Origin of the sequence: Bifidobacterium leontopitheci, from assembly GCF_009193355.1 — a bacterium.
Lineage (GTDB): Bacteria > Actinomycetota > Actinomycetes > Actinomycetales > Bifidobacteriaceae > Bifidobacterium > Bifidobacterium leontopitheci.
The window spans coordinates 57,672-109,943 of the sequence record NZ_WBVT01000007.1 but is presented as its reverse complement, the minus strand read 5'-3'; the positions used below and the strand labels follow the sequence as shown (position 1 = coordinate 109,943).

42 protein-coding genes (1 of these 42 cut by a window edge) are annotated in these 52,272 nt (G+C 64.5%); 34 read left to right on the top strand and 8 right to left on the bottom strand.

Translation table 11 applies throughout. From position 1 onward, the window contains the following. Positions 1-354 precede the first annotated feature (354 nt). From rpsB to rlmN, 7 genes are all read left to right on the top strand, one after another. A complete protein-coding gene (rpsB, locus tag F7D09_RS03870) occupies positions 355-1,176 on the top strand; it encodes a 30S ribosomal protein S2 (protein WP_152234094.1) in 822 nt (273 codons plus the stop codon). 79 nt (positions 1,177-1,255) lie between these two features. Next, positions 1,256-2,107, top strand: coding sequence for a translation elongation factor Ts (tsf, locus tag F7D09_RS03865; protein ID WP_152234093.1), 852 nt, complete (start codon positions 1,256-1,258; stop codon positions 2,105-2,107). A gap of 207 nt (positions 2,108-2,314) precedes the next feature. Further along, positions 2,315-2,989 (top strand): hypothetical protein, encoded by a 675-nt coding sequence (locus F7D09_RS03860; RefSeq protein WP_152234107.1) that lies wholly within the window; start codon positions 2,315-2,317, stop codon positions 2,987-2,989. 94 nt (positions 2,990-3,083) lie between these two features. Continuing rightward, the gene (gene pyrH / locus F7D09_RS03855) at positions 3,084-3,830 is read left to right on the top strand and encodes a UMP kinase (RefSeq protein ID WP_152234092.1); all 747 of its coding nucleotides are present in this window, start codon (positions 3,084-3,086) and stop codon (positions 3,828-3,830) included. Between the two features lie 61 nt (positions 3,831-3,891). Next, positions 3,892-4,446, top strand: coding sequence for a ribosome recycling factor (gene frr / locus F7D09_RS03850; RefSeq protein WP_152234091.1), 555 nt, complete (start codon positions 3,892-3,894; stop codon positions 4,444-4,446). A 154-nt stretch (positions 4,447-4,600) separates the two neighbouring features. After that, positions 4,601-5,590 carry a phosphatidate cytidylyltransferase gene (locus F7D09_RS03845; RefSeq protein WP_152234090.1) on the top strand — a complete coding sequence of 330 codons (990 nt, stop codon included), beginning with the start codon at positions 4,601-4,603 and terminating at the stop codon, positions 5,588-5,590. A 57-nt stretch (positions 5,591-5,647) separates the two neighbouring features. Next, entirely contained in the window at positions 5,648-6,871 is a 1,224-nt protein-coding gene (gene rlmN, locus F7D09_RS03840) for a 23S rRNA (adenine(2503)-C(2))-methyltransferase RlmN (RefSeq protein ID WP_376862744.1), read from the top strand. A 28-nt stretch (positions 6,872-6,899) separates the two neighbouring features. On the opposite strand, the gene F7D09_RS03835 is transcribed toward rlmN, so the two are convergent. Further along, on the bottom strand, positions 6,900-7,313 hold the full coding sequence (locus F7D09_RS03835; RefSeq protein WP_152234089.1) for a hypothetical protein: 414 nt from the start codon (positions 7,311-7,313) through the stop codon (positions 6,900-6,902). A 241-nt stretch (positions 7,314-7,554) separates the two neighbouring features. Between F7D09_RS03835 and F7D09_RS03830 the strand changes: the two genes are divergently transcribed. The 9 genes from F7D09_RS03830 to F7D09_RS03790 all read left to right on the top strand — a co-directional run bounded on the left by F7D09_RS03830 (position 7,555) and on the right by F7D09_RS03790 (position 19,557). After that, positions 7,555-9,072 carry a hypothetical protein gene (locus F7D09_RS03830; protein ID WP_152234088.1) on the top strand — a complete coding sequence of 506 codons (1,518 nt, stop codon included), beginning with the start codon at positions 7,555-7,557 and terminating at the stop codon, positions 9,070-9,072. Positions 9,073-9,197: 125 nt separating this feature from the next. Continuing rightward, positions 9,198-9,971: an imidazole glycerol phosphate synthase subunit HisF gene (hisF, locus tag F7D09_RS03825; protein ID WP_152234087.1), complete on the top strand. Its 774-nt coding sequence runs from the start codon at positions 9,198-9,200 to the stop codon at positions 9,969-9,971. Between the two features lie 78 nt (positions 9,972-10,049). Further along, on the top strand, positions 10,050-10,487 hold the full coding sequence (gene hisI / locus F7D09_RS03820; protein WP_152234086.1) for a phosphoribosyl-AMP cyclohydrolase: 438 nt from the start codon (positions 10,050-10,052) through the stop codon (positions 10,485-10,487). Beyond that, the gene (locus F7D09_RS03815; protein WP_226835926.1) at positions 10,484-12,160 is read left to right on the top strand and encodes an anthranilate synthase component I; all 1,677 of its coding nucleotides are present in this window, start codon (positions 10,484-10,486) and stop codon (positions 12,158-12,160) included. Before hisI ends, F7D09_RS03815 begins: the two co-directional genes overlap by 4 nt. A 403-nt stretch (positions 12,161-12,563) precedes the next feature. Beyond that, positions 12,564-13,880 carry an ABC transporter substrate-binding protein gene (locus F7D09_RS03810; protein WP_152234085.1) on the top strand — a complete coding sequence of 439 codons (1,317 nt, stop codon included), beginning with the start codon at positions 12,564-12,566 and terminating at the stop codon, positions 13,878-13,880. 212 nt (positions 13,881-14,092) lie between these two features. Continuing rightward, positions 14,093-15,052: a carbohydrate ABC transporter permease gene (locus tag F7D09_RS03805; RefSeq protein ID WP_152234084.1), complete on the top strand. Its 960-nt coding sequence runs from the start codon at positions 14,093-14,095 to the stop codon at positions 15,050-15,052. After that, positions 15,052-16,002 (top strand): carbohydrate ABC transporter permease, encoded by a 951-nt coding sequence (locus F7D09_RS03800; RefSeq protein WP_152234083.1) that lies wholly within the window; start codon positions 15,052-15,054, stop codon positions 16,000-16,002. The genes F7D09_RS03805 and F7D09_RS03800 overlap by 1 nt, the downstream gene beginning before the upstream one ends. A gap of 201 nt (positions 16,003-16,203) precedes the next feature. After that, a complete protein-coding gene (gnpA, locus tag F7D09_RS03795; RefSeq protein WP_152234082.1) occupies positions 16,204-18,456 on the top strand; it encodes a 1,3-beta-galactosyl-N-acetylhexosamine phosphorylase in 2,253 nt (750 codons plus the stop codon). Positions 18,457-18,627: 171 nt separating this feature from the next. Next, positions 18,628-19,557 carry an ROK family protein gene (locus tag F7D09_RS03790; protein WP_152234081.1) on the top strand — a complete coding sequence of 310 codons (930 nt, stop codon included), beginning with the start codon at positions 18,628-18,630 and terminating at the stop codon, positions 19,555-19,557. A gap of 113 nt (positions 19,558-19,670) precedes the next feature. On the opposite strand, the gene F7D09_RS03785 is transcribed toward F7D09_RS03790, so the two are convergent. Then, positions 19,671-20,822 carry an ROK family protein gene (locus F7D09_RS03785; protein ID WP_152234080.1) on the bottom strand — a complete coding sequence of 384 codons (1,152 nt, stop codon included), beginning with the start codon at positions 20,820-20,822 and terminating at the stop codon, positions 19,671-19,673. A 284-nt stretch (positions 20,823-21,106) separates the two neighbouring features. On the opposite strand from F7D09_RS03785, the gene F7D09_RS03780 reads away from it, so the two are divergent. From F7D09_RS03780 to galE, 3 genes are all read left to right on the top strand, one after another. Continuing rightward, positions 21,107-22,195 (top strand): phosphotransferase enzyme family protein, encoded by a 1,089-nt coding sequence (locus F7D09_RS03780; RefSeq protein ID WP_152234079.1) that lies wholly within the window; start codon positions 21,107-21,109, stop codon positions 22,193-22,195. Continuing rightward, complete coding sequence (locus F7D09_RS03775) at positions 22,195-23,688, top strand: UDP-glucose--hexose-1-phosphate uridylyltransferase (protein ID WP_152234078.1); 1,494 nt, start codon at positions 22,195-22,197, stop codon at positions 23,686-23,688. Before F7D09_RS03780 ends, F7D09_RS03775 begins: the two co-directional genes overlap by 1 nt. A gap of 210 nt (positions 23,689-23,898) precedes the next feature. Continuing rightward, positions 23,899-24,915 carry a UDP-glucose 4-epimerase GalE gene (gene galE, locus F7D09_RS03770; protein ID WP_152234077.1) on the top strand — a complete coding sequence of 339 codons (1,017 nt, stop codon included), beginning with the start codon at positions 23,899-23,901 and terminating at the stop codon, positions 24,913-24,915. A 94-nt stretch (positions 24,916-25,009) separates the two neighbouring features. Here the strand turns inward: galE and F7D09_RS03765 are convergent, their stop codons facing one another. Together F7D09_RS03765 and F7D09_RS03760 are read right to left on the bottom strand one after the other, a co-directional pair. Then, on the bottom strand, positions 25,010-26,023 hold the full coding sequence (locus tag F7D09_RS03765; protein ID WP_152234076.1) for a cation diffusion facilitator family transporter: 1,014 nt from the start codon (positions 26,021-26,023) through the stop codon (positions 25,010-25,012). Positions 26,024-26,131: 108 nt separating this feature from the next. Continuing rightward, entirely contained in the window at positions 26,132-27,733 is a 1,602-nt protein-coding gene (locus tag F7D09_RS03760; RefSeq protein ID WP_152234075.1) for an ABC-F family ATP-binding cassette domain-containing protein, read from the bottom strand. A gap of 364 nt (positions 27,734-28,097) precedes the next feature. Here F7D09_RS03760 and F7D09_RS03755 point away from each other — a divergent pair, with 364 nt between their 5' ends. From F7D09_RS03755 to uvrC, 4 genes are all read left to right on the top strand, one after another. Then, the gene (locus F7D09_RS03755) at positions 28,098-28,982 is read left to right on the top strand and encodes a M15 family metallopeptidase (RefSeq protein ID WP_226835924.1); all 885 of its coding nucleotides are present in this window, start codon (positions 28,098-28,100) and stop codon (positions 28,980-28,982) included. Positions 28,983-29,131: 149 nt separating this feature from the next. Continuing rightward, a complete protein-coding gene (locus F7D09_RS03750; RefSeq protein WP_152234074.1) occupies positions 29,132-29,788 on the top strand; it encodes a hypothetical protein in 657 nt (218 codons plus the stop codon). 274 nt (positions 29,789-30,062) lie between these two features. After that, positions 30,063-33,065: an excinuclease ABC subunit UvrA gene (uvrA, locus tag F7D09_RS03745; protein WP_193312309.1), complete on the top strand. Its 3,003-nt coding sequence runs from the start codon at positions 30,063-30,065 to the stop codon at positions 33,063-33,065. Between the two features lie 84 nt (positions 33,066-33,149). Then, a complete protein-coding gene (gene uvrC, locus F7D09_RS03740) occupies positions 33,150-35,678 on the top strand; it encodes an excinuclease ABC subunit UvrC (protein ID WP_152234073.1) in 2,529 nt (842 codons plus the stop codon). 115 nt (positions 35,679-35,793) lie between these two features. Here uvrC and F7D09_RS03735 read toward each other — a convergent pair whose 3' ends face one another. Next, positions 35,794-36,276, bottom strand: a complete 483-nt coding sequence (locus tag F7D09_RS03735; protein ID WP_152234072.1) for a macro domain-containing protein — start codon at positions 36,274-36,276, stop codon at positions 35,794-35,796. 283 nt (positions 36,277-36,559) lie between these two features. Between F7D09_RS03735 and F7D09_RS03730 the strand changes: the two genes are divergently transcribed. The 10 genes from F7D09_RS03730 to F7D09_RS03685 all read left to right on the top strand — a co-directional run bounded on the left by F7D09_RS03730 (position 36,560) and on the right by F7D09_RS03685 (position 47,169). Beyond that, the gene (locus tag F7D09_RS03730; protein ID WP_152234071.1) at positions 36,560-37,507 is read left to right on the top strand and encodes a shikimate dehydrogenase family protein; all 948 of its coding nucleotides are present in this window, start codon (positions 36,560-36,562) and stop codon (positions 37,505-37,507) included. Next, entirely contained in the window at positions 37,504-38,454 is a 951-nt protein-coding gene (gene rapZ / locus F7D09_RS03725) for an RNase adapter RapZ (protein ID WP_152234070.1), read from the top strand. Before F7D09_RS03730 ends, rapZ begins: the two co-directional genes overlap by 4 nt. Before the next feature lie 203 nt (positions 38,455-38,657). Then, positions 38,658-39,626, top strand: a complete 969-nt coding sequence (whiA, locus tag F7D09_RS03720) for a DNA-binding protein WhiA (RefSeq protein WP_152234069.1) — start codon at positions 38,658-38,660, stop codon at positions 39,624-39,626. Positions 39,627-39,823: 197 nt separating this feature from the next. Next, the gene (locus F7D09_RS03715; protein ID WP_152234068.1) at positions 39,824-41,029 is read left to right on the top strand and encodes a phosphoglycerate kinase; all 1,206 of its coding nucleotides are present in this window, start codon (positions 39,824-39,826) and stop codon (positions 41,027-41,029) included. Between the two features lie 218 nt (positions 41,030-41,247). After that, positions 41,248-42,063 carry a triose-phosphate isomerase gene (gene tpiA / locus F7D09_RS03710; protein ID WP_152234067.1) on the top strand — a complete coding sequence of 272 codons (816 nt, stop codon included), beginning with the start codon at positions 41,248-41,250 and terminating at the stop codon, positions 42,061-42,063. Between the two features lie 142 nt (positions 42,064-42,205). Next, on the top strand, positions 42,206-42,463 hold the full coding sequence (secG, locus tag F7D09_RS03705; protein ID WP_152234066.1) for a preprotein translocase subunit SecG: 258 nt from the start codon (positions 42,206-42,208) through the stop codon (positions 42,461-42,463). Between the two features lie 97 nt (positions 42,464-42,560). Further along, entirely contained in the window at positions 42,561-43,511 is a 951-nt protein-coding gene (locus tag F7D09_RS03700) for an L-lactate dehydrogenase (RefSeq protein ID WP_152234065.1), read from the top strand. Beyond that, on the top strand, positions 43,508-44,362 hold the full coding sequence (locus F7D09_RS03695) for an HAD family hydrolase (RefSeq protein ID WP_226835922.1): 855 nt from the start codon (positions 43,508-43,510) through the stop codon (positions 44,360-44,362). The genes F7D09_RS03700 and F7D09_RS03695 overlap by 4 nt, the downstream gene beginning before the upstream one ends. 153 nt (positions 44,363-44,515) lie before the next feature. Then, positions 44,516-45,892 carry an MATE family efflux transporter gene (locus tag F7D09_RS03690; RefSeq protein WP_152234064.1) on the top strand — a complete coding sequence of 459 codons (1,377 nt, stop codon included), beginning with the start codon at positions 44,516-44,518 and terminating at the stop codon, positions 45,890-45,892. A 191-nt stretch (positions 45,893-46,083) separates the two neighbouring features. Then, positions 46,084-47,169, top strand: a complete 1,086-nt coding sequence (locus tag F7D09_RS03685) for a hypothetical protein (RefSeq protein ID WP_152234063.1) — start codon at positions 46,084-46,086, stop codon at positions 47,167-47,169. On the opposite strand, the gene brnQ is transcribed toward F7D09_RS03685, so the two are convergent. After that, positions 47,119-48,543, bottom strand: coding sequence for a branched-chain amino acid transport system II carrier protein (gene brnQ, locus F7D09_RS03680; RefSeq protein ID WP_226835920.1), 1,425 nt, complete (start codon positions 48,541-48,543; stop codon positions 47,119-47,121). The genes F7D09_RS03685 and brnQ overlap by 51 nt on opposite strands. 228 nt (positions 48,544-48,771) lie before the next feature. Between brnQ and F7D09_RS03675 the strand changes: the two genes are divergently transcribed. Next, positions 48,772-49,944 carry a pyridoxal phosphate-dependent aminotransferase gene (locus tag F7D09_RS03675; RefSeq protein WP_152234062.1) on the top strand — a complete coding sequence of 391 codons (1,173 nt, stop codon included), beginning with the start codon at positions 48,772-48,774 and terminating at the stop codon, positions 49,942-49,944. Positions 49,945-50,111: 167 nt separating this feature from the next. Here F7D09_RS03675 and tal read toward each other — a convergent pair whose 3' ends face one another. Together tal and tkt are read right to left on the bottom strand one after the other, a co-directional pair. Next, positions 50,112-51,215 carry a transaldolase gene (gene tal, locus F7D09_RS03670; protein WP_152234061.1) on the bottom strand — a complete coding sequence of 368 codons (1,104 nt, stop codon included), beginning with the start codon at positions 51,213-51,215 and terminating at the stop codon, positions 50,112-50,114. A 111-nt stretch (positions 51,216-51,326) separates the two neighbouring features. After that, positions 51,327-52,272 carry the 3' portion of a transketolase gene (tkt, locus tag F7D09_RS03665; protein WP_152234060.1) on the bottom strand. Its footprint extends 1,157 nt past the window's final position, so 946 of the gene's 2,103 nt are visible here — the last part of the coding sequence; the start codon falls outside the window, past its right edge — the gene reads right to left on this strand; the stop codon is at positions 51,327-51,329.

The window sequence follows — 52,272 nt, the reverse complement described above, 5'->3', positions numbered from 1 at the left end:
AACACTGGCACTGCTACCCTTGACCATGGAGGCTCCTTCGCTAGAACGGATAGGTTTAAGGCACCACCCATTCTGCCTAGAAGCCTCTCGTCATATCAACCCACCCATCAAAACAACAAACACGGTCGCCACACGGCCCTTTGTTGATTCACGGGGTATGCTACACTGAAAATTTGTGTGTGCCACACGGTCGATGCCGCAGTCGCAGGCGGCGGAGGCCAAGGATTATCGTCTACCGGCACGCATGTACATCGCGTCATGCCCGCGACGGTCTGTGTCGGTCGGCCAAGCTTACAGCTCGGCTGCATGCAGATGCGCATGACCAGGCAATAACCGACAAGAAAGGCAAGTGCAATGGCACAGATCACGATGAGCGAAATGCTCAAGGCCGGCGTCCACTTCGGTCACCAGACCCGTCGTTGGAACCCCAAGATGAAGCAGTACATCTTGATGGAGCGCAACGGCATCCACATCATCAACCTGTTCAAGTCCCTGGACCTGATCGACAAGGCCTATGACTTCATCAAGGCCACCGTCGCCCACAACGGCACCGTGCTGTTCGTCGGCACGAAGAAGCAGGCTCAGGAGGCCGTGAAGAACCAGGCCACCCGCGTGAACATGCCGTATGTCTCCGAGCGCTGGCTCGGCGGCATGCTGACCAACTTCCAGACCGTCTCCAAGCGAGTCTCCCGCCTCAAGGAGCTCGAGGAGATGGACTTCACCGACGTGCACGGCTCCGGTCTGACCAAGAAGGAGCTCCTCCTGCTCGAGCGCGAGAAGGACAAGCTGGAGAAGCAGCTCGGCGGTATCCGCAACATGGGCCGCACCCCGTCCGCCATGTTCGTGGTCGACATCAACAAGGAGGCCCTGGCCGTCGAGGAAGCCCACAAGCTGGGCATCCCGGTCGTCGCCCTGGTCGACACCAACACCGATCCGGAAGCCGTGGACTACCCGATTCCGGCCAACGATGACGCCATTCGCGGCATCGAGCTGCTGACCACGCTCATGGCCGACGCCGTGGCCGATGGCCTGCTGGAGCGTTCCGGCAAGGCCGAGAAGGCCGAAGGCGACGCCGCCGAGCAGCCGATGGCCGCCTGGGAGAAGGACCTGCTGACCGAGGGCAACGCCGAGCAGCAGGCCGAGGCCCCCGCCGCTGAGGCCGAGAAGGCCGAGTGACCGTCCACCCTGTAGTATGGGAGATGCACAACACGTCTCCCGTACTGCGGGGGACATATCTACACGAGGAGACACATCAATGGCAGCAATCACTGCAGCTTTGATCAAGCAGGTGCGCGAAGACACCGGCGCAGGCATGCTGGACGTCAAGAAGGCCCTGACCGAGGCCGAGGGCGACGTCGCTCGCGCCAAGGAGATCATCCGCGCCAAGGGCATCCAGGCCGCTGGCAAGCGCGAAGGCCGCAAGGCCCAGGAAGGCACCATCGCCTCCAAGGTCGACAAGGGCGCCGAAGGCGAGACCGGCTACGCGGTCGAGCTGAACTCCGAGACCGACTTCGTGGCCAAGACCCCGAAGTTCGTCGAGTTCGCCGACACCGTGCTCGGCTACGCCGTCGAGTCCGGTGCGAACAACGCCGAGGAACTGCTCGCGGCCAAGGCCGAGGACGGCACCGTCAAGGTCGCCGTCGAAGAGGCCGCCGCCCTGTTCGGCGAGCACGTCAAGGTCGGCCAGTTCGCGAAGATCTCCGGCCCGCACGTCGAGATCTACGCGCACAAGAAGTCCGCCGAGATGCCGCCGAGCATCGTGGCCATGATCGCCACCGACGAAGCCGGTGCCAAGGTCGCCCACGAGGCCGCCCTGCAGATCTCCGCCATGGGCGCCAAGTGGCTGACCCGCGAGGATGTCCCGGCTGACGTCGTGGAGTCCGAGCGTCGTGTGGCCACCGAGAAGTCCCTGGCCGAAGGCAAGCCCGAGAAGATCGTTCCGAAGATCGTCGAGGGTCGTCTCAACGCCTTCTACAAGGAAGTCGTGCTGCTGGAGCAGCCGTTCGTCAAGGATCCGTCCAAGACCGTCGGCAAGCTGTTCGACGAGGTCGGCGGCAAGGCCGTGGCGTTCGCCCGTGTCGAAGTCGGCAAGGGCGAAGAGGACTGAGAACCATATGACGGGTTCGACTCCCGTCAGAGGTGAGACGTTCCGGTGAGGGGCGTCCCGTGCGCATCGACGCGCGGGGCGCCCCTCACCGCGTTTCGGAACGTCCGTGCAAACCGCGGCGTCACAGGGACGCCAATCCGAAAGGGGGACATGATGAAGGACGAGGGCGACAACAGGAACGGATCCGCGCAGGACATCGCCACGACGATGGGCGACGGGTCGGTCATCCCGACATGCGGCAGGCGGCCATGGCGGCGCAACCGCGTACGACCCGAAACCGCGGGCCGTCGTGCGCTGCTCATGCCGGGGACCGGCTACAACTGCGACCGTCCGCTCCTGTACTACACGGCGATGGCGCTGATTGAAAACGGCTGGTACGTCGACCGGCTTGACGTCGACGCCGACCTGTCGAAGACGCCCGCGAGCCGGATCTTCGCCATGCTGGAGGATGCCGTCGACGAGTGGGTCGGGGACGTCCGCCGTACGACGCAGGGCGATCCGACGCTGCTGGTGGTCGGCAAATCGCTGTCCACGTTCATCTATCCGCATGTCGACGCGATCGGCGTGCCCATGGCCCTGCTGACCCCGGTGTTTTCTCCGGCGGACTTCGACCCGGCGCGTTCGGTCATCCCCGTCCCCGGCGACGACGGGTACCGCAAGGGCGTGTCGCCGGTCGCGCCGTTGATTTGCGCGGGAACCGCCGATCCGCTGTACGCCGCCGCCCGGGCGCGTCGTCTCAGCGGCGACATCCACGAATACCCGAACGCCAACCACTCCATCGAGGTGCCGGGGGACTGGCGCACGTCGTTGTCGTATCTCGAGGACGTGACCGGCCAGGTCGTCAGGTTCGCCGCATCGCTGCCGCTTGACGACGCCATGTAACAGTGTCGTCATGAACGGATAACCTGATAGACAGTGCATTGTGAGGTTCCGGATGACATGAGGAGTCCGGGACCCGTCATCAGAAAGGCTGAATATGGCAAGCGAAGCAGCGACGGCCAAGACCCGCAGGGTGTTGCTCAAGCTTTCGGGCGAGGCGTTCGGCGGCGGCAAGGTTGGCATCGACACGAAGGTCATTCGTCGTATCGCCGAGGAGATTGTTCCCGCGGTCGAACAGGGCGTGCAGGTGGCCATCGTGACCGGCGGCGGCAACTTCTTCCGCGGCGCCGAACTGCAGCAGGCCGGCATCGATCGTTCCCGCGGCGACTACATGGGCATGCTCGGCACCGTCATGAACTGCCTTGCGCTGCAGGATTTCCTGGAGCAGGAGGGCCAGTCCACGCGTGTGCAGACCGCCATCACCATGGGCCAGGTCGCCGAGCCGTACATTCCGCTCAAGGCCATCCGCCACCTCGAGAAGGGCCGCGTGGTCATCTTCGGCGCGGGTGCCGGCATGCCGTACTTCTCCACCGACACCGTCTCCATCCAGCGTTCGCTGGAGATCCACTGCGATGAGGTGCTCATGGGCAAGAACGGCGTCGACGGCGTGTACACCGCCGACCCGCGCAAGGATCCCGAGGCCAAGCGCTTTGCCACGCTGAGCTACAACAAGGCGCTGGTCGACAATCTGGCCGTCATGGACGCCTCCGCGCTGTCCATGGCCCGCGACAACAAGCAGCGCATCCGCGTGTTCGGCCTTGAGGAGCCGGGCAACGTGACCCGCGCCCTGGTCGGCGAGCCCATCGGAACGCTCGTCTCGGCCGGCGACTCCACGCTCGCCTGACGGCGGGGACCATAACGAATCTCCCATTCAACGAGGAACATCACACAAAGGAGCAACAATCATGGCAAACCTTGTCGATCAGGCCAAGGAGCAGATGGCGAAGACGGTGGAGAACACCAAGGAGAACTTCGCCGGCATCCGCACCGGCCGTGCCAACCCGGCGCTGCTCAACGGCATCGTCGTCGACTACTACGGCGCCCCGACGCCGCTGAAGGCCGTCGCGTCCATCGGCGTTCCCGAGCCGCGCACCCTGTCCGTCACCCCGTTCGACGTCTCCCAGGCCAGCAAGGTCGAGAAGGCGCTACGCGACTCCGACCTCGGCGTCAACCCGAACCGTGACGGCAACGTCATCCGCATCACCATGCCGGAGCTGACGAGCGAACGCCGCAAGGAGTACGTGAAGCTCGCCAAGGGCAAGTCCGAGGACGGCAAGGTGGCGGTGCGCAACATCCGCCGCAAGACCAAGGAGACCATCGACAAGGCCGTCAAGGACGGCGAGATGGGCGAGGACGAGGGCGATCGTCTCCTCAAGGAGCTCGACAAGGTCACCAAGCAGGTCACTGACCAGCTCGACTCCCTGCTCGAGACCAAGCAGAAGGAGATCATGGAGGTCTGATTCGGCATCCACCGAATCGGATCGACATGGCATACGAGGAACCATTGGAAAGCCGGACGTGCTAGGCATCGCAGCCTTGCCCCGTCCGGCTTTTCGCCGGCTTCAGGCAGATCAGCACGGCACACGACACAGCAGGCAGGCGGTGAGGTTATTCATGGAACGCAGCAACGACCAGCTTCATGAGGAGGCCGAGGAGGCCCTTGCGAACATCAACAAAAAGACCGGCCGGAACATGCCTCAGGCCATCGGCACTGCGGTCGTGCTCATCGCGCTGATTCTTGCCAGCCTGCTGATACGCATCGACGTGTTCGTCGCGCTGATCGTCGTGTTCATGGTGCTCGCGCTGTGGGAGCTGCGCGTGGATTTCGCCACCGTCGGGCTCCACATCCCGGTGGTCGCCCTCTGGCTGTGCTCGGCGGGCATCCTGCTCGGCACCTACTACAGCCCCTACCATTTCAGCACCATGGCATTGCTGACCATGGCCACGCTCATGCTCGTCACGGTGCTTGCGACCGCGCGGTTCAGCTTCGGCAACCGCCTATCGCTCGCCGTGGCATCGAAACTGTCCAGCAGCGACGCCTCCGCGCGTGAGGAGTCGTCGTTCAACCATGCCAGCGGTGAGCTGCATCACAGCAGGCTTTCGCACGTCGCCGTCTCAGTGCTCACGGTGCTGTACATCCCCGTGCTGGCCAGCTGCATCATCCTGTCGCTCGTGTTCAACGGCCATCCGGTCGCCCATGCGATCACGCTCGTGTTCCTTCCGGCGCTGAGCGACACCGGCGGCCTGTTCTTCGGCGCGTGGTTCGGCAAGCACAAGCTGTCCCCGCGCATCTCGCCCAAGAAGTCCGTCGAAGGCCTGCTTGGCTCCATCCTGTTCGCCATGATTGGCGCGTTCGCCGTGTTCGCCTGCACGTATGACGGCTCGATGTGGGTGTCACGCTGGTGGGTGCCGATCGTCGCGGGCGTGCTGGTCGGCGTGGCAGGCACGTTCGGCGACCTGTGCGCGTCCATGCTCAAGCGAGATATCGGCATCAAGGACATGGGCCACCTGCTCAAAGGCCACGGCGGCGTGATGGACCGCGTCGATTCCATCCTCATGTGCGCGCCGTTCCTGGTGACGTTGCTGTGGGTCACCGGCCTGTAACGGGTACGGCAGCAGGATAAGGCAACACAAGAGGCACACGACATGGAGGAGGAGAACATCGTGACACAGGACGACAAGACGATTAGTGCGGAGCACGCGACGGTGGCCGCCGACCGGCCGGAGTCGGGCATCACCCCCGGCGACAAGGGCGCGTTCCGCGATGTGCTGTCGAAGGACCATGCACGCCGCGGCAAGCCGCCGGTGCAGTTCTCCGACATGGGCGTGGACGAGCGCATCGCCAAGGCGAAGGAGCTCGGACTGCCGAAGTTCCGCGTCAAGCAGCTCGCCAACCATTACTTCGGCCGTCTGGAGACCGAGACCGACGCGTTCACCGACCTGCCGGCCGCCAGCCGTGCCGACATCGTCGACGCGTTCTTCCCCTCGCTGATCACCGAGGTCACCAGGCAGGTCGCCGACCAGGGCACCACCATCAAGACCCTGTGGTGCCTGTTCGACGGCTCCCACATCGAATCCGTGCTCATGCGCTACCCGAACCGCACCACGCTGTGCATCTCCAGTCAGGTGGGCTGCGGCATGGGCTGCCCGTTCTGCGCCACCGGCAAGCTCGGCCTCACCCGCAACATGTCCACCGGCGAGATCCTCGAACAGGTGCGCGTCGCCGCCCGCATGATGCGCGACGGCGAGGTCGCCGGCGGCCCGGGACGATTGAGCAACATCGTGTTCATGGGCATGGGCGAGCCGATGGGCAACTACCGCGCCGTACTGTCCGCGGTCCGGCAGATCAGCGCCATGCCGCCCGAAGGATTCGGCATCTCCGCGCGCAACATCACCGTCTCGACCGTCGGCGTCGTCCCCGGCATCAGGAAGCTGGCCGAAGAGGGGCTGCCCGTGCGTCTGGCGGTCTCGTTGCATGCGCCGAGCGATGAGCTGCGCGACGAGCTGGTGCCGATGAATCGACGGTTCAACACCACGCAGGTGCTGGACGCCGCGCACGACTACTTCCTCGCCTCGAAGCGCCGTGTCAGCATCGAGTACGCGCTCATGCGCGGCATCAACGACCAGGCCGAACACGCGCGGCTGCTCGCCAAGCGACTCAACCATTACGGCGACGATTGGGTGCACGTCAACCCCATCCCGCTCAATCCGGTCGAAGGTTCACGGTGGACCGCGTCCAAGCCGGAGGATGAGCAGCGGTTCCTCGACATCCTGCATCGGGCGGGCATCACCGCCACGCTGCGCGACACGCGAGGCTCCGACATCGACGGCGCCTGCGGCCAGCTTGCGGCCAAGACGCGCGAGGCGTTCCGCTCGGCCTCCTGACCGTTGACGCCGCGCCGCACCACTGCGGCTACAGGATCAATGACACGGCAATCGCCACGGCGCCGGCGATGGCGCCGGCCGCCGCGGCGATGCGCACATGCGAATCATGGATGACCGAGGCGGACAGGCAGTTCACCAATCCCAGGACCGCCGCCACGATGCCGGCAATCAGCGCGTACAGCAACGGAACCCCCGGCACGAAGCACAACACGATGCCGACGACACCCAGAACCACAGCGACGGCGCTCAGCTGCCTCACGGCATCGGCGCTGAGCTCCACATCCTCATCCTTCGCCTGAATGTCGCTGACCGAAACGTCCGCGGCGTTCGAACGGTCCACGGCGTCACTGTCAACGACAGAGGCGCCGGTGTCAATATCGACGGCATCATCGGTGTCATCATCGGCATCGCGCTTGACGGTGTTGTTCTTCCTTCCGTTCATGGCACACAGTGTACGCCGTGCTCCTCAACCAGGCCGATGCCGTCGCGACGGTGCCATCATCGGCCGCGTTCGTCCGGCAATGCAGGAAACCATACAAACGACACGATGGCATACGTATTCGGCTGTTCCCCGTGTCATGATCCAACCGGCGTGTGCGCAGTGACCTGACCGAGTGCTATCACAGGGAGATGAAAATAGGCGCGCTGTCGTATTGCGTGTCGGAGAGCGTACAAGGGGCATCATGATGAAACGAACCACGCCGGGACGGATCCTTGCGGCCATCGTATCCGCGGCGCTGTGCATGACCATGCTGGCATCCGGTTCGGCCGCCGCCGACGAGACGTCGCCTGAAGAGCGCGAGGCGGCCTCGGCGACGGCACCAGCCGCACAGGATGACGATGCGGCGTCCCGGACACACACCACGGTCGTGACCTTCATGGTGAACGGCCATGCCGTCTCCGTCACCAGGACCTATACGCGGTCCGTCACGGTGACCGTGCCTGACGACTCCCAGCTGAATGTGCCGGACGGCTATGTCATCGTCGCATGGAAGTCATCACTGGGCGTCACCTATTCGGCAGACCTGATCGGCGCCACGCTGAGCGGGCAGGCGCATGTCACGTTCACCGCCGTACTGGCGCAGCGTCTGCCGCAGCTTCCGCACGTCGGCAGGCAGGTGCGCGTCAACTTCGTGATACCGAGCACCAACGCGATTGTCACCACCCGTGTGGACCGCGGAACGACCTTCGCCGACGCGTATGCGACGGTGCGTGACGACATCGCATCCCGGCTCCCGTCGAACATCAGCATCACGGGATGGCGAGCCGGACTGCACACCTACCGCGCCGACCTGTCCGATGCCGGAACGGCGCGTCTCGACACGACGTTCTTCGCGGTGCCGAGCATCCAGGCCACAAAGACGCTGGTCGTGTTTTCGGTCGGCGCGCTGGTCGTCACCCAGAGGGTCGATGCCGGCTCCCCGCTGTCCGATGCATTGGCGGCGAAGAAAGGCGCCATCGACCTCATGGTCCCCCACGGGTACAGCATCACCGGCTGGACCGACCGCCCCACCGGCGCCACATACGCGCCTGACCTTGCCGGCGGCAGGGCGGAAGGCTGGACCATGCATCTTGATGCTACGCTGGAACGGCAGGATGCGAATCATGACGACGGCCTGCACGTCACCGTCACTTTCCAGTGGACCGACGAGCAGGGTCGCGCGCAGCGGAGCACGGCGACCGTGATCCGCGGCATGTGGCTGCTCGGCAGCCAGATCCCCTCGCCCGAACCGCCGAAGGGATACCGTCTCGACGGCTGGTACGCCGCGGACGGCAGCCGTTTCAACCGTCTGCTCCCCGTGCGGCACGACGCCACTTATACGGCCCGCTGGGCTAAAGTCGGCACGTCCGGCGGCAGCGGTGATAATGGCAACGGCGGCAACAACGACAACGGCGGCGGTCAAAACAGCAGCAACAATGGCAGCGCCGGCACCGGCGGCACCCACCAATCCGGCACCGGCAGTACCGGCTCCACCACACTGCAGCAGGGGAGCGGCGCCGGCACGGTCAGGCGCACCGCACTGCAACAGCAGGTCGCGCAGTCGATGGGCAAGACGCCGGTCTACGAACAGTACGGCACGATGGCGAAGACCGGCGCGGCGATCGCAACGGTCGCCGCGCTCGCAGCCGCATTGCTGCTGACGAGCGTGGCGGTGTCCCTGATCCGCATCCGCAACGCCCGCCGCAGGCCGCGCCGCTGACGGCAGCGGGCGCGTCGGCGTAGGCAAGCCATCTCGCAACGCAATACGCCCGCCGGCTTCTGTAACGGGCAGTCGCTACCCTTGGAGGAGCTGCTGCAAGCATCCACAACCATGAGGGGAGCAACATGTCGCTGGCCGTGAGAGTCATACCTTGTCTGGACGTCGACGCGGGCCGTGTGGTCAAAGGCGTGCATTTCGAGAACCTGCGCGACGCCGGCGACCCGGTCGAACTGGCGGGGGAGTACTACCGTCAGGGCGCCGACGAGATCACGTTCCTTGACGTCACCGCGTCCAGTTCGCACCGGCAGACCATGGTCGATGTGGTCAGCCGCACCGCCGAACAGGTGTTCATCCCGATGACGGTGGGCGGCGGCGTGCGCACGCCCGAGGACGTGGACTCGCTGCTGCGCTGCGGCGCGGACAAGGTCGGCGTCAACACCGCGGCCATCAACGACCCGTCGCTGATCAGCCGCGTGGCCGAACGCTTCGGCAACCAGGTGCTGGTCCTCTCCGTCGACGCGCGACGTGAGAAAGGCGAGCGGCACACGAAGTCCGGTTTCGAGGTGACGACGATGGGCGGGCGCAAGTCCACCGGCATCGACGCGATCTGGTGGGTCAAACGGGCCGAAGAGCTGGGCGCAGGCGAGATTCTCCTCAATTCCATGGACGCCGACGGCACGCAGTCCGGCTTCGACCTCGAGATGATCCGGGCGGTGCGCAAGGAGGTCAGCATCCCCATCATCGCATCCGGTGGCGCAGGCAAGGCGTCCGATTTTCCGCCCGCCATCGAGGCCGGCGCCGACGCCGTGCTCGCGGCTTCGATCTTCCACTACGGTTTGGTCTCCATCCGCGAGGTCAAGGAGGCGCTGCGGCAGGCCGGCTACACGGTCAGGCTGTGACCGCGGCGTTGCCGTAACAACGTTGCCGGCGGTTCTCTGTTCGGTATCAAGGGAAAGACATAAAGGAATAACGACATCATGACTGACGAAATGGCCTATGACAACACGACGACGCTCGACCCCCGCATCGCGGCGCGGCTGAAGCGCGACGCGAAGGGTCTGGTGGCCGCTGTCATCCAGCAGTACGACACCCGCGAGGTGCTCATGGTCGGCTATATGAACGACGAGGCGCTGCGCCGCACCCTCACCACCGGACGGGTGACCTTCTGGTCGCGCTCGCGTCAGGAGTACTGGCGCAAGGGCGACACGTCAGGGCATGTGCAGTATGTCAAAGCGCTCTCGCTGGACTGCGACGGCGACGCGATCCTCGTGGAGGTCGACCAGGTGGGCGCGGCCTGCCACACCGGCAAGCGGTCCTGCTTCGAGCAGGGCGGCCCGCTGCCGGTGGTCGTCGGACACCGTCCCGCGCAGGAAGACGGACAGGGTGAACAGACGTTTGGGGAGGATGCACGATGAGCGCGAACGACGAACGTATTGACGGAACCGTGAACGGCGAGGGCGTCGGCGACGCGGCCCAAGGGGCCTCGCACAGGCCCGACGATTCGTGGTGCAGCGTCAAGGACGTGAACTGGGGCGGCACGTGGCCGAGCCGCGAGCAGTTCCACCGGCTTGCCGACGAAGGGTTCCGCGTGGTGCCGATCGTGCGCCGCCTGCTCGCCGACTCGCTCACCCCCGTGGGGTTCTACGAGCGTCTTGCCGGCGGCCGGTCCGGCACCTTCATCCTCGAATCCGCAGAATACGGCGGCTCGTGGAGCCGATACAGCTTCATCGGCGTCAACTCGATGGCCCAGCTGCGCTCCGACCACGGCCGGGCGAACTGGCTCGGGCGGGTGCCGGCCGGCGTGCCCACGCACGGCGATGTGGTCGAAGTGGCCCATGCCACGCTCAAGCTGCTGAAGGCTCCGCGCGTCAAGGGGCTGCCGAACCTGACCAGCGGCCTCGTGGGGTCGGTCGGCTGGGACGCCATCCGCCATTGGGAGCCGAAGCTGCGCGGCACCGCCCCCGACGAGACCGGACAGCCCGAGATGACGCTGGCGCTGGCGACCGACATCGCCGTCGTGGACCATGTCTCCGGTTCCGTGTGGCTCATCGCGAACGCGGTCAACGTGGACGACCGTCCGACGCGAGCCGACGCCGCCTATGACGAGGCCATCGCACGGCTCGACGCCATGCAGCGCGACGCCTCCACCCCGGCCGAGGGCGAAGCGCGCGTCAGCGTGCTCGACCCCTCGATGCCTCAGCCGCAGCTGCGCTTCCGCACCACCAAGGCCGAGTATGAGCATTGGGTGGAGGAGACCAAGCGACATATTGTTGACGGCGACGTCTTCCAGACGGTCATCTCGCAGCGGCTCGACCTGGACTCGCCGGCCGACCCGTTCGACGTCTACCGGGTGCTGCGCACGCTCAACCCGAGTCCTTATATGTACTTCATGACGCTCACCGACGCGCAGGGCCGTGACTTCAACGTGATCGGCTCCAGCCCGGAGACGCTCATCAAGGTGGACGACGGCCATGCGATGACCTTCCCGATCGCCGGCTCCCGTCCGCGCGGCGCCACGCCGGAGGAGGACGAGCGGCTCGCCAAGGAGCTGCTCGCCGATCCGAAAGAGCGCAGCGAGCACATCATGCTCGTCGACCTGTCGCGCAACGACCTGAGCAAGGTGTGCCTGCCGAGCAGCGTCGAGGTCGTCCAGCTCATGGACATCAAGCGGTTCAGCCACATCATGCACATCTGCTCGACCGTCACCGGCACCGTCGACCCCAAGCTGACCGCGTTCGACGTGTTCATGTCCGCCTTCCCCGCGGGCACGCTGTCCGGCGCGCCGAAGCCGCGCGCCGTGGAGATCATCGACGAGCTGGAGGCGGCCGACCGCGGCATCTACGGCGGCACCGTCGGCTACTTCGACTTCTCCGGCAACATGGACATGGCCATAGCCATCCGCACCGCGTTCCTGCGCGACCATGAGGCGAGCGTGCAGGCAGGAGCGGGCATCGTGCTCGACTCGGTTCCTGCGACCGAATGGCAGGAGACGCGCAACAAGGCCGAGGCGAGCGTCGAAGCCGTGCAGATTGCGGCGCAGTTGCGCGACGCGACCGCCGGGCAGGACGATCGCCGGCAGAACGGCTGACGCGGAACGACCGGCATCGCCGCAGACGGCGGTGCACACACGTATGCAGGCCCCACCACGGAACGACTGTGGCGGGGCCTTGTGCTGTCGGCGTCGCCGACGACGGCGGCTTGCGGGCACGACACGCCGGAGGGACGGTTTTCCCGGCGGCGGTGGGGCGGCCAAGGCCGCGACTCGCCCGGATTGGTATGTGGCGTTCATGTTTTTGTTTATTTGTAAATTAAGTTTACAAAAACCTGTAAGCGCTACTGCCGAGCGGGATTCCGAGGGATAGCCGACCGCTCGTGTGACCGGTGACACGACACAAATGTTAAGAAAGTTGACAATTATCGAACATGCCTTTATAGTTTTCTGTAGTTGCCACGAGGAAGAGGCAACATCCATTCAATGGAGGAGTAGAAATATGGTTGCTAAGAAACGTCTGCTCGCGGGTCTGGCGTCGCTGGCCGTCATGGGCATCGCCCTGGCCGGTTGCGGCTCGTCCACGAACAACAGCGAGGGCAACGGAGAGACCAGCAGCAATGAGAAGATCACGCTGACCTACATGCACCGTCTGCCTGATTCCGAAGGCATGACCACGGTCGACGAGATCATCAAGGGCTGGAACGACTCCCACCCGAACATCCAGGTCAAGGCCACCAAGTTCAACGGCAAGGCCGCTGAGATGAGCAAGAAGCTGCAGACTGACGTCGAGGCCGGCAACGACCCCGACCTCGCCCAGCTCGGCTACGCCGAAATCCCCGAGGCCTACACCAACGGCCTGCTGCAGGACGTCACCCAGTACGCCAAGCAGTATGAGAAGGACTTCGCTTCCGGCCCGTTCAGCCTGATGCAGGTCAACGGCAAGTACTACGGCCTGCCGCAGGACACCGGCCCGCTGGTCTACTTCTACAACAAGACCGAGTTCGACAAGCTGGGTCTGAAGGTACCGACCACGCAGGACGAGCTCATCGCGACCGCCAAGAAGGCCGCCGAGTCCGGCAAGCAGATCCTGGCCCTCGAGCCCGATGAGGCAGCCAACATGCTGTCCGGCCTGTCCGGCGCCGCCGGCGGCTGGTACAAGGTCGAGGACAACAAGTGGGTCGTCAACACCGACACCAAGGGTTCCAAGGCCGTGGCCAAGGTCTACCAGGAGCTGCTCGACGCCAAGGCGCTGAACACCAACCCGCGCTGGGATCCGTCCTTCGACGCCTCCCTGCAGAAGGGCGAGCTCATCGGCACCATCGGCGCCGGCTGGGAAGCCCCGCTGATCATGAGCTCCATCGGTGACTCCGGCAAGGGCCAGTGGCAGGTCGCCCAGCTCGGCGACTGGTTCGACAACGGCGGCAAGACCGGCCCCGACGGTGGCTCCGGCGTCGTCGTCATGAAGAACAGCAAGCACCCGAAGGAAGCCATGGAGTTCCTCGACTGGTTCAACACCCAGGTCGAGGGCCTGATCTCCCAGGGCCTGGTCGTCGCCGCCAAGAGCGATGAGGCCAAGACCCTGAGCACCTGGTCCGAGTACTTCGGCGGCCAGGACATCATGAAGGAGTTCATCACCGCCAACGACAACATGGGCGACTTCACCTACATCCCGGGTTACTCGGCTGTCGGCACCGCGATGAACGAGGCCGCCGCCAAGGCCGCGGACGGTTCCGGCAAGGTGTCGGACATCTTCTCCGCCGCCCAGACCACCTCGATCGACTCGCTGAAGAGCAAGAACCTGTCGGTCAAGGAGTGACCTTCGCCGAGGTCCGATAGGACCAAGGCCTAGGATGCCTCGAAGATAAAGGAAGGCCGGAGGCATAAAACTCCGGCCTTCCTTTATCATGGCAATCTTAACCACGTCAATACATGCAACCCTATCGCGGCGGATCGGGGGATTCGTTGCGAACCTTACAGCTGTTCTCGTGTCCTGCGTCGGGCACGGCCAGTAGTGAAAGGCAGTCTGAAATGACTACAACAACCCATGCCGTTGCGCCCGCGCGCAGTGCGAAACCGAAGCGGTCGGGTGCCGCCAAGAGGGAGAACCGCACCGGTTGGGCGTTCATGGCGCCGTTCGCCATCCTGTTCGCCATCGTGTTCGTCATCCCGATCATCTGGGCAATCTACTCAAGTTTCTTCCGTCAGGTCGCCTCCGGAGGCGGCGCATACGGCGGCGGCGAGATCACCAACCAGTTCGTCGGCCTGATGAATTTCCAGTATGTCGTCACATCGAGCAGGTTCTGGACCGGTGTCGGGCACGTGCTCCTCTACACCGTCATCCAGGTGCCGATCATGATCATCGGCGCCCTTGCACTGGCCATGCTGCTTGACTCCTTCATCGTCAAGCGCGTCACCGTGTTCCGCCTCGGCTACTTCCTGCCGTACGCCATCCCCGGCGTCGTCGCCTCCATCATCTGGGTGTTCCTCTACAACGGTCAGATCTCCCCGATCGTCAAGGGCCTCGCCGCCATCGGCATCCACGTCGACTTCTTCAACAACAGCATCCTGATCGGCTCCATGTCGAACATCACGACCTGGACCTTCACCGGCTACAACATGCTCATCTTCATGGCCGCGTTGCAGGCCATCCCGCACGACCTGTACGAGGCGGCCCGCATCGACGGCGCCAACGGCTTCCAGGTCGCCATGAGGATCAAGCTGCCGAACGTGCGCGGCGCCGCACTGCTCGCCATGCTGCTCTCCATCGTCGGCACCATCCAGCTCTTCAACGAGCCTCAGGTCATGGCCACCGCCGACCCCGGCATTCCGAAGTACTTCACACCGATGATGATGGCCCTCAACACGTCGCAGAACACGCTCACCCCTGGCGGTGACGGTCCTGCGTCCGCCGTCGCCATCATGATGGCACTGATCGCCGGCGTGCTCGCCGCCCTCTATGCCCTTGCCGAGAAGAAGGTGAACGAGTAATGACTGCTGTAAGCGCTGAAACCAAGGCACAGATTCGTGCCCGTAAGAAGGCCGACAAGATCCGCGACCGCCACGCCAACGACCTGCCCCGTTCGATGCAGCCGTCCGCACCCGTCAAGGTGCTGACCATCGTCGTGCTGGTGCTCGCGCTGATCTACTTCCTGTTCCCGATCTACTGGGCGCTCATCGCGTCCACCAAGACCCCGCACCAGATGACCGCCAGCAACGGCGTCTGGTTCGCCGTCGGACTGCAGGATCTTCCGGCCGCCATCGCCAGGAACTACAACGTGCTCATCGACTACACGAAGGGCATGTTCTGGCGCTGGGTGCTCAACTCCATCATCTACTCCGGCGTCTCCGCCGTCATCGGCACGCTGGTCTCCGTGATGGCCGGCTACGCCACCGCCAAGTTCAAGTTCCGCGGCAAGGGCGTCGTCATCGGCATCATCATGGCCTCCATGCTGATGCCCGCCGCGCTGATGACCATCCCGCAGTACTCGATCTTCCACATGCTCGGCATCTCGGACACGATGATCTCCATCATCATCCCGTGCTGCGTCTCGCCGTTCGGCTTCTTCCTGGGCCGCGTGTACGCGCAGAGCTCCGTGCCTGACGAACTGCTCGAGGCCGCCCGCATCGACGGTGCAAGCGAGGCCAGAATCTTCTTCACCATCGTGCTGCGCCTGCTCGCGCCGGCCATGGTGACCATCTTCCTGTTCCTGTTCGTCGCCACGTGGAACAACTTCCTGCTCCCGTTGATGATGCTCTCCAAGACCTCGCTGCAGCCTGTGACATTGGGCCTGTACGGCATGGTCTCGCTGGCCACCTTCAACGAGCGCGGTGCCCTGATGATGGGCGCACTGCTCGGCGTGCTCCCCGTCATCATCCTGTTCCTGTGCCTGCAGCGCTTCTGGCAGGCCGGCCTCGCCGCCGGCGCCGTCAAGGGCTGATCGTCTTGGAACGCCAATAATTCAATCGATGGCACGTCTGCTTCCGCCGTAGCGGTCGCCGGCGGATCATCACCGACACCGGCTTGGGGCGGTGGGATCAGCCCCGCCCCAAGCCGTTTTTATTGTTCTGCATAGCTTGAGGGCCTCCAGAGTGGAAGGTCCGCAACCAACCATCAACAGCATCAACCAAGGAGAACATTGATGTCCACTTCTGGTCGTTTTACGATTCCGAGCGAGTCGAACTTCGCGGAGAAGACCGCGGAGCTGTCCCGCCTGTGGGGCGCGGATGCGGTCCGCAACTCAGACGGCACCCAGCTCGACGATGAAGTCGTCGACCTCGGCATGAAGGTGTACACCGCCTACTTCCCGACCCGTGCGCACAACGAGTGGATCACGCTGCACATGGACGAGACCCCGCAGGTCTACCTGCTGTCCAAGCGCGTGCTGGCCGAGTCCGACAGCGTTGACGTCCCGCTCATGGATGGCTTCTTCGACGAGCAGCTCAAGCCGAACCGCGACGCCGACCCGCACAAGTACTGGGAGGTCGTCGACCGCTCCACCGGCGAGGTCGTGCCGACCGAGCACTGGTCGCTTGACCCGGATTCCGACACCGTGCACATCACCGGCATCGAGCCCATGCACCAGTACACGGTCTCGTTCCTCGCGTACATCATCTGGGATCCGGTCGAGATGTACAACCACCTCACCAACGACTGGGGTGACAAGGAGCATGAGATCCCGTTCGACATCTACCATCCGGCGACCCGCCAGTTCGTGTTCGACACGTTCGCGAAGTGGCTCAAGGACAACCCGCAGGTGGATGTGGTCCGCTTCACCACGTTCTTCTACCAGTTCACGCTGCTGTTCGACGAGAAGCGCCGTGAAAAGGTGGTCGACTGGTTCGGCTGCGCGTGCACGGTCTCGCCGGCCGCGCTCGACGACTTCGAGAAGGAGTACGGCTACCGCCTGCGCCCGGAGGACTTCGTGGACGGCGGCTCCTACAACTCCGCGTGGCGTGTGCCGCGCAAGGCGCAGCGCGACTGGATCGACTTCCTGTCGGGCTTCGTGCGGGCGAACGTGAAGAAGCTCGCCGCCATGTCGCACGAGGCCGGCAAGGAGGCGATGATGTTCCTCGGCGACCAGTGGATCGGCACCGAGCCGTACAAGGACGGCTTCGAGGACCTCGGCCTTGACGCGGTCGTCGGCTCGATCGGCGACGGCACCACGACGCGCATGATCGCGGACATCCCCGGCGTGCGCTACACCGAGGGCCGCTTCCTGCCGTACTTCTTCCCCGACACGTTCTATGAGGGCAACGACCCGAGCATCGAGGCGTGGGATAACTGGCGCAAGGCCCGCCGCGCCATCCTGCGTTCCCCGATCGCCCGCATGGGCTACGGCGGCTACCTCTCCCTGGCCGCGAAGTTCCCGAAGTTCGTCGACGCGGTGGAGCACATCGCCGACGAATTCCGCGACATCCATGACCGCACGCAGGGAGAGGCCGCCAAGGGCATCCTCAACGTGGCCATCCTGAACAGCTGGGGCAAGATGCGCTCCTGGATGGCCTACACTGTCGCGCACGCGCTGCCGAACAAGCAGACGTACTCGTACTACGGCATCCTCGAGGCGCTGTCCGGCATGCGCGTGAACGTGCGGTTCATCAGCTTCGACGACGTGCTCGAGCATGGCGTGGACGACGACATCGACGTGATCGTCACCGGCGGCCCGGTCGACACCGCGTTCTCCGGTGGCGCGATCTGGGCGCAGAACCCGAAGCTTGCGGCCACCCTGCGCGCATGGGTCCACGCGGGCGGCGCCCTGGTCGGCGTCGGCGAGCCGAGCTCGCAGTGGTTCCAGGGCCAGTTCTTCCAGCTGGCGGACGTGCTCGGCGTCGACGAGGAGCGTTACCAGACGCTGTCGATCGACAAGTACTTCCCGCCGGTCACCCCAGAGCACTTCATCACCGCGGACGTGCACCTCAAGGAGGGCGTGCTGCAGCAGTTCGCCGACGCCGGCTACCGCAAGCCGCTCTCCGGTTGCGGCGGCGGCCAGGCGAAGGGCGTCGTCGGTGGCATCGACTTCGGCGAGCCGGTCCTCAACACGTTCCCGGTCAACGAGGACGTGACGTTGCTGCGCGCGGACGGCGGTCAGGTGCAGCTGGCGGTCAACGAGTACGGCAAGGGCCGCGGCGTGTACGTGTCCGGCCTGCCCTACTCGGCCGCCAACGCGCGACTGCTCGAGCGCATCCTGTTCTACGCGAGCCACAACGAGGACAAGTACGCGGCCTACAGCTCCTCCAACCCGGAGTGCGAGGTCGCCGTCTTCGAGAAGGCCGGCTGCTACTGCGTGGTCAACAACACCGATCGTGCGCAGTCCACCTACGTGGAGCGCGAGGACGGCCGCATCGAACGCATCGCGCTCGAGCCAAGCGGCATCGCGTGGCGCACCATCTGACGGATACCGCCAGCAGCCATCGACAACACTTGGGTAAGGGTGTCCCGCCGTTCTTGTTCTCCTTCCTGCGGAGGGGACGCCCATACCCAATCACATGACCACATGAATACCGGGGCAAGGAATGGCATCAGCCGTTGCTTGCCCCATACTGCGAGACAAGGAACCATCATCATGACAGCATCACAGGCGCAGGACGCGAAGCTCCGCGTCGGCATCGACATCGGCGGCACCAAGATCGAAGCGGTGCTCGTCGGGCCCGACGACGCCATCCTCGCCACCGAACGCATCCCCGCACGTCGAGGCAACGACCAGGTCATCGACGATGTCGTCGCCATCACCAAGGCCGTGGCCGGCGACCGCATCGGCGTCGTCGCCACTGTCGGCATCGGCATCCCCGGCCAGGTCGACTCCGCCACCGGCCGCGTGGCGCACGTCGTCAACCTCGACATCGACACGCTCGAGCTCGGCTCCCTCGCCGGCGAGCGTCTCGGCATCCCCGTCTACGTGGAGAACGACGTGAACGCTGCCGCAGTCGGCGCCGCGCGCATGGTCGACGGCTCGCACGGCGAAGGCACCGTCGTGTTCCTCAACTTCGGCACCGGACTCGCCGCCGGCATCGTGACGGACGGCAAGGTGCAGCACGGCTACAGCGGCGCCATCGGCGAGATCGGCCACATCCCGATCGACCCGAACCGCTTCCCCTGCCCGTGCGGCCAGAGCGGCTGCCTCGAGACCGTCTGCTCCGGCGCATCCGTGGGCCGCCACTGGCCGGTGAAGGACCGTCCGCCGATGCCCGATCTCATCGAACGCGCGCGTAAGGGCGAGCCGGATGCGCAGCGTGTGCTCGTCATGGTGACGCACGCCATCGTCGACGCCGTGCAGATCGTGGCGCAGTCCTACGACCCGCGGCTGATCATCTTCGGCGGCGGCATGGCGAAGACCGGCCAGCCGCTCATTGACGTCACGCTTGACGAGCTGCGCGTGCGCGAGCGCACCTGCCCGTTCCTTGCCGGCCTGCATCTGGGGGAGCGGATCCGCCTCGCCCAGCTCGACCAGCCGGTCGGTGCGCTCGGCGCGGCATGGGCCGCTCCCGAAGCCTGACCTGTGGTTGTCGGTCGGGCAAAAGGCCGACAACGTAAGGTGAAGGGGCTCTCCCGCAAATCAAGCGGGAGAGCCCCTTCAATCGTTATGTCCGGCCGATTCGACCGGCGTCGCTACTTCGCCTCGATGTAGTGCCTGATCACGTCGATGGCCGAACCGCGCAACGCGATGTCCGAGCCGACCTGACAGCGGCGGATCGTCGTGTGCTTATGGAACTGGGACGACGTGACCTTGTCGATGCGCCGCTGTGTCGCTTCGAGGAACGTTTCGTTGACGATGTCCGGCGGACCGTACACGCACACGTCGTTGATGTCCATGAGTCCGATCGGCATGGCCAGCGCCGAGGCGAGCTCCTCGCCGGACGCGCGGATCACGTCCAGCTGCTGCTCGGGGGTGCCGGCGTGGCGGATGCGGTCGCGGATGACGGGGGAGGTGACCGTCGTCTCCAGACATCCGCGCTTGCCGCACGGGCAGGGCCGTCCGTGTTCCGGATCGAGGGAGATGTGCCCGATTTCGCCGCCGGCGTGGTTCTGGCCGATGACCGTCACGTCGTCGATCAGCGTGGCCGCGCCGATGCCCCGGTCGATCTTGATGAAGATCATGCTCTTGTCGCCTTTGCCGAAGAAGCGTTCGGCGAGCATCGAGCAGACCACGTCGTTGCTCACCGTCACGGGGAAGCCGAAGCGGCGTTCCAGCATGGACTGCAGGTCGAGGTCATGCCAGCCGAGCACGGTGGACTCGCGGATGACGCCATCCTCGACGACGCCGGTCACGGCGATGCCGATGCCGATGATCGCATCCGAGTCGATGTCGGTGCGCAGCTGGTCGACCAGCTGCACGATCATGTCGGCGTTGATGTCGTTGTCGGGCCCCAGCGCCATCTCCATGCGCTGCTGGGGCGTGCCGAGCAGGTCGGTCACCGCGCCCTGCACGAGATGCTCCTGGGAGAGGTCCACGCTGATGATGTGCAGCCTGGTCGTGTCGATGCTCAGCAGGGTGCCGCGCTTGCCTTTGGCCGAAGCGCTGGCGTCGTATCCGCTTTCGCAGATGAGCCCCTCCTCGAGCATGCCGTTCGCCACGCCGGAGATGGCCACCCTGGACAGTCCGGTCTGTCGTCCGAGCTCGGCCCGGGACAGCTGGCCGTTCGGGAACAGCAGGCCGAAGACGAGTGACCTGTTGTTGCGGCGTACGTCAGCCGGGCTCGCCTTCGCCGTCCTGCCCGGGGTATGCAGGGGGAACGAAATGGTGTTGGCATACGAGTTCATGTCGTGGTCGTCTCTTTCTGCTCGAATCTTTCGGATCCGCTTTCGAAAAATGCATTCGTCATTAAATCCACATTGTTTCCATTATACCCATGAAACCGTGTGGCGAGTCGCTGTAAACGCCGAAGAATAGCGGTTTGTCAATTATGTAACTATAATTAACAAATACCAGGTGCAACGTGCGCCAAGTGGCTGCGTCGACAGACGCAGGGGTAGTTCCAACAGAGGGGGTCGGCGAGACGATGACGATCGACGGCGCCCATGAGGCAACAAGAAAGAGGGTACCAATGACTGACATCGATCCGAAGCTGGCGGGCATTGTCGCGCACTTCGCGCTCGACGGCGACGTGGAGAGCATCACCGCCTACGGCGATGGCCACATCAACGTCACCTATCTGGTGGTCACCGACAAGGAACGTTACATCCTGCAGCGGATGAACACCGACATCTTCCCGGACACCGTGCACCTCATGCGCAACATCGAGCTCGTCACCGCCTACCTGCGCTCCAAGGGCCAGGAGACGCTCACCATCGTCCCCACCAAGGACGGCGCGAGCTACATCGAGAACGAGGAGGTGGGCGGCGCCTGGAGGATCTACACCTTCATCGAGGGCACCAAGTCCTACAGCCTCGTGCCGAACGCGGACGTGTTCCGCGAGTCCGGCGCCGCGTTCGGCGAGTTCCAGAACTTCCTCGCCGGCTTCGACGCCTCGCAGCTGACCGAGACCATCGCCCACTTCCACGACACGCCCAGCCGTTTCAAGGACTTCAAGGCCGCGCTGGCCGAGGACAAGATGGGCCGCGCCGCCACCTGCCAGCCGGAGATCGACTTCTTCCTCGCCCACGAGGACCAGTACTCTCGCATCGTCGACGGCCTCGCCGACGGCTCCATCCCGCTGCGCGTGACCCACAACGACACCAAGCTGAACAACATCCTCATGGACGCCGAGACCGGCAAGGCCCGCGCGATCATCGACCTCGACACCATCATGCCGGGCTCCATGCTCTACGACTTCGGCGACTCCATCCGCTTCGGCGCCTCCACCGCGCTCGAGGACGAGAAGGACCTCGACAAGGTGCACTTCAGCACCGAGTACTTCCGCGCGTACGCCGAGGGCTTCATCGGCGCCGTGCGCGAGAGCATCGCGCCGCGCGAGGCCGAGCTGTTCGCCTTCGCCGGCAACATGATGACCATGGAGTGCGGCATGCGCTTCCTCGCCGACTACCTGGCCGGCGACACCTACTTCGCCACCAAGTACCCCGAGCACAACCTCGTGCGCGCCCGCACGCAGATCAAGCTCGTGCAGGAGATGGAGCAGAAGGCCGACGAGATCCAGAGCATCGTCGACGACGTGATGGAAAGGACCGCCCGCTGATGGCAGAAGAGAGCAAGACGCCGCTGGAATCCGTGTACGCGGCCATCGACGCGCTGGTCGACTACGCCGGCAAGCGCCTCGACCTTGACCCGCGCGACGCCGACTGGACCCGCAACCGCCTGTTCGAGCTGTTCTCGCTCGACTCGTACCGTCCGACCGGCGCCACCAGCGACGACGCCATGCCCGACGACCTGCTGGCCGCCTTCCGCGAGGCCGGCGTGGCGGCCGGGCTGTTCGACGCCGACGAGGGCCCGGTGTACGCCGACGTGGTCATGGGACTGTTGTCCGGCACGCCGTCGTCCATCCAGGACCGTTTCGTCGAGGTCGAGCGCGAGCACGGCGGCATGGAGGCCATGCGATGGTTCTACGACTACTGCGTGGCCAATAACTACGTCAAGAAGGCGGTGCTCGACCGCAACCCGCGCTTCGACTCGCACGGCCTGGTCATCACCATCAACCTCGCCAAGCCCGAGTTCAAGAACATGAAGAAGGCGGCGGCCGGCAACGCCGTGTCCGGCGGATACCCGTCCTGCACGATCTGCCATGAGAACGAGGGCTTCGCCGGGCGCAACAAGCGCACGCTGCGCACCGTGCCCGTCACGCTCGGCGGCGACCCGTGGTTCTGGCAGTTCTCGCCGTACGGCTACTTCTACCAGCATGGCATCTGCGTGAACGACGACCACACGCCGATGCACGTCAGCCGTTCGACGTTCGGCCACCTGCTCGACTTCGTGGACCGGTTCCCCGGATACTTCCTCGGCTGCAACGCCGCGCTGCCGCGCATCGGCGGCTCGGTGCTCGCTCACGACCACTATCAGGGCGGCGGTGAGCACCTGCCGATGCACAAGGCCGCCGCGTGGGCGACGCTGAGCCTGCCCGAATACCCGGACGCGACCGTCGAGATCCTCGACTGGCCGGGCACTGCGGTGCGAGTCGTCTCCAAGTCGCGCGACACGATCGTCGAGGTGAGCGACAAGATCCGCGAGGCGTGGATCAACTACACCAACCCCGAGCTGAACATCGTGTGCGAAGGCGAGGACGGCAAGCGCTCCGCCGTCTCCCCGAGCGTCGTCATCACCGACCGCGGCTACGAGATGAGCCTCATCTTCCGCAACAACGGCGTCAGCGAGGAGCTGCCCGAAGGCATCTTCCACGCCCACCCGGAGTTCTGGCCCGTCAAGCAGGAGCCGATCGGCCTGATCGAGGCGCAGGGCCTGTTCATCCTCCCCGGCCGCCTGGTCCGCCAGCTCGGCCTCATCGAGGACGCGCTGGCCGCAGGCGAGCCGCTGCCTGAGGGGGTCGGCGAGTTCACCCTCGAATGGGACGAACTGACCGCCAAGCTGGACGGCGAGCGTGACCGCGACGCCATCCATGCGGCCGTCCAGGACGAGCTCGGCAGCGTATGCGAGCGTATCCTCGGCAACACCGCCGTCTTCAAGGACAAGCAGCTGACGCTCGGGTTCCTCAAGGACCACGGCTTCGTGGCCGAGTGACCGACCTGACGCCCCGCCGTTCCTCCGGCGGGGCGTTTTTTCATGCCGACCTGGCGGACGGATCGAAACAGAAAAAACATGTTCGATTTTGTGAGAAACTGGTCGGTAATGTGAATATGTGATATACTGAGATTGTGTACATGGGGGAGTGCGGGCGCACTGCCGACGGCGGCCGCCCGCGCTCCCACGGATGAATGCAAGGAGAGCATCATGACGACCATTCTGGTCACCGGCGGTGCCGGGTACATCGGTTCCCACACTGACGTCGAACTGCTGAATCAGGGCTATGACGTGGTGTGCGTCGACAACTACTGCAACTCTTCGCCGAAGTCGCTCGAGCGCGTCGAGCAGATCACCGGCCGCAAGATCAAGAGCTACGAGGGCGACGTGCGTGACGAAGCCTTCATGGACAAGGTCTTCGACGAGAACCACATCGATTGGGTCATCCACTTCGCGTCCCTCAAGTCCGTCGGCGAGTCGGTCGCCAAGCCGATCGAGTACTACGACAACAACCTCAACAGCACCATCGTGCTGCTCAAGGCCATGCGCAAGCACAACGTGAAGAAGATCATCTTCTCCTCGTCCGCGACCGTGTACGGCACGCCGAAGAGCCTGCCGCTCACCGAGGAGAGCCCGACCGGCGGCACCACCAACCCGTACGGCACCACGAAGCTGTTCGAGGAGCAGATCCTGCGCGACGTGCACGTGGCCGACGACTCCTGGACCGTCGTCATCCTGCGCTACTTCAACCCGGTCGGCGCCCATGCATCCGGCCTCATCGGCGAGGACCCGAAGGGCATCCCGGCCAACCTCACCCCGTACGTCGCCAAGGTCGCCATCGGCGAGCTCAAGGCCGTGCAGGTGTTCGGCGACGACTACGACACGCCCGACGGCACCGGCGTGCGCGACTACATCCACGTCGTCGACCTTGCCAAGGGCCACGTCGCCGTCATCAACAAGATCGACGAGCCCGGCGTGTTCACCTACAACCTCGGCACCGGCCACGGCTACTCCGTGCTGCAGGTCATCAAGGCGTACGAGAAGGCCGCCGGCCATGAGATCCCGTACGAGATCAAGCCGCGCCGCGCCGGCGACATCGCCGCCTGCTACGCCGACTCCTCCAAGGCCGAGCGCGAGCTGGGCTGGAAGGCCGAGCTGGGCATCGACGACATGGCAGCGTCCTCGATGAACTGGCAGACCAAGAACCCGAACGGCTACCGCGACTAGTCGCTATAGCCTCAAACGCAAAGCCGGGGTGTGCATGCGAATCACATGCGCACCCCGGCTTTGTCAGTTTACGCGTTTCCGAGAATGTCGGCAGTCAGCGGTGGTCGGCGCGGAAGATGTCGGGCTCCACATAGATCTCGAAACGGTACCATGGCAGCGCCGAGCGCACCGACTGTTCGATCTTGTCGACCGTCTGCACGTCGAAGTCACGGTCGAGCTTCGACGTCTCGACCTTCACGCACAGCAGGATGTCATCCTCGGACATGTGCACGGTCTGCATGTTGAGCAGACGGTTCACGCCCGGCGTGGACGTGACCGCGTCGACGATCTCCTGACGGGTGACCTTGTCGACCGCCTCGCCGATGAGCAGCGACCCCGACTTGAACGCGAGCAGCAACGATCCGGCGATCAGCACCAGACCGACCAGCAGGCCGCCGACCGCATCCCACAGCTCGTCGTCCAACGCGATCGCCAGTCCGATGCCGATGCCGGCGAACGCGAGGCCGATCAGGGCGAGCGTGTCCTCCATGATCACCGACGCCAGCTCCGCCGACTTCGTCCGCCCCCAGAACCGGTACAGGCCCATATGCGGGGTGCGCGTGCGGGTCATGCGCTCGTTCGCCTCCTTGGCGCTCGAATGCAGGCCATAGCCTTCCAGACAGGCGCTGATGAGCACGACGACGAACGCGGCCAGCAGCTCCATCTGGTTCGCGTCACGCAACGCCGGATTCTCAAGGACCGCGACGATCTTCTTCACCGCCTCTGACGTGGAGAAGAAGCCGCCGACGAAGAACAGCAGCGTCGCCACGACGAACGAGGCGAGGTACTTCGCACGGTACAGGCCGAACGGATGGTCGCCGTCCGTGCGATGCCGGGAGAACCTGCCGCCGATCATGAGCACGATCTCGTTCGAGCAGTCGGCGATGGAGTGCACGGACTCCGACAGCATCGCCGACGATCCGGTGAAGACCGCCGCGCACAGTTTCGCGACGGCCACGCCGATGTTCGCCGCCAAGGCCGCCTTGACGGCGGCGCCCGCATGCTTGGCCTGCGGCGATGCGGACGCCTGCGCTGCCGTATCCGTGGATATCCCCTTCGTGTCACTCATGATGACCATCGCCCCCTGAATCGTATGGAAACACCACACATTCTAGAAAGCGGCACGACATGGACGGGCCATCGGTTTCGGCCTGCGGGCCGGCGGCGTACGCTTCAGTTACTCCTCGGCTACCAGATCGAGGTACGAGTCGTTCCACAGGTCCTCGTCGCCGTCCGGCATGAGCAGCACACGCTCCGGGTTCAACGCCTCGACCGCACCCTCATCGTGGGTGACGAGCACGATCGCGCCCTCGTATTTGGCGATCGCCTTGAGGATCTCGTCACGCGAGGCCGGATCGAGGTTGTTGGTCGGCTCGTCGAGCAGCAGCACGTTGGCGCGAGACGTGACGAGCGTGGCGAGGGCGAGACGGGTCTTCTCGCCGCCGGACAGCACGCGCGCCGGCTTGAACGCGTCATCGCCGGAGAACAGGAACGAGCCGAGGATGGAACGCGCCTGCGTGTCGTTGAGCTCCGGGGCGACATGCGTGAGATTCTCCAACACGGTCGCATCCAAGTCGAGCGTGTCATGCTCCTGCGCGAAATAGCCGATCTTGCAGCCATGCCCGTACACCACCTCGCCCGTGTCCGGCTGCTCGATATGCGCGAGCAGCCGAAGCGTCGTCGTCTTGCCGGCGCCGTTATAGCCGAGAATCACCACACGCGACCCCTTGTCGACGGCCAGGTTCACGCCGGCGAACACGATGTTCGACCCATACGCCTTCGAAATGTCCTTCGCCATGATCGGCGTCCTGCCGCACGGCGCAGGCTCCGGGAAGCGGATGTCCGCGACCTTGTCCTTCTTCTGCGCCTCCGACGTGTTCTCCAACAGCTTCTCCGCACGACGCATCATGTTCTGCGCCGCCACCGCCTTCGTGGCCTTCGCATGCAGACGGATGCCCTGCTTCATCAGCCGCTCCGCCTTCTTCTCCGCCACCTCGCGCTCGCGACGGCGACGCTCCTCATCCACGACACGCTGATGCAGATACGCCTTCCATCCAAGGGAATACATGTCGATCAGACCGGTCTGCGCATCCAGATGCCACACCTTGTTGACCACCTCATCCAACAGCTCCGTCGAATGGGAGATCACCAGGAACCCACCCTCATACCGCTTGAGGAACCCGCGCAGCCACTCGATCGAATCGGCATCCAAATGGTTCGTCGGCTCATCCAGAATCAACGTGTCCGCATCCGAGAACAGGATGCGCGCAAGCTCGATACGACGACGCTGACCACCCGACAGCGTGCCGAGCTGACGCTGCATCACATCCTGCGGCAGACCCAGGCTGTCCGCCATGGCGATCGCCTCCGACTGCGCCGCATAGCCGCCCGCCTTATCGAAATCCTGCATGGCCTTGTCATACCGGTTCATCGCCTTCGTCATCACATCCGGATCCGGATCGGTCATCTCCTTCTCCGCCTTGCGGATACGACGGATGATCGTGGCGATGTCACGCGCGCTCATCATACGGTCAAGCGCCGTCTGCTCCTGATCTGCCGCATGCGTATCCTGCGGCAGATACCCCAGCTTGCCCGAAACACGCACCTTGCCGGCCGTCGGCAGCATATCACCGGTGATGACACGGGTGAGCGTCGTCTTGCCCGCGCCGTTACGGCCCACCAGACCGATCTTGTCACCCTTGGCGACATGGAAGTCCGTAGGATGCAGGAGCGTGCGCGCGCCGATCTGAATCTCAAGTCCCTGCGCATCGATAGCCATAATGTCCCCGTCCGTCCTTCCGTCCGTAATCCCGTATGCCGGCGCATGGCCGAAAACACGCCATGCGAAGTCCAACCGACCATCATAGCGGAACCGTACCGACCGCAACGGCCACGCAACCACGCCAGTCGACGGCACCGACGCCGCGCCGCCCCAGCACCATACCGCAGGCACACGTGCGCACCAGTCATCACAGACAGCTCATCCCCGGGGACGATACCCGATGTCATACCGCTGGGCGATAGCCGAAAACCCCTGAAAACCATACGATTCATAACCATAAGAGACCCTGCCGCAGCCACCGGCGAGACACCACGGCACAACCGTCCGACCCACACAAGACCATGCGGAAAGGAACACGACGATGACCATCACGGACCACCCCTACGACCCGACCGTCGCCGGCATGCGCGAACACCCCCTGCACGACTACGCCAACCTCAACCACGCCATCGGCGACCATACCACACAAGGCCATACCGCACAGAGACACTCCACACAAGGCACACCCACACAAGGCGACATACGACGATTCGCCGACTACCGACGCGCACGCGTCACCCGCACGCTCACACGCGCGACGGCCCTGGCGCTCGCCGTCGTCGCGCTCATCGCGGGAACACTGCTCGGCCTGGGACGGTTCGCCGGATGGGGTCCGTTCGCCCCATCCTCGACATTGCCCGAAGCCGCATACTCCGCCGACCGATGGAACCTCATCGTCGTGAACCAGTGGCACCGCATCCCCGACGCATATCCCACGCCCGAGCTCGTGAAACTCGCCAACGGCGAACAGGTCGACTCGCGCATCTACCCGGACCTACAACGCATGTTCGACGACATGCGCGCGGCTGGGCTGCACCCCGAAGTCACATCCGGCTACAGGACGCACGAACGGCAGCGTCAGCTGTTCGACGAGAAACGGTTCCTGTACGAGAACGACGGCATGAGCACGGCGGCCGCGACCCAGGAAGCCAAGAAATGGGTGGCGCAGCCCGGCACCAGCGAACACGAGCTCGGCCTGGCCGTCGACATCAACAAGGTCGGCGCTCGCAGCACGCAGGACAGTGTGGCCGAGCACTCGTGGCTTGCCGCGAACGCATGGCGGTACGGGTTCATACTGCGCTACCCGAAGAACGCGACCGCGGTCACCGGCAACGACTACGAGCCGTGGCACTACCGGTACGTCGGGCAGGAGGCGGCGAAAGCCATGCGCGAATCCGGGGTGACGTTGGAGGAGTACGCCTCATGAGACCGGTCCTTGCAGGATTCGTTCATGAACCGCCCATGGGTCTTGCATGGAATCGACGGCTGAAAATGAGCGTATGACATATGCCGTTGCGCGTCGGCGCGGTATATTGGAGACATTGCTATCGGAAACGACACAGGAAAGAAGCAATCATGTCATATCCTCAGCAGCCTCAGCCGGGTCAGCCCCAGCCCGCGCCCCAGTATGCGCCGCAGATGCCGCAGCAGTCCCAGCCGGGTTACGGGTACCCTCAGCAGCCTCAGCCGGGCCAGCCTCAGCCGGGCTACGGATACCAGCCCCAGCCGGGCTATCCGCAGCAGCCGGGTTACCCGCAGCAGCCGGGTTACCCGCAGCAGCCGCAGGGCCCGAACTTCCTCGACACGATGGACGTGCGCAAGGTCACCAAGGTCTCCACGATCCTGCTGGTCGTGTTCATCGGCATCCAGACGTTCCTGACGTTCCTCGCCCTCGTCGGCGCCGCAAAGAACTCGGATTACAACTTCGGCTACCGCCTGCTGTTCGGCAACGGCCCTTGGTTTGAGCTGACCGCCATGCTGGCCGTGTGGGTCATCGGCCTGAACGCCGTCAAGCACGGCCCGTCATGGTTCAGGATGGCCTCGTTCATCGCGATGGTCGCCGCCGCCGGCCTGCGCCTGCTCGGATGGCTGGTCTTCCTGTTCTCCGACAACACCTACGGCTACTCCTCCGCGTACACGGCGATCAGCTGGATCAACTTCTTCTCGCTGCTCGGCCTGCTCGCCGGCGTGATCATCCTCATGGTCGGCTGGCTGCAGCAGCGCCAGCAGTGACGCTGTCGGCTGCCGCGTCACGCAGGTGATGCGGTGTCGCGGCGGCCGCCGTTTGTTTCTTTGGTGGGCGGGTGCGTTTCGGCGCATCCGCCTTTTCGTTTGCCGCGTCACCTACGCACGACACGCTATCGAACATGAGTTCGACAAATGTCGTGCGGTTGGGTATGGTGGTGGGCAATGGCGAGCCGCGCACCCGCAGAATCGTGGGTGAATGGGGGCGCGGTCATGACGACTACAGGTGTGCGACGGGCATACGACATGGAAAGGCGGGGATATGGCACGGCAGACTGCTGACAGGCGGGGGAGTGGCGACCTCGTGGTGGAACGTGTGATGAGCAGCGACACGTTCCTCACGCGCGAGATCCGCAAGGCTCCGATGGTGCGTTCCGATTCGTCATTGGTCGCCGACATCTCCCGCATCCCCAACGACCTCAAGATCACCATCCAAGGGGCGCGCGAACACAACCTGAAGAATGTGAACCTTGCGATTCCACGCAACCGCATGGTCGTGTTCACCGGACTGTCCGGATCGGGCAAGTCGTCGCTCGCCTTTGACACGCTGTTCGCCGAAGGGCAGCGACGCTATGTGGAGTCGCTGTCGGCGTACGCCCGCCAGTTCCTCGGCCAGATGGACAAGCCGGACGTCGACTTCATCGAAGGCCTCAGCCCGGCGGTGTCGATCGACCAGAAGACCACGAACCGCAACCCGCGCTCCACGGTCGGCACCATCACCGAGATCTACGACTACCTCAGACTGCTGTTCGCGCGCACCGGCAAGCCGCATTGCCCGGTGTGCGGCGAGCCGGTGAGCGCGCAGACGCCGCAGCAGATGGTCGACACGCTGCTACGCAACGAGGAGCGGACGCGCTTCCAGATCCTCGCCCCTGTGGTGCGCGGACGCAAAGGCGAGTTCGTGGAACTGCTCGAACAGCTGCGCGGCGACGGCTACGCCCGAGCGCTCATCGACGGGCAGATGATGCAGCTGAGCGACGACATCACGCTCACCAAGCAGAAGAAGCACACCATCGAAGTCGTCGTGGACCGGCTGGTCATCAAGGACGGCATCCGACAGCGGCTCACCGACTCCGTGGAGACAGCGCTGCGCCTGTCCGGCGGCGTCATGGTCGCCGATTTCGTGGATCGCGACGAGAAGGACCCCGAGCGCAGGCAGCCGTTCTCCGAACACCGTGCCTGCCCGAACGGACACCAGCTGCAGCTCGACGAGATCGAACCGAGGACGTTCTCGTTCAACGCGCCGTACGGCGCATGCCCCGAATGCGACGGCATCGGATACAAGCTGGAGATCGACCCGGATCTGGTCATCGCCGACGACTCGAAGTCCCTGGCGGACGGGGTGATCGAGCCATGGGGCGGCGGCAAGACGGCCACCGAGTACTACGGTCACGTGCTGCAAGGCCTGTCCGACGAGATGGGATTCTCGATGCGCACGCCATGGCGTGACCTGCCGAAGGACGTGCGTGACGCCATCCTGTACGGCCATGACTTCAAGGTCAACGTCTCATATCGCAACCGCTGGGGTCGGCTGCGCGAGTACAGCACCGGCTTCGAAGGCGTCGTGCGCACGCTCATGCGGCGGTACCACGAGACCGACTCCGACCAGATGAAGCAGTGCTACGAGTCGTACATGCGTGAGGTGCCCTGCCAGGCATGCGGCGGCAAGCGACTGCGGCCGGAGGTCCTCGCGGTCACCGTCGACGGCGAATCCATCGCCGACGTGTGCGACATGCCGGTGGAGAACGAGCTGAACTGGGTCAACGGCCTCGAGCTCGAAGGGTCGGCGGCCAAGATCGCCGGCGAAGTGCTCAAGGAGATCCGGGCCCGTCTCTGCTTCCTCAACGACGTCGGGCTTAACTATCTGACACTGTCGCGCGCCGCCAAGACGCTGTCCGGCGGCGAAGCGCAGCGCATCCGACTGGCGACGCAGATCGGTTCGGGCCTCGTCGGCGTCATGTACGTGCTCGACGAGCCGTCGATCGGCCTGCACCAGCGCGACAACGAGCGTCTGATCGAGACGCTGCACCATCTGCGTGACCTCGGCAACACGCTGATCGTCGTCGAACACGACCAGGAGACCATAGAGAAGGCCGACTGGGTGGTCGACATCGGCCCCGGTGCAGGCGAACACGGCGGCGAGGTCGTGTACTCCGGGCCGGCGAAGCGTCTGACCGAGGCTCCACGCTCCATCACCGGCGACTACATCGCCGGCCGCCGGGCCATCGAAGTGCCGCAGGCACGGCGAAAGACGCAGGCCGGCAGACGCCTGCGCGTCGTCGGCGCACGCGAGAACAACCTCAAGAACATCACCGTGGACTTCCCGCTCGGCGTCATGACCGTGGTCACTGGCGTGTCCGGGTCGGGCAAATCCACGCTGGTCAACTCGATTCTCTACCCGGTGCTCGCCGACAAGCTCAACGGCGCCCGCATCGTGCCCGGCAAGCACACGCGGATCGAAGGCGTCGACCTGTGCGACAAGGTGATCCACGTCGACCAGAACCCGATCGGGCGCACACCACGCTCCAACCCCGCCACCTACACCGGCGTGTGGGACAAGATCCGCACCCTGTTCGCCAAAACCCCGGAGGCGCAGGTGCGCGGCTATGGCCCGGGACGGTTCTCGTTCAACGTGAAGGGCGGCCGATGCGAAGCCTGCCATGGCGACGGCACGCTCAAGATCGAGATGAACTTCCTGCCCGACGTGTACGTGGAATGCGAGGAGTGCCACGGCAAACGGTACAACAGGGAGACGCTCGAGGTGAAGTACAACGGCAAGACCGTCTCCGACGTGCTCGACATGCCGATCGAGGAGGCCGCCAAGTTCTTCAAGGCGTACCCGTCCATCGCGCGCTATCTGGACACCCTCGTCCAGGTCGGGCTCGGATACATCCGGCTCGGGCAGCCAGCGCCCACCCTGTCCGGCGGTGAATCCCAGCGCGTGAAGCTCGCCACCGAGCTGCAGCGGCGATCGACCGGCAAGACCGTCTACATCCTCGACGAGCCGACCACCGGCCTGCATTTCGAGGACGTGCGCAAACTGCTGCTCGTGCTGCAGGGGCTAGTGGACAAGGGCAACACGGTCATCGTCATCGAGCACAACCTCGACGTGATCAAGTCCGCGGACTGGATCGTCGATCTCGGACCCGAAGGCGGTGACGGCGGCGGCACGGTCGTCACCGCCGGAACGCCCGAACAGGTGGCGCAATGCGCCGAATCCTGGACGGGACGGTTCCTCGGCCCGATGCTGAAGGATGCACGCTGACGGCGGGGCCTTCCTCGAAAGCTGGTGTATGTTCGGGCAGGCGCCGGCGTGTGGCATAGTCCTACGTTTGTTGAGGGAGCCATTATGACCAACGACATCGAACGACATGCGCCGGAAGTGTGGCGCAGGACCGCAGATGAATTGCGGCAGAGGCATGAGCCCAGTGACGGGGCGGCCCCGACGGCCTCATCCACAGGCGTGAACGTGAACGGGGCCCCGCTGCTCGGCGACACGCGCGACCTGTTCCGCCCCAAGACCGGCGACATTCCCGCCCAACCCGGCGTGTACAAGTGGCGCGACGGCGAGGGGCGCGTCATCTACGTGGGCAAGGCGAAAAGCCTTCGCAACCGGCTTACCAGCTACTTCCAGCCGCTGTACCTGCTGCACCCCCGCACCCAGACCATGGTGCTCACCGCGCGCAGCCTCGAATGGACCGTGGTAGGCACCGAGCTGGAGGCCCTGACGCTCGAATATACGTGGATCAAGGAGTTCGACCCACGCTTCAACGTGCAGTTCCGCGACGACAAGACCTACCCGTATCTGGCCATATCGGCGGGGGATGACTACCCGCGCGTGTGGGTGACCCGCAGCCGCAAACGCCGCGACAGCCGGTACTTCGGCCCCTATGCGAAAGTGTGGGAGCTTCGGCAGTCGCTCGACAGGCTGCTGCGCACCTTCCCAGTGCGGACCTGCACCCAATCCGTGTTCCACAAGGCTCAGGTGACCGGACGCCCATGCCTGTTCGCATCCATCGGCAAATGCTCGGCCCCCTGTGTGGGGCGCATCACGCCAGCCGAACATCGACGCATGTGCGAGCGGCTCGTGGGCGTGATGACCGGCAGACTCGGCAAATCCTACGTGGCCCAGCTCACGCGGGACATGAAGGCGGCCAGCGCCGAACTCGAATTCGAGAAGGCGGCCCGGCTGCGCGACGAGATTCAGATGCTGCAGACCGTCATGCAGCAGAACGCCGTCGTATTCGACCAGGGAGTGGACGCCGACGTGTTCGGCCTCGCCTCCGACGAACTGGAAGCATCCGTGCATGCGTTCACCGTTCGCGACGGTTCAATCCGAGGCGAACGCAACTGGAGCGTGGAGCGCGTGGAGGACGTCACCGACGCCGAGCTCATCGCCGACCTCATCGTGCAGGTGTATGCGGACGCTGACGCCGAAGCCAAACGCATGACGCCGAACGCCCCGCGCAGGGAAGACACCATGGCGGAAGGGCCAGTGTCCAATGCCGCCGGCGGCGAAGACGCGAACCTTCCCGCGTCGGGCACGGCGATCCGCGAACAGCGCGACGCAATCGGCTCCACGCAAAGCATGACCGCCGTGAACGCCACGGACCGGGCCCAAGCCACCCGAGAACGCCACGAGCGTCAAGACCAGACCGGCAGGGCCGACCTGCTCGCGCCGGTCGCCCCCGTGCCCCGCGAAGTGATCGTGCCGGTGGAACCGACCCGCCGCGAGGAGCTCGAAGGCTGGCTGTCCGGACTGCGCGGCGCATCAGTCACCATCCGCGTGGCCAGCCGCGGCGAGAAGAAAGCCCTCATGGACCGTGCCACGGAAAACGCCAGCCAGGCGCTCCAACGCAGCAAGATGAGCCGCATCAGCGACATGGGCGCGCGCACCGACGCCATGAATGACGTAGCCAAGGCACTGGGTCTTGCGCAGGCTCCGCTGCGCATCGAATGCTACGACATCTCCAACACCATAGGCGGCGCATTCCAGGTCGCCTCCATGGTCGTATTCGAAGACGCCATCGCCAAGCGAAGCGAATACCGGCGTTTCGCCATCCGCGGCAAGGACGGCCAAGGCGCGGTGGACGACCTGAGCGCCCTGTACGAGACGCTCACCCGACGGTTCAGACACGGCAACATCGCCGGAGACACCGGCGACAGCATCGACAACGAGCGGCGCGCCGAACACGCCCAAGCCTCCGCAGTCGACAACGAGACAGCGGACGCGGCGGGTTCAGCTCAAACCGATGCCGCCTGCACGCCTGCCGTGACCGCCGATATGAAGCCGGGCACCACCGTCGCCTGCGCGACAGGTGAATCCATGAGCATACGGAAGGACCATGACCAAGTCGTCCGGCAGAACACTGACCGCCACAGGTTCGCCTATAAGCCGAACCTCATCGTCGTCGACGGCGGCAAACCTCAGGTGATGGCCGCGGCCAAGGCATTGGCCGACTGCGGCGTGGACGACGTGGCCCTGTGCGGCCTCGCCAAACGTCTCGAAGAGGTGTGGGTGCCGGACGACGACTATCCGATCATCCTCAAACGCCAGTCCGAAGGCATGTACCTGCTGCAACGCGTGCGCGACGAATCCCACCGCTTCGCCATCACATACCATCGCCAGACCCGCCGCAAAGGAGCGCTGCGCTCCGCATTGGACGGCATCCCCGGCGTCGGCGAAGCCTACCAGAAACGGCTGCTCAAACAATTCGGCTCCGTACGCGCCATGCGCTCGGCCAGCATGGAGGATCTCATGCAGGTCAAAGGCGTAGGCGCATCCAAAGCCAAAGCCATCTACGCCGCATTGCACACTGAAGACGACGACACGGATACGAAAACGGACGCAACAGCCAACATACATACACACGACTGATCAGCAGATTGCCGCCGGCGTACGATTGCATGCACTTTGCTGGCCGCCAACCGTGCAAGGCGAGGCGCTGCAAACTATGTGCAATGGCATCTCGCCCATTGTCGCGGAACATGGGTCATTCGCCGAACAGGCACAGGTACGCGTCAATGTCGTCGTTGCCGGCGGCCGGGTACCGGTCAAGGAACCCGCGGATCTCATCGGTGGCGACATGCATCGCCTCGGCCTTCGGATATCCGTAGATGCCGCTGGAGATCAGCGGGAACGCGATGCTCTCGCATCCGAGGTCCGTGGCCAATGCCAGCGCATTGCGGTAGCAGGCGCGCAGTTGATCCTCTTCGCCGTGCCCGCCGCCCTGCCAGACCGGGCCGGCGGTGTGAATCACATACCGTGCAGGCAGATCGAAGCCGGGCGTCGCCACGGCCTCGCCGGTACGTATGGGGGAAACCCGGTCACACGCCTCCTGCAGCCGACGGGCTCCTGCCGCGCGGAAGATCGCGCCGCACACGCCGCCGCCCATGAGCAGCCGCGTGTTCGCCGCGTTCACGATCGCGTCCACGCGCATCCGAGTGATGTCCTGACGGACCAGTTGCAATGGCATGGCATAGCCCCCTTCACATTGGATTGCATCGTTCCATGAGTGCGCCGCGGCCTGTCGCCGGGGAGCGTGGAACGGGCACGCACGATGACGAGACCCACAATACAGGCATTCCCTGCAAATCCGCTTGCGTCGAGCCATCAGGACAAGCGTGAGACTTGCGGTCGGAAGCGTACGGATGGCCGTGGGCCGCGCGTCGCGCTCGGCATGGCGGCCCTGGATGCGAAACCGTCATGCCCGGTAGCCCGGTAGAATATAGGATGGTACGAGCGGATAAAGGAGAGTCATGACCCAGATCAATCAACGCTGCGCGGTGCTGGGCAAGCCGATCGCGCATTCACTGTCGCCGGTGTTGCACATGGCGGCATACCGCGCACTCGGCCTGGACGACTGGAGCTACGGGCGGCATGAGGTCGGGGAGGACGACCTTGACGGATTCCTGCGCGGCCTGGACCCGTCCTGGCGCGGCCTGAGCCTGACCATGCCGCTCAAGAAGACCATCCAGCCATACGGAACGCCCGCCGACTACTGGGCGGACCAGCTCAAAGTCGCCAACACGGCGGTGTTCGACTGGTCCAAGCCGGGATCGCAGGAGGGCCTGCCCCACATCGACCTGTACAACACCGACGTTCCCGGCATCATCTACGCCATTCAGCATGCATGCGACGTCACGCAGCGCCAGACGCTGCTCGACCACGCCGCCACCGCCGCGGTCATCGGCAACGGCAACACCGCCGAATCAGCGCTGAGCGCGATCTGCGCCATGTTCGGAGCCTCGGACGCAACGGACAGGAACGCCACCGTGATCGCCCGCCACCCGGGCCGCAACACCGACATCGCCGGCATCGTGGCGGCCCAAGGCGATGGCGGCATCGGATACGCCGAAACTCACCTCGACCACGCGGCCGACGTGTTGGCAGGCAGCGACATCGTCGTCAGCACCATCCCCGGACGGGCGGCCGACGGCATCGCCGAGGCGATCATGGACGACACCGCGTTCACACCACGTGGCGTGTTGCTCGACGTGGTGTACGACCCGCGCCCCTCCGCGCTGATCGTGGCGTGGCGGTCCAAGGGGGGCATCGCCATCGGCGGCGAGGAGATGCTGCTGTACCAGGCCATCCTGCAGGTGAAACTCATGACGGGGAAGCAGGGGGAGCGCAGGCTCCAGGGCGGCGACGCCGTCGCGACGCTTGAACCGCCGATGCGCAAGGCTCTCGAGGAGGTCCTATGACATACCGACATCATGACACGGCGGGCAGCCGTCAGGAAGCCCCGTCTCCATCGAGCAACAGCCGCCCCGCACCCGCGGACCGGTTCGAGGTGCTCCTCATCACCGGCATGTCCGGTGCAGGGCGGTCCCATGCCGCGGATTGCTTCGAGGACATGGGCTGGTATGTCGTCGACAACCTCCCGCCCAAACTGCTGATTCCCTTGGTCGACATGATGACCAGCGGCGGCGGTGAAGGCGTGCACCAGCTTGCGGCGGTCATCGACGTGCGTTCCCGGTCGTATTTCGACGATCTTGCCGCAGTACTCAGCCACCTTGACGATCTTGGCGTCAAGACCCGCATCCTGTTCCTCGACGCGAGCAACGAGGTGCTCATCAAACGCTACGAATCCGTGCGCAGGCCGCATCCGCTGCAGCATGGCAACCGGCTCATCGACGGCATCCTCGAGGAGCGCAGCCTGCTGGCCAACCTCAAGGAACGGGCGGACATGGTCATCGACACGTCGTCGCTGAGCATCCACCAGCTGTCGACCAAACTCTATGAGGCGATGCTCGGCTCCGGCCCTTCCACGGTCGCCGTCCATGTGTTCAGCTTCGGATTCAAATACGGTCTGCCCATGGACGCCGACTTCGTGATGGACGTCAGGTTCCTGCCGAACCCGTTCTGGGTGCCGGCGCTCAGGGAGCTCAACGGGCTCGACAAGCCCGTCAGCGACTACGTTCTCTCCAGTCCGGGGGCAAGCCAGTTTCTCGACGCCTACGAGCAGGCCATGCTGGTGGCGCTCGAGGGCTATGCGCACGAGGACAAGCATTTCGTCACCATCGCGGTCGGGTGCACCGGAGGCCAGCACCGTTCGGTCGCCATCAGCGAGGAGCTCGCCTCCCGGCTTCGCGCCCATGGCATCACGGTCACGGTGTCGGCGCGCGAGCTGCACCGGCAGCGTTCGTAGGAGCGCCGGGTTCGCGCCCTTCTGCGTGTCTGCGAGCCCGACGCTATGTAGTCACAATGCAGAATGCCGTTATCCAGTATCCGGTATCATCGCGTATTCTTGTCCAAGTGATTGGGTATCACAGTAAGCCGGTGGCAGTGTGGGCCTAACGCCACACAAGCCCGGGGAACATTGAGAAGAAACAGGACATAGGAGGTTGGCTCTTGGCTCTTCTGGATGATGTCAAAAGCGAGCTGGCCGCAATCGACAACGAACTTCCGGCGGCGAAAAAAGCGCAAGCTACCGCCATGATTCGTTTCGGCGGCGGGCTGCGGCTGGTGCAGCGCCAGATCATTGTGCAGGCTCAGTTCGACTCGCTCAAAGCCGCGCAATGGCTGCAGGACACCATCAGGGAACTGTATGGGCACGAAGCCCTGATGACTCAGATCTCCCGTCCTACGCCTAACGGGACGGTGGTCCAGCGCTACGTTGTGCACGTGGAGCGCGGCGGTGCGGCGCTGGCGTTGCAGACCGGTCTGCTCGACCGTCGCAAGCGTCTGGTCCGTGGACTGCCCGCGGACATCATCAGCGGGAACATCGCCCAGGTCAAGGCGGCATGGCGAGGCGCATTCCTCGCCCACGGCTCGCTGTCCGACCCGGGCAAGGCGAGCTTCCTGGAGATTATCTGCCCGACCAGCGAGGCCGCGCTGGCGCTGTCCGGTGCCGCACGCCGACTCGGCATCACCGCCAAACCGCGTCAGCTGCGCAGCTCGGAACGCATCACCCTCAAGGATCCCGACGCCATCGAGCGGATGCTCGTGCTCATGGGGGCGCCGCATTCCGCTCGCGAATGGACCGGAAAGCGCACGGACGGCGAGGCACGGGGCAAGGCCAACCGTCTGGCGAACTTCGACGACGCGAACATGCGCCGCAGCGCCAAGGCCGCCGCGGAGGCGAGCGAGAAGGTGCGCAAGGCGTTCGAGATCCTCGGTGACGACATCCCCGAGAACCTCCGCGCCGCAGGTCAGCTGCGACTCGAACACGGCGACGCCAGCCTTGAGGAGCTCGGCCGTCTCGCCGACCCGCCGATCACCAAGGACGCCATCGCCGGCCGCATCCGCCGCCTGCTGCAGCTCGCCGACAAGACCGTCAAGGCGCGTGAGAAGGATATGGCGGCTGATTCCGTCAAATGACGACGACATGATGCCGGGTGACTACCCGGATCGCCGCCGATGACAGGCGCATGCCCAGACATTTCCATAGACAGGCCGCGTCCCGCGCACATGGTGCGGGACGCGGCCTGTCTGTTGTGTTTGTTCCATGCCGCTTGTATCATTCCAATTGGCTATCACTGGCCATTCCTCGCATTTGCGGATAGGAAAGGATACATATGAAGACACTCAAGGACCTTGGGGATCTCAAGGGCAAGCGCGTTCTGATGCGCGCCGATTTCAACGTTCCGCTGGACGGCACCACGATCACCGATGATGGTCGTATCAAGGCTGCGCTGCCCACCATCAAGGAACTCCTCGCCGACGACGCGAAGGTCATCCTGATGGCGCACCTCGGCCGTCCGAAGGGCAAGGTCGTTCCCGAACTGTCCCTGGCTCCGGTCGCCAAGCGTCTTGGCGAGCTGCTCGGTGTCGACGTCAAGCTGGCGAAGGACACCTATGGCGAGGATGCCCAGGCCAAGGTCGCCGCGATGAACGACGGCGACGTGGTGCTGCTCGAGAACGTGCGCTTCAACCCGGAGGAGACCAGCAAGGATCCCGCCGTGCGCGCCCCGTACGCCAAGAAGCTTGCCGCGCTCGGCGACGTGTTCGTCTCCGACGGCTTCGGCGTCGTCCACCGCGCCCAGGGCTCCGACTACGATGTGGCCGCCGATCTGCCGGCCGCCGCCGGCAAGCTCGTCGAGAAGGAAGTCAAGGCCCTCTCCAAGGCTACCGAGAACCCGGAGCGTCCGTTCACCGTCGTGCTCGGCGGCTCCAAGGTCTCCGATAAGCTCGGCGTCATCGAGAATCTGCTCGACAAGGCCAACCGTCTCGTCATCGGCGGCGGCATGGTCTTCACCTTCCTCAAGGCCAAGGGCTACGAGGTCGGCACCTCCCTGCTCGAGGAGGACCAGCTCGACAAGGTCAAGGGCTACATTGAGACCGCCGAGAAGAACGACGTCGAACTGGTGCTCCCGACCGATATCGTCGTGAACCCGACCTTCCCGAAGTCCGATGCCGACGTCGCCCCCGAGGTCGTCCCCGCGGACGCCATCCCGGCCGACAAGATGGGCCTTGACATCGGCCCGGAGTCCCAGAAGCTCTTCCACGACAAGATCGTCGACTCCAAGACGGTCGTGTGGAACGGTCCGATGGGTGTGTTCGAGGTCGCCGCCTTCGCCGACGGCACCAAGGCCGTCGCCCAGGGTCTGGTCGACGCCACCAAGGCCGGCGCGTTCACCATCGTCGGCGGCGGCGACTCCGCCTCCGCGGTGCGCAACCTCGGCTTCCCGGAGGACGGCTTCTCGCACATCTCCACCGGCGGCGGCGCCTCCCTCGAGTTCCTCGAGGGCAAGGAGCTGCCGGGCCTGAAGGTCCTGGAGTAGTCCTCGGAGTAATCGGCTCCACAGCATACGGCTGCCGGCGGCCATGACAGGCGCCGCCGGCATCCGCATACGCAGAGCCGACGTTTGTTGAGTGAGGGGCAGGCGATGACAGTCATCGGCTGCCCCTCACTCAACACGTCACCGTATATCATCGATTCCCATGCCGCGGCCGGAACGTCGCCGCGGCGCGGACGTCCCACAGCAAAGGGAGCAGTGCCATGACGGCCAAGACCGTACGAGCCAAACGTATTCCGCTCATCGCAGGCAACTGGAAGATGAACTTCGACCATCTCGAAGCCACCTATTACGTGCAGAAACTCGTATGGCTGCTCAGGGACGCCCGATTCGACTACAGCCAGTGCGAGATCGCGCTCATGCCCCCGTTCACGTCGCTGCGCAGCGTACAGGTGCTTGTCGAAGCCGACAAGCTCAAGATCCACTACGGAGCCCAGGCGGTCTCGGTCACCACGCAGGGCGCGTTCACGGGGGACGTGTCCGCCGACATGATCGCGCATCTGGGATGCTCCTATGTCATCGTCGGCCATTCCGAACGGCGCAAATACCATCCCGAGGACGACGCGAACATCGTCGACCAGGTGCGTGCGGTCCTTGCCGCCGGCATGCAGCCCATCCTGTGCGTGGGGGAGAGTTTCGAGGAACGGCGCCAGGGCATCGAGCTGGACTTTGCCGTGGGGCAGGTGCGTGACGTGACCCGTGACCTGTCCGCGACCGAAGCGGCGAAACTCATCGTCGCCTACGAGCCGGTCTGGGCCATCGGCACAGGCATGGTGGCCACCCCGGACACCGCCCAGCAGGCGGCCAAGGCGATCCGCGGCGACATCGCGGCGATGTTCGGCGACGATGTCTCGCAGACGGTGCGCATCCTCTACGGCGGTTCCGTGTCGTCGAAGAACGCGCTCGACCTCATCGAGGAGCCCGACGTCGACGGCTTCCTCATCGGCGGTGCCTCGCTCGACCCGGACGAGATGGCACGCATCGCCAGGATCACGCTCAAGACCGTGCGCGGCCGGTGACCAGGACCCGCGGCGCGGCAGCGTTGCGGAGCTCGGCATGGCTTCTCGGCCGTCGCAGCATCGGCATATGACATCGCCGTCACCGTTTTTCAATACCCTGAGTTATACTGGCCGATAGTGTTTTATGAACTGGAGGTTCGCCATGTCCGCTTGGGCAATCGTCAAGCTTGTGCTGCAGATCGTTCTCGTCGTCTTCAGCCTGCTGCTCACCCTGCTTATTCTCATGCACAAGGGTAAGGGCGGCGGTCTGTCCGACATGTTCGGCGGCGGTCTCACCCAGAACGCTGGCTCCTCCGGCGTCGCCGAGAAGAACCTGAACCGCTGGACCGTCATCATCGCCCTGCTGTGGGTCGCGATCATCATCGGCCTCGGCCTGATGACCAAGTTCAGCCTCGCCTGATCAATACCAGATTTTCAGCAATGAGCCATGGCCTCAAGGTCATGGCTCATCTTCGTTTCGCCAGCATCCCGTCAGCGTCCCCAGAGGAGCATCAACCATGGTCACCATGAACCGCAACAAGGTCGTCATCGTCGGCACAGGGACTGTCGGTTCCACCGCCGCGTTCGCCATCGTCACGCACGGCCTGTGCAACGAGCTCGTACTCATCGATCATTTCGCCGACAAGGCACGCGGAGAGGCTCACGACCTTGACGACGGCAGCGAATTCCAGGACCGTCACGTCAAAGTGCATGAGGGGGATTATTCCGACTGCCGCGATGCGGACATCGTCGTCATCACGGTCGGACGCAAACCGCCAGCAGGATCGAACCGGCTCGCCGAACTCGGCTTCACGGTCGGACTCGTCGGCGATGTCGTCGACAACGTCATGGCCTCGGGATTCAACGGCGTGATCGTCATGGTCTCCAACCCGGTCGACGTCATGGCCTGGTATGCGTGGAAGCGTTCCGGCCTGCCGCGCACGCAGGTGCTCGGCACCGGCACCGCGCTCGACACGTCCCGTCTCAAGACCATCATCGGAGAGGAGACCGGTCTCGACCCGCGTAACGTCGGCGGTTTCGTCATGGGCGAGCACGGCGACTCCCAGTTCGCCGCATGGTCCACTGTATCGTTGGGCGGCAAGCCGTTCGCCAAGTTCCTTGCCGACAACCAGAGCCGTTTCGCCTCCGTCTCCACCGCCGAGATCGAACGCAAGACCCGCATGCGCGGCGACGAGATCGTCGCCGCCAAGCACGGCACGAACTTCGGCATCGCCTCCACGGTCGCCGGCATCGTGCAGACGATCCTGTGGGACGAACGCCGCATCGTTCCCGTCTCCACGTTGCTTGACGGCGAATACGGCGAGCATGACGTGTTCCTCGGCGTGCCCACCGAGCTTCGCGCCAATGGCGCCAACGAGATCGTGGAACTCGACCTGACCGATGAGGAGCATGCCAAGCTGCATCATTCGGCCGAACTGATCCGCTCGTACTGCAAGGGACTGCTGTGACCGAATCGACCACCATCGCCAAAGCCTCACCCAAGCTCATCGTCGCCGATCTTGACGGCACACTGCTGCATGGCGCGCCGACATTCGAAGGTCGGTTCATCACCCAGCGGTCCATCGACACGGTCACGCGGATGCATGACGCCGGATACCGGTTCGCCGTCGCCACAGCACGGCCGGTGAGCACCGGATACGCGTTCGCCCGCAGACTCCCGGTCGATGCGGTCATCTACCTCAACGGCGCGCTCATCGACTTCGACCCCGCGGCATCGGACTACGAGATGCTCACCTCCGGCATCATGCCCCAGGACGGTCACCTCATGAAGATCGGGTTCCCCTCACAGCGTGCCAGCGAGGTCTGCCGTGAACTGCTCGACGCCATGCCCGGCCTCAAGGTCGGCATCGTCATGGACGACGTCCGCTACACGAACTTCGACGTGAGCGTGTACTGGAAGACCCAGACCTGGCGGTTCACCGACTTCACCGACATTCCGGACGGCATCGCCGACAAGCTCATCGTGTTCCCCGAGCAGGACCAGTGGGACCGGCTGCGCACTCTGGTGCCTGATGATTTCGCCGTATCCATCTCCGAAGGCACCATGTGGATGCTCATGAACCCGCTCGCCAACAAACGCCACGCGATGCTGACCCTCTGCGAACACATGGGCATTCCGGCGGCGCAGACCGTCAGCTTCGGCGACGACCTCATCGACATCGACATGATGGAGGCGTCCGGCATCGGCGTGGCCGTGGCCAACGCCAATCCGAAGGTATTGTCGATCGCCGACGAGACCTGTCCGGCCAACGACGAGGACGGTGTCGCCCAGTGGATCGAAAGCCGTCTGCTCGCCTGAAGCGCCTTAACCCGATTGGAAGAAGGGACACGGCCGTAACGATGACCATGCTGCTGCGCACGTTCCCGGCGCTCACGTCGCTGCGCGCCCCCGACGTCATCGCTCGCATCCGTGACCTGATCGGCAAGCGGTAGGGAAAGGAACCATGCAGTCATGAGCCTGAAGCCGCACACCGATGGCGGCGGCATGGGAACGAAACCGGTGGCGCGGCTTGCGCTGTCCATGTCGATCCCCACCATCGTCGCCCAAGGCGCCAACGTCTCCTACACCATCATCGACCGCATGTTCATCGGCCATATCCCCGGTGTCGGCGACGCGGCGATGACGGCGGTCGGCATCTGCTTCCCGATCCTGCTTGCCGTCACCTCGTTCGCCTACCTCATCGGTTCGGGCGGCGCCCCACGGGCCTCCATAGAACTCGGCCGAGGCAATTTCAAACGCGCCGAACGCATATTGGGCACCAGCACGGCCGCACTGCTGGCCATCGCCGCGGCGCTGACCATCATCCTCCAGCTCGCGAAGCGGCCGGTACTGTACGCGTTCGGGGCGAGCGACACGACCATCGGCTACGCGACGGACTTCCTCACCGTCTACCTGTGCGGCACCGTGTTCGTGCAGTTGACGATCGGCCTCAACAATTTCATCTCGGCGCAGGGCAAGACCACGATCGCCATGCTGTCGGTGCTCATCGGCACCGGAGTCAGCCTGCTGCTCGACCCACTGTTCATCTTCGTGTTCGGCTGGGGCGTGCGAGGAGCGGCAGCGGCGAACGTGATCGCCCAACTGATATCCTCCGTCTGGATCGTGGCGTTCCTCGCGTCCGGGCGAAGCGCCATACGGCTGCGGCCGTCGAACATCCGCTTCACACGGGTCATCATCCCAGTGCTGACGCTCGGCCTCGCGCCGTTCATCATGCAGATCACCGAATGCCTCATCAACGTGGTGTTCAACGTCGGACTGCAACGCTACGGCGGCGACGATTACGTGACCGCCATCACCATCATCACCTCGCTGATGCAGATCGTCAGCGTGCTCACCGCCGGCTTCCAGCAGGGCATCCAGCCAATCGTCGGCTACAATTACGGCGCCCGGCTCATGGACCGCGTCGGGCAGGCCATCCGCATGGCGTTCGTCACCCAGCTGGTGTCGACCACGGTCATGGTGTCGTTCCTGGCCGCGTTCCCCGCGTTCTTCGCCTCATGGTTCACCTCGAACCCGTCCGTCGTGGCCATCGTCGTCGCGATGATGCCGGTCTTCGTCAGCGGGTGGGGCATATTCGGCATACAGATGGGTGCGCAATGCGCGCTTGTCGGCATGGGCCAAGCGAAACAGTCCATCTTCCTCGCCGTGTTCCGCAAGATCATCCTGCTGGTGCCGCTTGCGCTGGCGTTGCCGCATTGGCTGGGCGTGTCCGGTATCTTCCTCGCCGAGCCTATCTCCGACGCGACGTCCGGCATCGTGGCCGGCGTGCTGTTCTTCTTTACTTATCGTCGGATTCGTGCCGCAGCCGACAGTGACAGCCAGCAGTGACGGCCGCCGGTGATGTTGCGCTGGCGACGTTGCGCTGGCGATATTGTTGCAGTGAGATACGCGGATTTGTAAATGAAATCTGTATCGGGGATTGCGATACGGCGCTGACGGGATAGTGTTGGATGCAAGGGCGGACCGCCACGACAAGACAGGAGGCCGGCCCCTCCATCGACAGGCACGGAGGTGCTCTCATGAACAGGGTAATGAAGCCGGCGGCGGCAACGAAGAGCCCCGGCATAGGGGTGACGGCATATGCCGTCATGACGGCCATCGCCGCATTGACCGGTGCGGCGGTGTCGTTCGCGCCACTGTATGTGGACATCTGGGGCGGCGAGATGATGCATCCGGAATGCCCGGTGATCAACAGGATGTCCTACTACACCAGCGGACCGTACCCCGGCTCGGGGGACATGTACGGCGACTGCCTGACGCCGCTGCCGTGGTATGCGGCCATCACAGCGATCGCCCTGGTCATGACCGTTACGGGCACCGTGGTCATGCTGCAGTTCGTCGCGGCGTCTGCGCGGATGCGGAAGGCTGGGCGGTCAAAGCCGGCGTACCGTATGCTGGCTTGGCTGGTGGTTCCGTTGCTCGCGGCGGTCGCCTTGCTCGTGTGGGGCGGCAACTGGGAAAACATCGTGGTCTGGCTGATATCGGCTGCGGTGTGGGCGGCGTATGCGCTCCTATCTCTTCGCGGCGGCAGCGATGACAGTGCGTCTGGCACCGGGCATACGACCGCCATCATCCGGCAGGTGCTGCTGGCCGTGGCGACAGGCGTCATGCCGTTGTTCGTCGCCGAATACGCATTGTCGGACTACATCAACATGAGCGGCGGGGCATACGCCGCCTTCTGTCTGGGATTGATGGCGTTCGCCCTGACGATGCTGCCGTCCACGCTGCATGAAAGCCGTGAGCCTGCGTCCCGCGGTGTGACCGTCCACCGTATCATCGTCAGCATCGTCGCAGTATTGTCATGGGTGTGGTTTGCGGCGATGACGTGGACGTACCGTTCGCACGGATTGACCGCAACCGACTTCTGCCCGGCGACCGGCGTCCGGGAGCATGGCATCGGCATGACGGCAACCTGCATCGGCTCAGGTGCGCTAGATACGCTGCGAACGCTGATGCTGACGCTCCCGGCGGTCTCCGGAGTGTTGCTGGTGCTCGCCTGCGTCTGCATCTGGACGAACAGGCGTCGCACCGCGACCGTCCTCATACTCAGCGGATCACTGATCGCAGCAGCGGCGTTCGGCCTCGCCTTCACGCTCGTCGTCTGAGTGTCGGTCTACTGGACGGCATAGCGAATCAACTATGCCGGCCAGCAGACCGACGCATGCCGGAACCACCCATCCCAGCTGGTACTGTGACCATGGCAGCAGACGCAACATGGCGGCCAGCCATGGAATCGAACCGCCGAACACGTCGGCGAGCGACACCACGCACGACAGGAACGCGGGGACGGCGGTGCACGCCACAGTCCACTGGTAGATGCGCGGCAGACGCGAGCCGAGCAGACCATGGGTCAACGCGAGCAGCACCAGCACGATGGCGATCGGATACAAGGCGGCAAGCACGGGAACCGAAACCTCGATGATCAGGCTCAGACCGGCGTTCGACACGATGACGCTGAACACGGTGAACGCGACCTGCCATGCCCGGTAGCTCACCGGACGGCCGAACACCGTGGGGAACGTGTCATGAAAATAGGTCGCGCATGTGCAGATGAGACCGGTGCACACGTTCAGGCACGCGATGACGAACACCAATCCCAGGAACACGGTGCCCATGGTGCCGAACAGCGACGAGGTGAGATTGGTGAGCACGGTCGCTCCGGTATCGGTCGCGGGATCGATGGTCCTGATCGAGCCGGAGACGACACCGACATAGCTCAGCGCGGCATAGATGAGAATCAGCAGCACGCCTGTGCCAAGACCGGCGTATGCGGTCTCGCGACGTACCTGCATCTCATCGTCGATGTGTTCGGCGCGGATGTTGGCCGAGATCACGATGCCGAAATACAGTGCGGCCAGCAAATCCATGGTCTGGTAGCCGTCGAGAAAGCCGCGTGACATCTGGTTGGTCCGGTAGTTGCCGGACGGCGGTGGAACGGTTCCGTCACCATGGACGAGACAGCTGACGAACAGCACGGCGATGAGCACGAGCAGCAGTGGCCCCATGAACCGTCCAAGCACGTTGGACAGCCGTTCGGGATGCTGGGCGAACACGAACGACAGCGCGAAGAACACCAGCGAATAGCCGAGACGCCACAGCCAGACGGGACCATCGGCGACGAGGGGGACGACCATCATCTCGAACGAGGTCGTCGCTGTACGGGGGATGGCGAAGCACGGGCCGATCGTCAGGATGATCGCCATGCCGAGCGCCAAGCCGAACCTGGGGGAGACGCGGGAGGCGAGATGGTCGAAGCCGCCCGCGAATGTGACGGCGAGCACGCCGAGGATCGGCAGGCCGACCGCCGAGACGATGAACCCGATCGATGCCGGCAGTGACGCGCCGCCTGCCTGCGCTCCGACGAACGGCGGGAAAATCAGGTTGCCCGCGCCGAAGAACATCGAAAAGAACGTGAACGCCATCAGCAGACGTTGCCGGGCGCCCAGCCGGCCAGTCGCTGTGGTGATGGTATTTGGCATTGGTGCCCTCCGGGGTCATACCTGTCGTTTGTCGTGATTATCCGAGCCGAACCTATCAGCTGGGCGTCGCATTGGTCAAGGGAAACCGTCGCACATGACACGATTCGGTTCGCGTATCGGTCGTTGCAGACAAGCCGACACACAATGACGGTACGATGCGTAATCCATCAGGCGGTTTCGCCTGCCGACCGTCGATACGCGCAGTCATCGTGACATGAGGAGGTTCTTATGCCGGTCATATCCCAGCGTGCCCAGCAGGCACTGTATCCCAGCGTCAGGGAGATGTTCGAACTGGCGGCCGGCGTTCCCGACGCCGTGTCGTTCGCCATCGGGGAGCCGGGATTCGACACGCCGCGTCCGATGATCGACGCCGCATACCAGGCGGCGATCCATGGCGACACCCATTACACGCCGAACCGTGGCACCGCGGCACTGCGGTCCGCCTGGTGCCGGTACCGCGGGCGGCAGGACGGCATCGTCTATGATCCGGATACGGACATCATCATCACCGCAGGCGGCATGGAAGCCATGTATCTGGCGATGATCGCCACCCTGGACCCCGGCGACGACATCCTCATTCCGGACCCCGGGTACGCGAACTACTTCGGGCAGGTGCAGATGGTGCAGGCGAACGTCGTGCCGGTTCCGCTTTACGAACGGAACGGGTTCCGCATGCGCGCCGAGGACGTCGAGGCTGCGGTCACGCCACGCACTCGTGCGCTGCTGCTGAATTCGCCGTCGAACCCGACCGGAGCGGTCATTGCGCCCGATGAGCTGGAGGCGATCGCACAGGTGGCGAAGCGGCACGATCTGTGGGTGATCAGCGACGAAGTGTATCGCGCGTTCGTCTATGACGAGGATGTCAGCTGCCTGTCGATCGCTGCGATGCAGGGAATGCAGGAGCGGACCATCGTCGTCGACTCGTTCTCGAAGACGTTCGCCATGACCGGATGGCGTATCGGATGCGCGCTCGGCCCGAAGGCCGTCATCGACCGGATGATGGTCATGCAGGAGAATGTGGTCTCCTGTGTGCCGGGCGCACTGCAGGCCGGGGCGGTTGCGGCGTTGGATGGTTCCGCGGACATCCTGACGACGATGACCGCCGCATATCGTCGCAATCGGGACATGGTCGTCAGCGCCGTCGCCGACATGCCGTTGGTGAGCTGCAACGTGCCGGACGGTGCGTTCTATGTGCTCATCAACGTCAAGGCGACGGACATGGACGACCACGATTTTGCGATTCGGCTGCTACGTGAGGCGAAGGTCGTGGTGACGCCGGCATCCGGCTTCGGCGAGCGTGGCCGTGACTACGTACGGCTGTCCTATGTCGGCACGGCAGAGGACACGGCCGAAGGGTTGCGACGCATGCGTGCGTGGCTGCAGCGGCTTGCGGAACGCTGAACGTCGGCGGGGGGGGTGCAATGCCCGGCCGGGAATCCTCGCAGCATATGGAATATGACAAGGGGCGGTGTTACCTGATTGGTCAGGTAACACCGCCCCTTATGCTTCACCAGTCTGAGATGCGGCTAGAAACCATGGTATCCAGCCGCATCAGAGTGGCGTCATGCTCAGGCGTTCACGCGGTCGATGCCGGACTGAACATCGGCGAGCACGGAATCCCAGGACTTGATGAAGGCGGCGACACCGTCGGCCTCCAGCTTGTCGGTGACGTCCTTGAGGTTGATGCCCAGCTCAGCCAGCTTGTTGATGATGGCGTGGGACTCCTCGTAGGTGCCCTCGATGGACGGAGCGCCGTTGCCGTGGTCGGCCAGAGCGTTCAGGGTCTTCTCCGGCATGGTGTTGACGATGTGCTTCGCGACGAGCTCGTCAACGTACTTGCAGTCGGAGTAGGCCGGGTTCTTGGTGCCGGTGGAGGCCCACAGCGGACGCTGGACCTTGGCGCCCTTGGCGGCCAGGTCAGCCCAGCGCGGATCCTCGGCGAACTTCTTCTCGAAGAGCTCGTAGGCGAGGCGAGCGTTGGCGACGGCGGCCTTGCCCTCGAGGGCCTTGGCCTCGTCGGAGCCGTTGGCTTCGAGCAGCTTGTCGACGGCGGTGTCCACGCGGGACACGAAGAAGGACGCGACGGAGCCGATGTGCTTCAGGTCGTGGCCGTTGGCGGCAGCCTGGGCGATGCCCTCGATGTAGGCGTCGATGACCTGCTCGTAGCGCTCGAGCGAGAAGATCAGGGTGACGTTGACGGAGATGCCCTTGGCCAGGGTGGCGGTGATGGCCGGCAGGCCCTCGAGGGTCGCCGGGATCTTGATCATCGCGTTCGGACGGTTGACCTTCTCCCACAGTTCGACAGCCTGCTTCTCGGTGGCCTCGGTCTCGTGAGCGAGACGCGGGTCAACCTCGATGGAGACGCGGCCGTCAACGAAATCGGTCTTCTCGGCGATCTCGCGGAAGATGTCGGTGGCGTTGCGCACATCGGTGGTGGTGAGCTCACGCACGGCGGTCTCGACGTCGACCTTGCCCAGCTCCTTGAGCTGCGCGTCGTACGGACCGACCTGGCTCAGGGCCTTCTGGAAGATGGACGGGTTGGTGGTGACGCCGACCACGTTCTTGTTGGCGATGAGGTCCTGCAGGGAGCCGGACTCGATGCGGGAGCGGGACAGGTCGTCCAGCCAGATGGAGACGCCGTTGTCGGACGTGCGCTGAGTTGCTTCAGTCATTGTTGTTTTCTCCTTGATACCTTATTGGATCAAATCTTGTTGGGGGAGGGGCGGCGTTGCCGCAACCCCTCCCTACGCTCTAGGCGTGTATTCGTCCCTTGCGGGAATGAATCAGGCGTTGGCCTCGGCGATGGACGCCTCGGCGGCCTCGACCACGTGCTCGGCGGTGATGCCGAGGTCGATCATGTTCTGCGCGCCATTGCCCTGCAGGCCGAACTGCTCGATGGAGACGGGCTTGCCGTAGGAGCCGAGGTACTTGTACCACGGCATCGCAACGCCGGCCTCGACGGAGACACGGGCCTTGACGGAAGCCGGAAGCACGGCCTCCTTGTACTCGGCGTCCTGCTCCTCGAACCACTCCATGGACGGGAAGGAGACCACGCGTGCCTTGACGCCCTTCTCGGCGAGGGTCTTGGCGGCGGAAACGGCCCACTGGACCTCGGAGCCGGAAGCCATGATGATGACGTCCGGGGTGCCCTCGGTGTCGACGAGCACGTAGGCGCCCTTCTTAACGCCTTCCTTAGCCTTGGCGGCGGTCTCGGCGAGCGTCGGGACGCCCTGACGGGTCAGGACCATGGCGGTCGGCAGCGTGTTCTTCTTCTCGAAGAAGTAACGGTAGGCCTCGGCGGTCTCGAACGCGTCGGCCGGGCGGACGACCTCGAGCTGCGGGATCGCGCGGAAGGACGCGAGGTGCTCAATCGGCTGGTGGGTCGGGCCATCCTCGCCGACGGCGACGGAATCGTGCGTCCACACGTAGAGGTTCGGGATCTTCATGAGGGCGGCCAGACGAACGGCGGAGCGCTCGTAGTCGGAGAACATGAAGAAGGTGCCGCCGAACGGACGGGTGTGGGAGCCGAGCAGGATGCCGTTGGTGATGCAGCCCATGGCGAACTCGCGCACGCCGAAGTGCAGCTGGCGGCCGAATTCGTTGCAGACCGGCCACTGCTTGGTGGCGCACTCGGCCGGGGCGAAGGTGGCAGCGCCCTTGAGATCGGTCTTGTTGGAACCACCGAGGTCGGCGGAGCCGCCCCACAGTTCCGGCATGACGGCCGCGATG

Coding starts and splice junctions, on each gene's coding strand:
- F7D09_RS03785 (WP_152234080.1), bottom strand. CDS start 20,822: ATGAACTCGTATGCCAACACCATTTCGTTCCCCCTGCATACCCCGGGC.
- F7D09_RS03730 (WP_152234071.1), top strand. CDS start 36,560: ATGACCCAGATCAATCAACGCTGCGCGGTGCTGGGCAAGCCGATCGCG.
- F7D09_RS03860 (WP_152234107.1), top strand. CDS start 2,315: ATGGGCGACGGGTCGGTCATCCCGACATGCGGCAGGCGGCCATGGCGG.
- F7D09_RS03810 (WP_152234085.1), top strand. CDS start 12,564: ATGGTTGCTAAGAAACGTCTGCTCGCGGGTCTGGCGTCGCTGGCCGTC.
- F7D09_RS03835 (WP_152234089.1), bottom strand. CDS start 7,313: ATGAACGGAAGGAAGAACAACACCGTCAAGCGCGATGCCGATGATGAC.
- rapZ (WP_152234070.1), top strand. CDS start 37,504: ATGACATACCGACATCATGACACGGCGGGCAGCCGTCAGGAAGCCCCG.
- uvrC (WP_152234073.1), top strand. CDS start 33,150: ATGACCAACGACATCGAACGACATGCGCCGGAAGTGTGGCGCAGGACC.
- F7D09_RS03780 (WP_152234079.1), top strand. CDS start 21,107: ATGACTGACATCGATCCGAAGCTGGCGGGCATTGTCGCGCACTTCGCG.
- F7D09_RS03815 (WP_226835926.1), top strand. CDS start 10,484: ATGAGCGCGAACGACGAACGTATTGACGGAACCGTGAACGGCGAGGGC.
- hisF (WP_152234087.1), top strand. CDS start 9,198: ATGTCGCTGGCCGTGAGAGTCATACCTTGTCTGGACGTCGACGCGGGC.
- brnQ (WP_226835920.1), bottom strand. CDS start 48,543: ATGCCAAATACCATCACCACAGCGACTGGCCGGCTGGGCGCCCGGCAA.
- F7D09_RS03755 (WP_226835924.1), top strand. CDS start 28,098: ATGACCATCACGGACCACCCCTACGACCCGACCGTCGCCGGCATGCGC.
- F7D09_RS03845 (WP_152234090.1), top strand. CDS start 4,601: ATGGAACGCAGCAACGACCAGCTTCATGAGGAGGCCGAGGAGGCCCTT.
- frr (WP_152234091.1), top strand. CDS start 3,892: ATGGCAAACCTTGTCGATCAGGCCAAGGAGCAGATGGCGAAGACGGTG.
- F7D09_RS03790 (WP_152234081.1), top strand. CDS start 18,628: ATGACAGCATCACAGGCGCAGGACGCGAAGCTCCGCGTCGGCATCGAC.
- F7D09_RS03805 (WP_152234084.1), top strand. CDS start 14,093: ATGACTACAACAACCCATGCCGTTGCGCCCGCGCGCAGTGCGAAACCG.
- F7D09_RS03765 (WP_152234076.1), bottom strand. CDS start 26,023: ATGAGTGACACGAAGGGGATATCCACGGATACGGCAGCGCAGGCGTCC.
- F7D09_RS03760 (WP_152234075.1), bottom strand. CDS start 27,733: ATGGCTATCGATGCGCAGGGACTTGAGATTCAGATCGGCGCGCGCACG.
- secG (WP_152234066.1), top strand. CDS start 42,206: ATGTCCGCTTGGGCAATCGTCAAGCTTGTGCTGCAGATCGTTCTCGTC.
- F7D09_RS03750 (WP_152234074.1), top strand. CDS start 29,132: ATGTCATATCCTCAGCAGCCTCAGCCGGGTCAGCCCCAGCCCGCGCCC.
- pyrH (WP_152234092.1), top strand. CDS start 3,084: ATGGCAAGCGAAGCAGCGACGGCCAAGACCCGCAGGGTGTTGCTCAAG.
- hisI (WP_152234086.1), top strand. CDS start 10,050: ATGACTGACGAAATGGCCTATGACAACACGACGACGCTCGACCCCCGC.
- uvrA (WP_193312309.1), top strand. CDS start 30,063: ATGGCACGGCAGACTGCTGACAGGCGGGGGAGTGGCGACCTCGTGGTG.
- F7D09_RS03690 (WP_152234064.1), top strand. CDS start 44,516: ATGAGCCTGAAGCCGCACACCGATGGCGGCGGCATGGGAACGAAACCG.
- F7D09_RS03685 (WP_152234063.1), top strand. CDS start 46,084: ATGAACAGGGTAATGAAGCCGGCGGCGGCAACGAAGAGCCCCGGCATA.
- F7D09_RS03775 (WP_152234078.1), top strand. CDS start 22,195: ATGGCAGAAGAGAGCAAGACGCCGCTGGAATCCGTGTACGCGGCCATC.
- F7D09_RS03735 (WP_152234072.1), bottom strand. CDS start 36,276: ATGCCATTGCAACTGGTCCGTCAGGACATCACTCGGATGCGCGTGGAC.
- gnpA (WP_152234082.1), top strand. CDS start 16,204: ATGTCCACTTCTGGTCGTTTTACGATTCCGAGCGAGTCGAACTTCGCG.
- galE (WP_152234077.1), top strand. CDS start 23,899: ATGACGACCATTCTGGTCACCGGCGGTGCCGGGTACATCGGTTCCCAC.
- tal (WP_152234061.1), bottom strand. CDS start 51,215: ATGACTGAAGCAACTCAGCGCACGTCCGACAACGGCGTCTCCATCTGG.
- rpsB (WP_152234094.1), top strand. CDS start 355: ATGGCACAGATCACGATGAGCGAAATGCTCAAGGCCGGCGTCCACTTC.
- tsf (WP_152234093.1), top strand. CDS start 1,256: ATGGCAGCAATCACTGCAGCTTTGATCAAGCAGGTGCGCGAAGACACC.
- F7D09_RS03800 (WP_152234083.1), top strand. CDS start 15,052: ATGACTGCTGTAAGCGCTGAAACCAAGGCACAGATTCGTGCCCGTAAG.
- F7D09_RS03830 (WP_152234088.1), top strand. CDS start 7,555: ATGATGAAACGAACCACGCCGGGACGGATCCTTGCGGCCATCGTATCC.
- F7D09_RS03700 (WP_152234065.1), top strand. CDS start 42,561: ATGGTCACCATGAACCGCAACAAGGTCGTCATCGTCGGCACAGGGACT.
- tpiA (WP_152234067.1), top strand. CDS start 41,248: ATGACGGCCAAGACCGTACGAGCCAAACGTATTCCGCTCATCGCAGGC.
- F7D09_RS03715 (WP_152234068.1), top strand. CDS start 39,824: ATGAAGACACTCAAGGACCTTGGGGATCTCAAGGGCAAGCGCGTTCTG.
- F7D09_RS03675 (WP_152234062.1), top strand. CDS start 48,772: ATGCCGGTCATATCCCAGCGTGCCCAGCAGGCACTGTATCCCAGCGTC.